The organism is Alkalithermobacter paradoxus, assembly GCA_002029295.1.
GTDB classification, from domain to species: Bacteria; Bacillota; Clostridia; order Peptostreptococcales; family Peptostreptococcaceae; genus Alkalithermobacter; species Alkalithermobacter paradoxus.
The window spans coordinates 230,687-288,357 of record MZGW01000001.1 but is presented as its reverse complement, the minus strand read 5'-3'; the positions used below and the strand labels follow the sequence as shown (position 1 = coordinate 288,357).

The window sequence follows — 57,671 nt, the reverse complement described above, 5'->3', positions numbered from 1 at the left end:
CTTTCAAGGGTTTTATTTATAGCTTTCACTAAGTCTTCATTTCCTTTCTTAACAGCTACAGCAGATCCTCCATCTTCTTCTTCAAGCTTTATTTGTGTTAGGTATAAATCTGAGTTTTTATTTACGTATGCATTTGCCACTGGCTTTTCTAGGACTACAGCATCTACTTTGTTATTTTTTAAAGAAAGGATTAAATCTGATATCTTCCCTAAAGCTCTTAAGTTTGCTCCTTTAATCTGATCAATAACTATTTGTTCTTGAATAGAACCTTTTTGAGCTGCAACATATTTAGCATCTAAGTCTTGTATAGATTTTATTATATCTTTATCTTCAGATCTAACTATTACACTTTGAACAGCTGTATAATATATATTCGAAAAATCTACATTTTGCTTTCTTTCTTCTGTTGGTGTCATTCCAGCTATAACAATATCTACATTTCCTGATTGAAGTGCTGCTAAAAGCCCATCAAATCTCATATCTTTTATTTCAAGCTCTACGCCAAGATCTTTTGCTATTTCCTTTGCTATTTCTATATCAAATCCAACTATTTCATGTTTACCGTTTATTTCTTTGTGAAATTCGTATGGTGGATAATCAGCACTAGTTCCCATAACTAACTTTCCTGATTTTTTTATTTGGTCAATTTTTGATTCTACTTTACTATTTTGATTTTGACATCCTGCAAATACTAAACTTAAGCATATCATCATTACTATTACTATTATTTTTTTGTTAAACATTTTAACTCCTCCTATTTTTCATTTTTTTTGAATATTTTACATTTTTTTACTTAAAAAGTGTGCAAATACACGCTTCTTGTCCTAAATCATTGTTCTAAACAAGACATTATAAAAACATTAAATTGTATTTCTTCACCTCCATTTTATTTGTATAAACAAAAAACTTTCGCCCCTTAAAATAAGAGACGAAAGTTTACTTCCGTGTTACCACTCTTGTTGATAGAATTACTTCTACCCACTCAAATCCTTTAACGGTGGATACCGTATTTTCCTACTACTATTTCAGAAAATCCCCTCTAGAGCTCTCTTCGATATAGTTATGTTGCTAGACTCACACCAACTCTAGCTCGCTGAAACAATCGCTATATGTACTCTCTCCTTCTCAGGGTTTATATATTTAATTTGAAATGAACAAAATACATAATTTCCTATATATTATAAAAAAAACTTTCATCTCTTAAAATAAGAGACGAAAGTTTGCTTCCGTGTTACCACTCTTGTTGATAGAATTACTTCTACCCACTCAAATCCTTTAACGGTGGATACCGTATTTTCCTACTACTATTTCAGAAAATCCCCTCTAGAGCTCTCTTCGATATAGTTATGTTGCTAGACTCACACCAACTCTAGCTCGCTGAAACAATCGCTATATGTACTCTCTCTTTCTCAGGGTTTATATATAAATTTTCGATTTCGTTTCCTTATGATAGATATGATTATACGGCGTTTATATTTTTATGTCAACACAAAAATTTATTTTTTTAGATAAATTTTATTATTTATTTTTACTTTCTTCTATTTTTTCTGCAAGTTCATTTAAATATGTCCATCTTTCTAATAAGTATTCTAACTTATTTTCCATTTCTTTTTGATCCTCTATCAGCTTTTGTAAAAGCTCAAAATTGCTTCCAGCATTATTGATTTCATTGTTTATTTTTTCTAATTTTTCCTCTACCTTTGATATATCTTCATCAATAGTCTCGTATTCTTTTTGTTCTTTGAATGTAAATTTAAGTTTAAGAGTCTTTTGATTATTTGAAGGCATTATTTTTTTCTCTTTGTATATCTTCTCATTTTTTTCTTCTACAACCTGTGTTTTAATAAATTCTTTATATTCAGAGTAATTTCCAACATAGTAGTTTATACTTCCATTTCCTTCAAAAGAAAGTATCTTTTCTGCAACTTTGTCAAGAAAATATCTATCGTGCGAAACTATAATAACTGCTCCTAAAAATTCATCTAGATATTCCTCAAGAATTGCTAGTGTATCTATATCTAAGTCATTAGTCGGCTCATCTAAAATAAGAACATTCGGGGAACTCATAAGAACACGAAGTAAATATAACCTTCTTTTTTCTCCTCCCGAAAGCTTTGATATAGGAGTCCATTGAACACTTGGCGCAAACAAAAATCTTTCTAACATTTGTGATGCGCTTATAGCCTTTCCATCCGAAGTATATATATGCTCTGCTTCTTCCCTTATATACTCTATAACTCTTAAATTTTCGTCCATAGAAGTATTATCTTGAGAAAAGTATCCAATTTTTACTGTTTCTCCAATTTCTATTTTGCCTTCATCTGGCTTTAACTTTCCTGTTATTATATTAACTAGAGTAGATTTTCCACTTCCATTAGGACCTATTATTCCTACTCTATCATCTCTTAACACTATATAACTAAAGTCGTCTATAACCTTCTTATCTCCAAAACTCTTACTAATATTATCTATTTCTATTACTTTCTTTCCTAATCTACTACTACCAACTGATATTTCAACCTTGTTTGACGATAAATCTTTTTTATCTTCTTTAATTTTCTCAAATCTTTCTATTCTAGCTTTTTGTTTAGTAGTTCTTGCCTTGGCCCCTCTTTGAATCCAAGCTAACTCTTTTTTGAATATACTCTGTCTTTTTCTTTCAGATGCTTCTAATGACTCTTGTCTTTGTAATTTTAACTCTATAAATTTGCTATAATTTGCATTATAACTATATATACTTCCTTTATCTAATTCTATTATTCTATTTACAGCTCTATCTAGGAAATATCTATCATGAGTTATCATTAAAAGTGCACCTTTTCTTTTGTTTAGATATTCTTCTAACCAATCTATACTTTCATTATCTATGTGGTTAGTAGGCTCATCTAGTATCAATAAATCACACGGAGTTATCAATGCACTTGCTAGGGCTATCCTCTTTTTCTGGCCCCCAGAAAGAGTACCAATTTTTGCATTGAAATTAGAAATTCCAAGTTTAGTCAATATGCCCTTAGCTTCACTTTCAATCTGCCATGCATCCATAATATCCATTTGTTGATTTAAACGTATGAGTCTTTTTTGCATATCATCGTTATTTGGATTTCTTGATAAACTGTCTATAATAGACTCATATTCTCTTATTAATTTCATTACAGGGGAATTACCTTTAAATATCTGCTCTAGTACTGTCAAATCATCATAGAATTGAGGATCTTGCGGTAGATATTCTATCTTTACATCATTTCCTATTGTAATTTTTCCACTATCACAAGTCTCAACACCAGCTATTATTTTTAATAAAGTAGATTTACCTGCACCATTTATTCCTAGTAATCCTATTTTTTCTCCCGCATTAATGCCAAGAGATATATTGTTAATAAGTATTTTGTCTCCATAACTTTTTGATATGTTTTCTATAGATATTAAGTTCATAATAGTTCCTTTCTTTTCATAATGAGCTAAATTATTTTATATGTATTATAGCATAAAAAAGCCTCATATTAAAAATATGAGACTTTTTTATATCTCAAGTGTTGTTTTATCAATCCATTTCCAGTTCTTTTTTATATCCTTAAGATCGTCTATTAATTTAAAAAGCGATAAATCTTTTTGCTTTGCCTCAATCATAACATCAAAATCCATGTTGACCCTTTTACACTTTTCTACAAATTCTATAAAATCATATGGATTTATATAGTCTGAATGTTTTCTGTCTTTTTGTCCTTCTTTTGGGCTTGAAAAATGTATTTTAGGAGGCAAATCCTCTTTGTTCCAAGTATTAAAAATATCATTTATCATGCTATCTAAATTATCGCCACCACTATTACATATATGATGGTGTACATCTAAAACCATAGGTATATCAAGCTCTTTACAGATGTTTAATACTTCTTTAGTTGTGAATGACTTATCGTCATTTTCTAAAATTAACTTTTTTCTTATTTCAATTGGAAATTTGCTAAAATTTGTTATGAATCTCTTGATTGCCTCTTCCTTTCCACCTTGAGCACTACCAACATGAATAACCATTTTTCCATGCTTATAGTTCATATCTTCAAATAAATTAACATGAGATAGTAAAGTATTTTTAGTATTTTCAACTACGTCTTCTTTTGTACTATTTATAACATTGAATTGGTCAGGGTGAGTATCTACTCTCATTCCATGCTTTTTTATTAGCTTTCCAATTCTTTCAAAATCCTTTTTGAAATATCTTCTATAATCCCAATCCGTAACATCTGGATGAGTATCTAAAGGAACTAATTTTGATGTTATTCTATAAAAATGTATATCATTTTGAATATTGTACTCTAATATTTTATATAAATCATCTAGATTAGAAAGTGTTACTTTTTTTAGTGCACTTATTCTTTCTTCTGAAGAAGTCATTTTTTTGTATCTTGCGTAAGTTAAAGTACTAGATGATGTTACTTTAGGTAGATTTAGAGCGATAGCGACATAGCCAAATCTAATACGCATTACTACACCTCTTTATTTTTTGTTATTATTCTTTACATCAAATATTTTTCCCATATACATATACTTGTGTGCTATTTTTATATTAAAGTATCTTTCAAATCTAGCTATTAATGATTTTTCTGAATTTGATACTATTGATACTGCTATTCCACTTTCTCCTGCCCTTGCACTTCTTCCTACTCTATGAAGATAATTATTAGGATCTTCAGGTATGTCCACATTAAATATATGAGTAACTCCCTTTATATCAAGACCTCTAGCCCCTATATCTGATGCTATCAATACTTGAATATTTCCTTTCTTAAATTCTTCCATGACTCTTTTTCTATCTTTCTTTATGAAATTTCCATGTATAGCTGCAATATTTAGCTTATGATATCTTAATTTCTCACATGCTACTTCAACATCGTAACTGTTATTAATAAATACTATCGCCTTTTGAGGATTGAATATTCTTATAAGTTTTCTTAATACTTCTATTTTTTCTCTTTTAGGAGATGAAAAATACATATGTGAAATTTTACTGGGTATTTGTTGCTTTTCTTGAGCTTCGACAAACTCAGGTTCTTGCATGATTTCTTTTGATATATTAATTATATCTTCATTAATAGTGGCAGAAAATGCTAATATCTGTCTTTCTCTTAAAGTAGCTTTTATTATAGCTTTTACATTATCTATATTGTATTTATCTAAAAGTCTATCAACCTCATCAATTACAATGGTCTTTATTGTATGCGCCTTTATTTTTCTCAAATTTATAAGTTCAAGTATTCTACCACTAGTTCCAACAATTATGTGTGGTTTTTCCTTTAGTCTGTCTAACTGCCTTCTTATATTTACATTTCCAACTATCAAAGCTGACCTTACAGGATTAGATGTATTTTTACTTATTGAGTCTATAACCCTTTGTACTTGTATAGAAAGTTCATGGGTCGGTGTCAAAACTATAGCTTGGGCATCTTTAGAAGATGTGTCTATTTTCTGAAGTGTAGGAAGTAAGTAAGCTAATGTTTTTCCTGTTCCAGTTTCTGATTTACCTATTACATCTTTATTTTCAAGTGCAACAGGTATCACTTTTTCTTGTATATTAGTTGGACTTGTTATATTTAGTTTACTAAGAGCTTGTACTAACTTTGCATCTATTCCTAATTTGTCAAATGTTTTATTCATTATATCTCTCCTTATTTCATTTCTCGTATTTAATATTCTTTCCTAAAATATTAATCTTAGTAAAAAAAATCATGAAGATAATATCTTCATGATTTAGCAAAATCTATGTGTTATTAGCTTCTAAGCATTTGAACATCGAATTATAACAATAATTTATAATGTCACTTCTTTTTATTATTCCTATGAACACATTCTGATCATCTATAACAGGTAGAAAGTTTTGGTTTACTGAAATTGATATTAAATCTTCTATATTTGCATTTATAGATACTGCCTTATTGTCCATGTGTCTAGGTATATCTTTTAGAAGTATTTTGCTAGTGTTTTTGAAATTAAGATCAGGAGTATTCTTTAGCATCCAAAGCAAATCTCCTTCTGTTATCGTTCCTACATATCTTCCTTCATCATCTATTATAGGTACAGCTGTATATCTGTGATACTCCATTCTTTCTAGAGCTTGCCTCATAGTTGCATTCGGCGTTAGGCATATAACATCTTTTTTAGGTGTAAGAAAAAACGCAATATTCATAGAATCCCCCTCCAGTTAACAAACACTACTGCATTTAACCTATATTTAACTTTAATATATATTATTATTATATCATTAAAAGATTACAAATTAAATGTAAATACAACAAAAAAGCCGTCTCAATTTCAAATTGAGGCGGCCCTGATATCTCTATCATTAACTTTAGATATATGTCAATTTTGAATTACGCTCTTACAACGTTAGCAGCTTGAGGTCCTCTAGCACCTTCAACTACTTCAAATTCAACCTTTTGTCCTTCTTCTAAAGTTTTGTATCCTTCTCCTTGGATAGCTGAGTAATGTACGAATACATCATTTTCTCCGTCTACAGATATGAATCCGTATCCTTTTTCTGAGTTAAACCATTTAACTATTCCTGTTTTCATTATTAAATTCCTCCTAAAGAATATTACTTACGCTTACATTGTACTGCTTGCGTTAGTAATATCTTACTCTATTTTCCGGATACTGTCAATAGAAATACATAATTTATTTTAATTTATTTTTTGTAAATTCTAAATTTTATTAATTATATTCATTTAATAGTGAACCCTCACAAGCCAAAACTTTATTCCCTTGTTACTCCATCCTAAGTCCCATGGAACTCTATGTCTATCTGTATTGTGACAATTAACTAACGAATACCCTTTTGAGTCTGCTCCTGTAGCAACAGATATATGAGTTATCTTTCCATTTTTTTCGTAGGCAACAAAGTCTCCTGGTAGTAATTTGTAAGATGCCTTATATACCTTATCATAAGTTCCATATGCTATTACCGATGCCCTTCCACTATTTATCATATAGTTTTTAAATGCCTGTGCATTTACCCATGCCTTACTTCCTCCACTACTATCATAATTCCATGTGCTTGTTTTTCTAAACTTACCACCTTCGTATAGAATTTGCGATGCGAAATTTGCACAATCTCCTCCTAAAGGATTATAATTTTTATATTTATTATTATACTTAAATCCATATTCTTCATCTGATGCAGCTCCACTATATTGATCTGCATATTTAACAGCATTTATTCTTCTTTCATTTATATTTGAGAGGTCTCTTTCTGGTTGAGATAATATATACTGCTTTATTTCTTCACTTTTTATATCATCTAAGTGCATAGAATCAGCAAATGGATCTACATACCACTCTTTTAATATTATCCACTCATCATTTCTATTTTGTATATCTAGATAGTGATAAGTTCCTATCCTAAACATATTTGTTCTCTCTTCTCCTTCGTAAGAATAATTGTATTCCGTAGAAACCATAAGATTTATAGAATACCTATCTTCTTTTTTCTTTATACTTCTAATTTTTGTTATAGTCTTTATATCAGTAAATTTAACCCCTTGTTTTTCAGACCATTTATGTAGATATTTCATCTTCTTGATTTCATGTTCATATGCCCAAAGTCCATATTTAGTTTCCTTAGTGTATAGTATATCTAATGTCTCTACATCTTTGTTGAGGATAGCCTCATTTCTCAAATCAAAAATTTCCTGTATTATTTGAGAAAAATCTTCTTCCACAAGCATTGTAAATATTATGTCCTTGTGTTTTATGGAAGTATAAATTATTGAGCTTATTAATAGCAAAGATAGCACAGTTATAATTTTGAATTTTCTAAAATTTAAACATATAAACATTTAGCTTACCTCCCCAGAATAGCTAATAAAATTATATGTTTAAAGTAAAAAAGGTAGAATTATAAAATTTTATAATTCCACCTTTTTTATTTTATTTATCATTCTATAGATGCAGCTACTTTTCGCACACTTTCTTCTAATTGAGCATCTACTACACTAGCTTCTCTTACATGTCTGATTAATCCTTCGTTAGTGTCTTTTAATATTTTCTTAACTTCCCCTATATTATCCAAGACATTTGATACATATTGTTTTTGTTGGCCTATAATTTTAATTACTTCATCAACTTCAGATTCTACAATTTTAAATCCATCTAATGTTTCATCTATTTTCTGCACCGCTATTTTAGATGCATTTGTTCCCTGTGAGATTACACTTTTACTTTGACTAGATTTGTATAATACATCCTTAGTTTCACTTTCAATATTACTTATCAGTTGTGATATATCTTTTGTACTTTGAGTTGTCATCTCTGCTAATTTGCGTACCTCATCTGCAACTACAGCAAAACCTTTTCCATATTCTCCCGCTCGTGCTGCCTCGATAGCCGCATTTAATGCAAGCAAATTTGTCTGACTAGCTATCTGGCCAATAACTTTTGTTATATCGCTAATTTCTTTCAAGCTTTCTCCTAGCTTAACGATACTATTATAAGTACTATTTGTTTCTCTTTCTAAAGATGCAATAATATCCATTACACTTTCTATGGATTGCTTACCTTCTTTAGATTTCAATACTGTTTTTTCTGTTATCTCAAGTAGGTTTTTGCCTTCCTTATCTAAAGTATTAGTTGATATATTAGTTTTGTTTGTTAGATCAGAAATAATTTCTACTTCATCTTCTATTTTTTTTGCTAGGTTTGCCAATATTTCATGATCGCTATTTACTAAATTATGCTGATTTATTATTAACTCTATTTGTTTATGTATATTTTTTACTGTATCTATACTTATACTTTTCTCAAATGCTTGAACTTGTACATCTTTAGCCTTGTGTTCAACTGATAAGTTTAATTTTTTTCTCTTCATGAAACCTATCACTATTAGCCCACCTCCTCAAATACAGATTATCATATAAATATAAGCCCCTGATATCAGAGGCTTATACTATATATTATGCGTTTGCAGTAGCTTCTTCACCTAGCATTTTAGCTAAATCTGCTTTTGCATCTGTGCTTATTAATTGTAAATTAAATGTATCTTGAAGTACACCAAGCACTCCAGGAGTTATGAATTTAGGTGCAGAAGGTCCTACATACATATTCTTAACTCCAAGACTAAATAGTCCAAGTAATATAGCTACAGCTTTTTGCTCAAACCAAGATAATACTATTGTAAGTGGTAAGTCATTTACTGTGCACTCAAAAGCATCCGCAAGTGCTAAAGCTATTTTCACAGCTGAGCCTGAGTTGTTACATTGACCTAAATCTATATATCTTGGTATATTTGTTCCTGGAACTGTTCCAAAGTCTATATCATTGAATCTGAATTTACCACATGAAGTTGTTAAAAGCACACACTCTTTTGGTAAAGAGTGAGCAAGCTCTCTGTAATAATCTCTTCCTTTTGTAGGAGCATCACATCCTGCTATTACAAAGAATCTTTTGATTTTACCTTCCTTTACTGCATCTATTATTTCAGGAGCTATGCCTAAAACTGTGTGGTGATGGAAGCCAGTAGTTAAAGTTTTATCTGACTCAATATTAGCTTTTGGAAGTGATAAAGCTTTCTCTATTATTGGAGTAAAGTCATTATTTACTATTTTTGCTACTCCTTCAAGCCCACAAGTCCCGTAGGTCCAGAATCTGTCTGAATAGCTTCCCTTAACTGGCATTAAGCAGTTTGTAGTACCAAGTATTGCTCCTGGGAACTCTTCAAATAATTTTCTTTGATCGAACCAAGCTTTACCAACATTACCTTTTAAGTGAGAATATTTTTTAAGCTCTGGATACCCATGAGCTGGAAGCATTTCTGAGTGAGTATATACATTTATTCCTTTACCTTCTGTTTGTTTTAGCAACTCTTCAAGTGCATATAAGTTATGTCCTGTAACTAATATGCAGTGTCCTTCAACCTTATCTTGAGAAACTTTCACAGGAACTGGAACGCCAAGTCTTTGAGTATGTGCTCTATCTAATAAATCCATTACTTTAACTGTTCCTTGACCTACTTTCATAGCCATATCTATATGCTCTTTTAGATTGAAGTTAGAATTTGTTAAAGTTGCGTATAAAGCTTCATGTGCTATTGCATCAACTTCAGGATCTATCATACCAAGTTCTCTTGCATGAGTTGCGTAGGCTGCAACACCTTTAAGACCAAATACTATTATATCCTGAAGACTAGCTATGTCAGGATTCTTTCCGCATACACCAAACTTTGTACATCCATTAGCTGGTGTTTGCTCGCATTGATAACAAAACATTGGATTAGACTCATTTGTTTTTACTTCTTCTTTACCATTTTTAAATAAACCAAACATTTTTCATATCCCCTTTCAAGTAATTTGTTTTTTCTTATGAGTCTAATATACTTTAGTTTTGGTTTATTTAATGTGACTCAAATCACTAATTGAAAAAATTTATGATAAATTATTTGGATAATACTATCTAATAATCAGTTTTATTAGATGATATAGTACGAAAAACGGAAAAAGTATTATTTTTATTAATAAATTTAACATATTATACCTCCTCGTATAATAAACTTAATAAATTATTATCTATTACTACTGATCATATAGCCATTTTCATTGAAATTTGATCTTTTAGATAAAATATATGTAACAAGTACAGCAGCTATTACTCTACTTCCTAATAATATAAATCCATTTGATCCTACAGCTATAAATATAAGAGTATCCTCAACAACTGCATGACAAATTATTAGAAAGTTGACCATTAAAAAAATATCTCTATTGCTTATATCCTTTTCTTTAACACTTTGTATTATAACTCCAGCACCGTATGATATTCCAAATATAGTTCCAACCAATATAGGAAGAGTTGTATCTTTTGATATTCCAAAAAAATCACTTATAAATTTAAAAAAATCTGATATTTTATCTAATATAGAATAGTTTTTCAGTATTTCTAAAACTATCATAGTAGGGATAACTATAATAGCTATTGAATAAACAGATCTAAAACTACCTGTAAGCCCTTCTTTTATAATATCTACCATAATATTCCCCCTAAGTTTCCTATTATTATTCCAAATATCAATGCTAGTGTTATTCTTGTAGCTAAAACTATTGAAGATTTTATTCCCAACTTTTTTGTAACTGCAGTTTCCACTAAAAGCGAATGAGAAAATCCTAACATAACTGCAAGTGTTGTAGCTTCATACCCGTTTAGTGATATAGCACTCATCGCTCCAATTGCAGCATACAAATTAAGTACATTGCCCAAAACCAAAATTATAGCAGCTTCTCCTGGCAAATTAAAAAGTGCCATAAGTGGCCTAAATAAACTTGCAATCCAATTAATCACAGGTGTGTATTTTAAAATAGTTACAAATAAATATACAGGAATTATAACTTTTGAAAGTATCCATGTTGTTTCTATTCCTTTTTTAAAACCATTTTTTATAGATTCTAAAAACATATATATCTCCTCTCGTTATTTTTTTTGCTTTAATTATTTTTCTATAAAAACTGCTAAATTCCTTGATTTTTTTATCAATTTTTATTTGGAAAAGTTTACGAAGTATCATAAATCAAAAAAATGAAAAAATAATATTGAGTATAATATATTTAAGGAGGTTGTATAATGAAAAGAAATGATAAAGATCATAATGTAAATACAAATAAAAGTCTAGGCGTTGAAAATGCTCGTAGAGTAGAAGATTTAATAAATATTGTAGATAAATATACTCGTACTGAAAGACATCTTGAGCAACATTCAGACATAGCTTCTCCTGAACAAATTCGTCATGCTCAGGAAATTCAACGTGAAAGAAAGGAACAAATGGAAAACCTTAAGAATATAATAGCTTATGGAGAGCACGCTAATGCTGATACTCCTCTTGAAAATCTAAAGAAAAATTATGAGTACACCCAGGGTTACTTAGAACATAATGCTGATCACTTAGATTCAGAAACTATAGAGAAAATTAAAGAAAAACAACAGCATAGAAAAGATCAAATGAAGTTTATGTAATAATTAGTTGATTTATTTATAATATTATGTTATAAATAAATATATAGGTGATGGAGTTCACCTTTAACTATTGCAATTTTGCAATTAATGACTCCTACTTGGACATAATCTAAGTAGGGGTTTTTTTGTTTTTGAAAATTATTTCATAAAAGGAGTGAAATTATGGCTTTGAGTCTCGCAACAATAATAGTGTTAGGTTTAATTTCTAGTAGCATTTTTACAAAACTTAAGCTTCCAGGCCTTTTAGGTATGCTTATCTTAGGGGTAATCTTAGGACCTTTCGGTCTTAACGTTATAAGTAATGATATATTGTCAATTTCTTCAGATCTTAGAAAGATAGCTCTAATAATTATACTTCTTAGAGCTGGATTGGGAATAAAAAAAGATACTTTAAAAAAAGTAGGATCTTCTGCTATAAAGATGAGCTTTATACCTGGGCTGTTTGAAGGATTTACTATAATGTTAGTTTCTTATTATCTGCTCAATTTATCTATAGTTGAAGCAGGTATGCTAGGGTTCATAATTGCTGCCGTATCACCTGCTGTTATAGTTCCTCAGATGTTAAATTTTATTCAAAATAGAAAAGGTGAGAAAAATGGTGTTCCTACAATAATATTAGCAGGAGCATCTATAGATGATGTTGTTGCTATAACTTTATTTTCAACTTTCCTTGGTCTATATGGAAATGAAAAAATAAATATAGCTAGAAAAATATTTGATATTCCATTATCTATAATACTAGGTATACTGCTTGGTGTAGTAGTTTCAATAATTTTAGTTTATTTGTTTAAAAAATTTGATATAAACGATACGAAAAAAGCTCTAGCAGTTTTAGGATGTGCTATATTCCTAACTAGCATAGAAAGCTTTCTTGAAAATATAATTCCAATAGCTAGCTTACTTGGAGTTATGGCTATAGGCTTTATGATACTTGAGAAATCTCCTGATATAGGAAAGATACTATCTAATAAATTTAATAATATATGGATATTTGCAGAAATCTTATTATTTGTTCTGGTAGGAAGCCAAGTTAATATATATGTTGCTTTTGAATCCGGAATGTTAGGGCTTTTAATAATAGCTTTAGGCTTAGTTGGAAGAAGCTTGGGAGTGTTTGTTTCACTTTACAAAACTAATTTAGATTTTAAAGAAAAATTGTTCTGTGTAATATCATATATACCAAAAGCTACTGTTCAAGCAGCTATAGGTGGTATTCCTTTATCATTAGGAGTAAATTCTGGTGAGGTTATACTTGCTATTGCTGTTTTATCTATAATAATAACTGCACCAATTGGAGCAATAGGTATAAAACTATCTGGTGAGAAATGGCTTTAAGGATAGCTAAGCTATCCTTATTTAATATCTATATTTTCATTTATGACTTTATATATATTGCTCATCATATCATTAAACTCTTTACTAGCTTTTAAAAATCTATTTATTTCTGGAATTTTATACATACTTTCAAAAGTCTTATTTAATTGTGCAGCTTTTCGCTGCATATCCTTTTGGGATATATTTTGTGAATACATTTCCATCTGCATTTTCTGAAATTCTTCTAATTTTTTCTTTAATTCTTTATTTTTATCTATTACACTTTTAGATTCTCTAAGTTCAATAAATTCTTTACTCTTTTTTATCAAATCTCCTAATTCTTTAGCCTTTTGATGTATACTCACTCACTTCACCCCTTTATTAAATATTCGCTAACATTATATTCTATATATATCTTCTTTGTTACAACAAAAAAAGCGGAGAAATAATTTCTCCACTTTTCTATTTATTTTTTATTGCTGCCTGAGCTGATGCAAGTCTTGCAATAGGTACTCTATATGGTGAGCAAGATACATAGTCTAATCCTACTTTATGACAAAATTCAACTGAAGAAGGCTCTCCTCCATGCTCCCCACATATACCTAGTTTTATATTTTCTCTTTCAGATTTACCAAGCTGAGATGCAATTTTTATAAGTTTTCCTACTCCTTTTTCGTCTAAAACTTGGAATGGGTCTTTTTCGAATATCCCTTTATTCTCATACTCTGCAAGGAATTTATTAGAGTCATCTCTAGAAAATCCATATGTCATTTGCGTTAAATCATTAGTTCCAAAGCTAAAAAACTCTGCTTCCTTAGCTATGTCATCAGCTGTAAGTGCAGCTCTTGGAACTTCTATCATAGTTCCAATTAAATAATCTATTTTGATATCTGATTTATTTAGAATATCAACTATAACATCTTTTATTATATTCTTGATGTATCTAAGTTCATTTACATCTCCTATAAGAGGTATCATTATTTCAGGTTTTACATCTATTCCTTCTTTTTTAACCTCTATTGCTCCTTCAATAATAGCTCTTACTTGCATTTCATATATTTCTGGATATGTTACACAAAGTCTACATCCTCTATGTCCTAGCATAGGATTAAATTCTTCTAAGTCTTCCACTCTCTTTTTAAGATCATCATAAGAAATACCCATACTATTTGCAAGAGATCTTATATCTTCTTCTTTCTTAGGTAAAAACTCATGAAGTGGTGGATCTAAAAGTCTTATTGTAGTTTCTCTTCCTTCCATAGCTTTAAATATCCCTATAAAATCTTCCTTTTGTATAGGTAAAAGCTTATCTAAAGCTTCTTTTCTTTCATACAGATCTTTTGCTATTATCATTTTTCTAACAAGAGGTATTCTATCTTCTTCAAAGAACATATGCTCAGTTCTGCAAAGTCCTATACCTTCCGCTCCAAATTTTACAGCAACTTGTGCATCTTTAGGAGTATCAGCATTAGTCCTAACTTTTAGTTTTCTAACTTCATCTACCCACTTCATTAAATCCTCAAATTTTCCAGTTAATTTTACCTCAACTTTTGGTATATCCCCTGCAAATACACTACCTAAAGATCCATCTAGTGATATATATTCTCCTTCTTTTATAACTACATCTCCTACTCTAAACTGCTTATTCTCTTCTTCAACTTTTATATCTGAACAACCTGCAACGCAGCATTTACCCATTCCCCTTGCAACAACAGCTGCATGAGATGTCATTCCACCTCTTGCAGTAAGTATTCCTTCACTAGATACCATTCCCTCTATATCTTCTGGAGATGTTTCTAGCCTAACAAGGATTACCCTTTCTCCTTTTGATTTCGCTTTAACTGCATCTTCAGCAGTAAAGTATACTTTTCCTGAAGCTGCTCCAGGAGATGCGGGTAATCCTTTAGATAGTAGTTTGGCATCTTTTAGAGCCTTTTCTTCAAAGTTAGGGTGAAGAAGTTGATCTAACTGTTTTGCATCTACTCTTAATATAGCTTCTTCTTTGCTTATAAATCCTTCATTTGCCATATCAACAGCTATATTTATAGATGCTTGAGCTGTACGTTTTCCATTTCTAGTTTGCAGTATATATAGATTTTCATTTTCTATAGTGAACTCTATATCCTGCATATCTTTATAGTGGTTTTCTAAAATTTTAGTTATCTTTTCGAATTCTCTGTAAGATTTTGGCATTATATCTCTAAGTCTATCTATAGATTGTGGAGTTCTGATTCCTGCAACAACATCTTCACCTTGTGCATTTATTAAAAATTCTCCGAATAACTTATTTTCTCCAGTAGATGGGTTTCTAGTAAATGCAACTCCAGTTCCCGATGTATCTCCCATATTACCAAATACCATAGATTGAATATTAACTGCTGTTCCTAAGTTATGAGGTATATCATGCAATTTTCTATAAATAACAGCTCTTGAATTATTCCAAGAATCAAATACAGCCTTAACAGCAAGGAATAATTGTTCTTTAGGATCACTTGGAAATTCTTTTCTCATTTCTTTTTTGTATGTATTTTTAAATTCATTTACTACAAATTTAAGATCATCTACACTTAAATCAGCATCACTTTCATACCCTTTTTCCTCTTTTACTTTCTCTAAGACGCGCTCAAATTTATACTTTGGAACCCCCATTGCCACGTCAGAAAACATCTGAATAAACCTTCTGTAACTATCATATGCAAATCTTTCGTTATTTGTTTTATCTGAAAGTCCTTTTACAGTTTCTTCATTAAGACCTAAATTTAATATTGTATCCATCATTCCAGGCATAGAATGAACTGAACCTGATCTTACTGAAAGTAGTAAAGGATTATTACTATCTCCAAATTTTTTGCCTAAAGTTTTTTCTAAATTAGAAAGCTTTTCAATTATTTCATCTTTCAGTTCTTCCCATAAAACTTTATCTTTTTCGTAATAGGCGTTGCAAGCACTTGTAGTAATAGTAAATCCTGGTGGTACTGGCAGGCCTATTTTAGTCATTTCAGCTAAATTTGCACCTTTTCCACCTAAAAGACTTTTCATTTCTTTTGATCCTTCACAAAAATCATAAACATACTTTTGCATATGGTTACCCCCTGATATTAATTATTTTCTATCTTTATAAAGTTCAAGACCATGCTCTTTCATTATTTCTAAAATTAATCCTGCTGTTTCTTCTATAGCCTTTGTAGCTACATTTATAACTGGGCATCCTAATTTTTTCATAATCTCTTCTGCATACTCTATTTCTTCTAATATTCTTTCCATAGATGCATAGTTTGCATTACTTGAAAGTCCTAAAGCTTTTAATCTTTCTTGTCTTATTTCATTTAATTTATCAGGCGTATTTGTAAGTCCTACTATTTTCTTTGAAGGTATCTCGAATAATTCTTTTGGCAATGGCGATTCTGGTACTAAAGGTATATTTGCAACTTTTATATTTTTGTTTGCTAGATACATGCTTAAAGGTGTCTTTGATGTTCTAGATATACCTATCAAAACTAAATCTGCTTTAGCTAAACCTCTTGGATCCTTTCCATCATCATACTTTACAGCAAATTCCATAGCATCAACTCTTCTGAAATACTTTTCATCGAGTTTTCTTATAATTCCAGGCTCTCTTAGAGGTGTCAAATTTGTTTTTGAAATTATAGCATCCATTACTGGATTTACCAAATCTATATTAGGTATATTTTCTTCCTTACAATACTCTTTAACGTAGTCTGCAAGTTCTAAATCAACTAACGTATATAACACTATAGCATTATCTTTTTTGCATTCTCCTAAAATTTCTTTTAGGAAACTCATATCCAAAACATATGGATATCTTCTTACTTCATAGTCTTTTATGTCAAATTGACTAACTACAGCTCTTGCCACTTGCTCTCCTGTTTCTCCTAGAGAATCTGATATTATGTATATAGCTAATCTTTCCATACATTACCCCCTACTATGCCTTTAACTTCCACTAAATTCTAAGAATAATCTTGTTATATTTGTTTTTGAAATTCTACCAACTACCTTGTAATGCTCTTTCCCATCTATAATCTCTAATTCTGTAACAGGCAAGCTATCCACTTCATGATCTATTATTTTTCTTGCAGCTTCTACTACACTTTCATTAGGATAAGTTACAACTATATTAGGCATTCTAGTCATTGTTATGCCTACAGGTATTTTGCTTATTTCAGATCCTCCTATTGCATTTTTAAGAAGATCTTTTCTTGAAACTACCCCAGATAGATATCCTTTATTCGTTACAAATATACTTCCTACATTTTCTAAGAACATTGTAACTATAGTATCATATACTGTGGTATCTTCTGTAACAAGTATAGGTAGACTCATTATGTCTCCTACATTTTTTGAATTTATTTTTTTAGAAATTAAATTATTCTCATCTACTCCCGAGTAAAAGTACCCAACCTTTGGTCTAGCGTCCAAAATTCCCGACATTGTTAGTATTGCCAAATCTGGCCTAAGTGTTGCTCTAGTAACTCCGAGAATGGAAGCTATTTGCTCACTAGTAATCGGTTCATGCTCTTTTACTATATCTATTATCTTCGTTTGTCTACTGTTTAGCTGGATAGGAACCACCTCTTTAAAATGTGTTATACTATATTATATAGTATATTATATATCTTAGATTTTAGAATGTAAATATTTTTTATGAACAAAGTCTCTCTTTGAAAGATTTAAAAAAGAAGACTTTGTTGAAACACATTACGTAAATTATGATTTACCCACAATTTATTAAAGTGCATAATTTCCTATGTATTATAATAAAGCCGAGCTAAAAGCTCGGCTTTGTTTTATTTATAAACTATTTTAGATAAATCACATATAGACAACATAGTGTTGCTTATTTGTCTTAAAAGAGCAAGCCTATTATTTTTGATTTTTTCATCTTTATCCATTATCATAACTGTATCAAATAATGTATCTATAGGCCCTTTCAAGCTTATAAATTCATCTAATGCACCAGAATATTTCTTTTCTTTTATTAAAGCCTCAACATTTTGTTTTACAGTTTTGAACATATCATATAAAGCTTTTTCCTCTGCTTCTACAAAATATTCTTCATTTATACAGTCCGAAGTGGCATTTTCTGCTAAAGATGATACTCTATTGAATGCAGTAAGTATTTCTACAATCTCTGCTTTTTCTATCCATGAGTTAAGCTCTTTAGCTCTAGTATACATATTGGCTATATCATCTATATTTAAGCTAAGTACAGCATCTATTACATCGTATCTAATGCCCATCTCATTAAATAGATTCTTAATTCTCTGATTGAAGAAATCTATAATCTCTGACACAACTTTTTCTTCATTAAATTCTAAGTTGTTATAATTATCTAAGGCCATTATCACTATATCTTTTAGGCTTATAGCTATATTCTTATCCATTATTATGTTTATTATTCCTAAAGCCTGTCTTCTTAGTGCGTACGGGTCATTAGATCCGCTAGGTTGAATTCCAATAGCAAAAAATCCTGCTATAGAATCTAATTTATCAGCTATAGATAATACAATACCTGCATTAGTTTGTGGAAGTACATCACCTGAAAATCTAGGTAAATAGTGCTCGAATATAGCTTGTGAAACTACTTCTTTCTCTCCACATAACTTAGAGTATTCTCTTCCTATAACCCCTTGAAGTTCAGTAAATTCAAATACCATATTTGTTACTAAATCTGCTTTACAAAGTTTTGCACTTCTTAATATATCTTCCTTATCATTAGAGTATCCTAAGATTTCAGTTAAGCTATCTGATAGATTTTCTATTCTTACTGCTTTATCATATATGGTTCCTAACTTTTCTTGGAATACTACATTTTTTAGTCCATCTATATAGCTTTCTAAATGCTTTTTAGTATCCTCTTTGTAAAAGAATAATGCATCTGCAAGCCTTGCTTCAAGAACTTTTTCATTACCTTTTTTAACATTTTCTATTTTGTAATCTATACCATTTCTAACCGTTATAAAGTTAGGTAAAAGCTCTCCATTTTCTTTTAGAACTGGGAAATATCTTTGATGCTCTTTCATAGGAGTTATTATAACTTCTTTAGGAAGTTTTAGATAATCTTCCTTAAAATCTCCATAAAATGCTGTTGGGTATTCTATTATATAATTAACTTCATCTAATAAATCTTCATCTAACATAAGACTTCCATTTAGGCTTTCTGCAACTTTAAGGCACTGACTCTTTATTAATTGTTTTCTTTCATTTTGATCTAATATTACATAGTTTTCTCTAAGCTTTGATGAATACTCATCTATAGAATTAATTACTATGTTATTGCTTCCAAGGAATCTATGTCCTCTTGTTATATTTGATGACTTTATTCCTTCTATTTCAAAGTCTATAGTATCTTGTCCATATAAAGACAAAATCCATCTTATAGGTCTTGGGAATTTTAGATTCTTTCCACCCCAACGCATAGACTTAGGGAAGTTTATAGATCTTATTATATTAGGAAGAATTTCTTTTAATACTTCCTTAGTTTCTTTTCCTTGCTCCATTATTGTTCCATAAACATACTCTTCTTTACCTACTACTTTGAAAGATAAATCTTCTAATTTTAAACCTTTACTTCTCATAAATCCTTCTAAAGGTTTTGTAGGATTTCCATCATTATCAAATGCAATCTTTTTCGAAGGTCCCTTAACTTCTTCTTTCAAATCTTTTTGTTTTTCTTCAAGACCTTCTACTATAAGAGTAAGTCTTCTTGGAGTTGCATATACATTTATGTCTCCAAACTCTAGTCTATTTTCATTAAATAGCTTCTTTGCCCCTTCTTTCATTTGATTCAAAGCACTATCTATAAACCTTGCAGGTATTTCTTCAGCACCTATTTCAAATAATAAGCATTTACTCATTATTTTTGCCTCCCTTCAGCAAAGGGTATCCCATTTCTTCTCTTTGTTTTATGTACTCAGCAGCTACACGCTTTGCCATATTTCTTACCCTTCCTATAAATCCTGCTCTTTCGCTTACTCCTATTGCTCCTCTTGCATCTAATACATTAAATGAGTGTGAACATTTTAATATGTAGTCATAAGCAGGCATAACTAAGCCTTTTTCTATTAACTTTTTAGCTTCTTCTTCATATGTATTGAAAAGATTAAGTAACATGTCTACATTTCCTTCTTCAAAGCTATATACAGAATGCTCATACTCTGCTTTTTTGAATATGTCTCCATACTTTATCCCTTGTGTCCATTCTAAGTCAAATACATTGTCTTTTTCTTGCAGATACATAGCAAGCCTTTCAAGTCCATAAGTTAATTCTGCCGACTCAAGTTCACAGTCTATACTACCTACTTGCTGAAAATATGTAAATTGAGTTATTTCCATTCCATCAAGCCATACTTCCCATCCAAGTCCCCAAGCTCCGAATGTAGGATTCTCCCAGTTATCTTCTACAAATCTTATATCATGCTCATCAGGGTTTATTCCTATAGCTCTTAAGCTATCTAGATATAAATCTTGAATATTCTCAGGAGATGGCTTTAGTATTACCTGAAACTGATGATGTTGATATAGTCTATTAGGATTTTCTCCATACCTTGCGTCAGCTGGCCTTCTTGAAGGTTCTACATAACAAACTTTCCAAGGCTCAGGTCCAAGTGACCTTAAGAAAGTCTGCGGGTTCATAGTTCCTGCTCCTTTTTCACTGTCATAAGGCTGCATTACTATACAATTTTGTTTAGCCCAATAATTTTGAAGGGCAATTATCATATCTTGAAAATTCATCATATTCCCTCCTTTGCACATTTAAAAATTAAAGCCCTTCGCTCCTTGCGAAAGGCTAATATATTAAATGCTTAAGTTTTAATTTAGCAAATTAACATTTATTTGTCAAGGTCTATAGGCCCTTCTTCTTTAGCTTCTTTTATTATTTCTTCAGTTATATCTTTATCTTCTTTATTCTTTTTAAAATGCATTTTCTCTTTCATTTCATTTATTTTTTCTTCTGTTATTTCACTTAAATCTATAGACTCACCATCATCTTTTATTATTTTTAGCTTATAGTTAGTAACCATAGCTGCAGAAACTCCTATTATAGATGCTACTGGAGCTATAACAAGGCCTATTGCTCCGACAGATACAGGAAGATTTAATATAACATCTCCTTCTCTTTCTAGTATTACCCTTGTTATATTTCCTCTTTTTAGAGCTTCTCTTAATTTGTCAATTAATTCATTTCCTTTTTCATTAATTCCTTTAAATACTTTCTTATTTTTCTTTTCTAGATAGATTAAAGCTTCTATTACGTCTCCATTTGAATTAATTAATGCTTCTTTTGCTTCAGCATAGCTTACTTCTGTTCTCTCTAGAATCTGATCGATTTTTTCTAATGTAATATCCATACAATCACTCCTAATCTTTTAAATTTTCTAAAAAATTTAATGATTTTAAGTTCAAATTGTCAACATACTCACCTAAATATCTTTTTAGTATTTTTCTTAGTTCTTTAATAAGATATTTAGAAACTTTTGCCTTGCTACTTATTATTATGTCATTTAACAATATGTATTCCATTAATTTTAATGTAGTTGGATCTATTTTTTGTAAAGTTGTAATTATCTGCTGACAATTGACACATATAGCTCCACCTTCTATCACGCTAAACTTGCTATTTATTAAGTTATTATTGCCACAGTTAGCACATTTTGATACCTCTGGCTTATATCCTATATAATCCAAAAATTTCAGTTCAAATATTGCAGTAATGTATTCTAAATCTCTTTCTCCTTTTGAATATAAATATAGGGTCTTAATAAGTAAATCAAAGAGTCTGTTGTTAGTTTGATTCTCTAATGTTACAACTTCTACTAGTTGAGTTATATATGAGGCATATGATAGTACAGATATTTCTTTTGATAAATTATAAAAATTGTATTTTATATCACATTGATTTATTTTATACATAGATGCCGATTTATATAAAGAAAAATTAGAATAAGCAAAAACTTGAGTTGCTGATAATAAATTGCTTTTAGGTCTTTTAGCTCCTTTAGCTACTGCTGAGATTTTGCCAAGTTTTCTTGTGAATATAGTTAATATAGCATCAGCTTCCTCAAACTTTCTGTTTCTTAAAACTACTCCTTCAGTATTTATTAATGTAAGCATCATTTATCTCCCTTGTATTCTCTTCATGTTCAGAATCTTCCTCATTAGAAGAATTAAGTTTAAGTAAATAAAGATATGCTTCAATATCTCCTGTTTGTTTAAAATAATTCCAGAAAAAATTTTGCATATTAAAAAACCCCCTCTCACCATTTAAATATATTTTTGGTAAGATGGGGAATACTATACATAGAGTTTTTTGGAAAATATAATAATTTTATTCTCTATATCCAAAATTCCTTATATAGTTTTCACTTTCTCTCCATTTTTCCTTAACTTTAACCCAAAGCTGAAGATAAACTTTAGATCCTAAAAGTCTTTCAATATCTTCTCTGGCCGCTTTTCCTATTCCTTTTAATTTCTTACCATTTTTACCTATGATAATGCCTTTATGAGAATCTCTTTCGCAATATATTGCAGCAGATATATCTATAATATCTCCTTCTTTTCTTTGCTTCATAGTTTCAATCTCAACAGCTACTCCATGAGGAATTTCTTCATGGATATAGTGAAGGACTTTCTCTCTTATTAGCTCTGATACTAATACTCTTTCTGGTTGATCTGTTAACATATCACTTGGGAAATATTGAGGCCCTTCTGGGATATATTTTTTTACTACATCAATCAAAGTATTCACATTAGCTCCTTTTAATGCTGAAACAGGAACTATTTCAGTAAATACTCCTTCTTTGTTGTAGTTATCTACAATTTCTATTAGCTCTTCTTTGTTAAGGTTATCTATTTTGTTTATAACTAAAATAATAGGCGTTTTAACTTTCTTTAAATCTTCTATAATTCTTCTATCTCCAGGTCCTATGGTTTTAGAATCATCTACCACAAACAACACCAAATCTACGTCGTTTAAAGTGCTTGTAGCAGCTTTTACCATGTACTCACCTAATTTATTCTTAGGTTTATGTATTCCAGGTGTATCTAAAAATACAATCTGAAAATTTTCATCTGTGTATACAGATTGTATCTTATTTCTTGTAGTCTGAGGCTTATCGCTCATTATAGCTATTTTTTCACCTATTACTCTATTCATAAGCGTAGATTTTCCTACATTAGGTCTACCTAAGATACTTACAAATCCTGATTTAAACTTCACTTTATCACCTTCTAGATTATTTTTGTAGATCTACTCCTGAAAAACACTTAGGAAGTAAGTCATCTATAGTAAATACTGTATGTTTTCCTTTTGACTCTCCAACTATCACTTTGATATCTCTTCCAAATTCTAAAATAACTTGTCTACATATACCACATGGATAAGTTTCTCCTGGATTATCACTGCTTATTGCTATAGCTTCAAACTCTTTATCTCCTTCAGATACAGCCTTAAATATAGCAGTTCTTTCTGCACAGTTTGTTCCACCATAAGATGCACACTCTACATTACATCCTGTGTATATTTTACCAGATTTAGTTAAAAGAGCAGCACCAACATGAAATTTAGAGTACGGAACGTATGCGTTTTCCTTAGCTTTTTCTGCAATTTCAAGTAATTTTATTGTGTCCATTTTTATATCCTCCTTAATCTCTCACATTTACGATTCCACCTGATACTATAAGTTTTAGAGTTTCCTCTACTGTCATATCTAAATATATAATATCCTCTTTAGGTACCATAACAAGCATACCTGAGGTAGGATTTGGTGTTGTAGGTATAAATACAAATGCTAGTTCTTCATTCATTTCACATTTCAAAAAGTTTGGTACATCTGATGTCATAAAACCTAATGTATATATTCCTTTAGATGGATATTGAACTATTACTGTATGTTTAAAATTTTCCCTTTTTTTGCTTGTAAACGCTTCCGTAACTTGCTTAACAGAAGAATATACAACCCCAGCTAGTGGCACTTTATACAATATCTCCTCAAGGAAATTGAATATTTTTTTTCCTAATACATCAGTTACAAATATACCAGTTATAAATATTAATAGAATAGTAATTACAAATCCTATCCCATATAAAGGAAATCCAATAAATTTTTCTAAGGGTTCTCTAAATATTGAATCTATTTTGTTAAAGAGCCAAAATATAAGAGACAAGGTTATAGCAATTGGAAGAATTGAAAAAGTTCCTGTTATAAAAATATTTCTTAAGTCTGTAAAATTTATATTTTCGTAATTCTTTCTATTTTTCATTTCCAATCCTCCTCCCCAATTTCCCTTAAAATATAAGTTCATTGAAATGCCACTAGGATTTAGAGTGAGCATTTTCCATTATATCAAATATTTTTGTTTTATCCAAGAAATATTTTTGAAGTAATGTTAAAAATTCTATTAAACGAAACTTAATTGAAATATGAATATAGTTACTAGTATTCCCAGTATAGCCCCTACTATAACCTCAGTTGTACAGTGTATCTTAGCTTCTATTCTACTTTGACCTACAAGCACTGCAAGTAAATATGTTAATGTTGAAACTAACATTTCTTCAGATATAAAAGTTACTGCAGTAGCTACAGAAAAAGCAAGTGCTGAATGACCACTTGGCATTCCACCTCTTAGGTGTGTCCCTTTTCCTGTCAAGGCTTTACCTACTAAAACAAATATAAGTACTATCAAAATAGCTATAACTGTTATGTGAATTTCTGATTTTCTTATTTTATTCAAAAGCATGTGAGATAAAGGATTTATTCTGTCAAAAAATATTATATATCCTACTACTACCGAGTTTAAAGATGCTATAAGTACAGCTCCAGCTGCTACATCTTTTGCTATTCTAGCAAGCTCATGATATTTATCAGTAAATAGATCTATTGATTTTTCTATAGCTGTATTTATCATTTCAGAAATTACAACAAGAGAGATTGTAATAAACAAGATTATCATTTCAAGTCTTGTAATATCAAAAAAGAGACTCATAAACAAAACTATAACACCTATTAAATAATGTATTTTCATATTCTTTTCATTCTTTAAGGTGTATATTATTCCATCTATGGCACGATTAAAAGCCTCTATTATTGTAGTTTTTCTCATACTATTACTCCCTCACTATATTTAGTTTAGATAACACCCTTTCTTCTTTTTCTCTCATGACCTTTGTATTTTCATCTGTATCATGGTCATACCCCATCAAGTGAAACATACTATGGCAAACTAAAAAAGCTACTTCTCTTTCAAAGCTGTGATTATACTCTTTACTTTGTTCTAATGCTTTTTCCAGGGAAATAACTATATCTCCTAGTGCTTTTTCTTCAATATCAAAACTATCGTCTAATAAAGGGAATGACAATACATCTGTTGGTCTATCAACACCTCTATATTCCCTATTAAGATAGTGTATCTCTTCATTATCTACAAATGATAAACTTACTTCATAATCTTCTCTAAATCCTTCATATCTTAAAGATTCAATAACGACATTTTCTATCATACATATTAATTTATCATCAATATCAATCTTATTTTGTCTATTATCTATTAGAAGCTCCATCACTTTCTCCTCCTTCTTTAGGATATTCTATTCTTTCGTGAAACATTCCCATCATAACCTCGAGAAAAGCATTTTTTATCTGTTCTACATCCTTTAATGTAAGATTACTTTCATCTAGTTGCCTTTCATTTAACTTTCCATCAACTATTTTTTGTATCATATCTTCTATTTTCTCTTTTGTAGGTTCTTTTATGCTTCTGATAGCAGCTTCAGTTGAATCTGCTAACATAACAACTGCTGATTCTTTACTTTGAGGTTTAGGGCCATCATATCTAAAACTTTCTTCCTTTATATCAAGCCCTTCTTCTTTTGCTTTGTAATAAAAGTACGCTACTAAAGTTGTTCCATGGTGTTCTTTTATTATATTTATTATTTCTTTTGGGAGTTTGTATTTTTTTGCTAATTCTAATCCATCTGTTATATGATCCTTTATTATTTTTGCACTCAGTGTAGGTATTATTTTATCATGTGGATTTTCTATTATAATTTGATTCTCTTTAAAGAAATAAGGCCTACTTAACTTACCAATATCGTGATAATATGCAGCTACCCTTGCTAACAATGAATTAGCACCTATTTTATCACAAGCTCTTTCGGCTAAATTTCCAACTATAATACTATGATGGTATGTTCCAGGTGTTTCTATTAACATCCTCTTTAGTACTTCATTATTAGGATTTGAAATTTCTAACAGCTTTAGGGAAGTTATTACATCAAAATAATATTCCCATAAAGGTAAGCTACCTACGACTAATATAGATGCAAATATCCCTGATAAAAGACTTAGTGAAGAATTTAAAAACAGCTCTCTTAAATTTGTAGTACTCATAAACCCTAGAGAAAGTGCTAAAAAGAAATTTACTATTCCTATCTTTGCCCCTGTAAGAATTATACTTCTTCTTTGTCCTATTTCTAAACTTGCAAATGATGCAAAACTTCCTGATACTAAAGAAATAATATATAGATTTTGATCTCCTATAGCTAAATATGCCATTGTAGATACTAAAACATTAGATACTATTGCTAGTTTTGGATTTAATAATATGCTTATTAACATACTTGCAGTAACTAGTGGCATTATATATGGCGATATAATACTTAAAGGCAAAGAAAGTATAAGGGTTGTAGTTATTATAAGAGCTAAGAGAATTAATTTTTTCTCATCTTTTATAAGTTCTTTGTGGAATACATAAACGTACAACGCTAATAAACATTCTAGTATAATAAGTATTACAGCAATACTTATATTAACTAGAAAATCTTCTCTACCTCTTTTTTCTAACAAGCCTAGACTGTTTACTATATCTACTTTTTCCTGAGTTATAATTTCACCTTTGTATATTATATATTCTCCTTTTCTTATTATAACCTTGTCTACGGTAGATTTTGCTTCTTCTATCTTTTGTTGTGTTCTTTCTATGTCTAAGAATTTGTTCGGTCTTAAGAAAGAATTAAGAACCTCTATACCCAAAAGCTTTTCATCTGATTTAAATTTATCTGTTTCTTCAAATGACTCTGCTATAGTTTCTTTCAATGCGTCTATTTCTTCTTTTGTAATTCCTGTGTTCATTATTTGATTTATGGTTTCAAATATGTATTTTTTCAGATATTCTAATCTTTGCTTGTCCATAGTTAACGCTTTAGTTATAGACTTATCTGATATTTTAGTTTCTTCTTTAAGGTATTTTACCTTATCTTCAAATACTATTTCATTATTGTCTTTCAGTTTGTATATTTGTTCAAAGACAATTTCTATGTCAGCCTTCATTTCAGCCTGAACTGTAGGATTAACTCTATAAACAGGTTGGACATTCTCTACAGCTTTTTTAATTAATTTTTCAGTTTCTATCTTGTTCTCTACATCTTTAGTTGCTCTTAAATCTTCTTGCGCTCTTTCCCCTACTCTGAGTTGATATTTTTGGGGAGATAAAAAAGTAAACAATAGTATGAAGTTTACTACAAAAAATAAAAGAGCAAGGGAAAATTTCCTAAATTTCATTTTTCCCTCTCCTTTCCTTACTTTTTATTATTTTTTACACTTTTTTTGTATTCTTCTTTTTTCTCATATTTTTCATATGCTTTTATTATTCTTTGAACTAGCTCATGTCTTACAACATCTTTTTCTGTTAAATTTATCATACCTATCCCTTTTACATCTTTTAGTATGGTCTGTGCATGAAGAAGCCCTGATTTTTTCCCACTTGGAAGATCTGTTTGAGTTATATCTCCTGTTACAACTGCTTTTGAACCAAATCCTAGTCTAGTTAGAAACATTTTCATTTGCTGCGGAGTTGTATTTTGAGCCTCATCAAGTATTATGAATGAATTATCTAAAGTTCTACCTCTCATGTAAGCTAGTGGTGCAACTTCTATCATTCCTCTTTCCATATACTTGTTAAATTTCTCTGCTCCTATTATCTCAAATAGAGCATCATATAAAGGTCTTAAATAAGGATCTACTTTTTCTTTTAAATCTCCAGGTAAAAATCCTAAACTCTCTCCTGCTTCAACAGCTGGACGAGTCAAAATTATTCTTGATACTTCATCTCTTCTAAATGCTTTTACAGCCATAGCAACAGCTAAGTATGTCTTTCCCGTCCCAGCAGGTCCTATACCAAATGTTATGTCATTATTTTTTATTAAATCTACATATGATTTTTGACCTAATGTTTTTGGCTTAATTGGATTACCCTTAGCAGTAAGAACAACTATATCCTCAGCTAACTCTTTCATTTTGTGTTGTGTTCCTTCAAGCAAAAGATCTATAGAGTAGCTTATATCTTGAGTGTTTAAGCTTTGCCCTTTTTTAACTACTTCTACAAGTTCCATTATAAGCTTCTGTGCTTGATTTATATTTTCTTCATTTCCAATCAAAATTATATTCCCATCTCTTAAAACTATATTTATATTTAATCTATCTTCAATTATCTTTATATTTTTATCAAAGTTTCCAAATAACTCTCTTTGAAATGCTTCATCTTTAATTTCTATTTTCTTCTGTATTGTCAATATCTGTTCCTCCCTTTACCTTTTCCTCTTTTCCTATGCTTTCTAAAGTTTCTACAGTTATAGTGAACTCTAAATTATATCCATTTACTTTGTAATTTTCTCTTACATTAACTATTTTTGCCCCTGCTGGTATTAAATAATCTACTTTTTTTAGAGCTTTTTTTCTAAGATTCTCCTTAAGTTGTGATAAATCTTGCTTTATTTCTTTTACATTTACTTCATAAAATGTTTGTATTTCTAATTGGATTGGTATTGTATATTCTTTATATCCTAGATTATATACTTTTTTATCTACTATATAATTTTTATAATCTATATTTCTTTTTAAGCTAAAGTTTTTACCAAACGTACTTATTGTTACTACACTTTTTTTATTTCCTGTTTTATTTTTTATTTTTTCTATGTACACTCCTTGTTCTTTTGTCTCATAAAATGTTCTAGCAAGAACCTCTCCCTTAGCTACTACATCTCCACCTGCAATTAATACATCTCCTTTTTTTACTATGTCTCCTCTTTTTACTAAAGCCTCTCCTCTTCTAGCAATAACCTTTTCTATTATACCATTTTTTTCTGCAATTATATTACAACTTAATCTTTCTTTTTCTTTTGGTTCTTCTGCTCTTTTTATTATTTCTACATATGCATTAGTTCCTTGTATGTTTATAGATACATGTGCAATATCATCAAACCTAAGCAATATTTTATCTCTTATTAATTTCTTATCTATTACATATTTATTTGTCCATGGCTTTAATCCTAGTTTATATACTTCTTGCCTGATAGCTTCCTTATCTATGCCTTCTGGACTATCAATATAGATATTAGTTACAAATGTGCTTAGTAATAATAATATAACTAAGGATATAACCCCTCCTATAAGTAGAGGTTTTCTTTTGTATATTCGCTTCATCACAAACGGAATTCCTACAGACCTTTTGATTTTGAGGTTATAATTAGATTTTTTATATATACTAACAAGCTTAGTTAGATCTTTTTTATATATATAAAGTTCTATTTTAGTGTTTGTTATCCTTCTTATATTAAAAATATATACACCATTTTTTGCAAGTTCGCTAATAAATCTTTCTAAATTTAAACCTTCTATTGTCACTATCAAGAACCCTTTTATGTATTGCCACAATTTTATGCCCCCTTAAACCCAATATTCTATGGAATATATTTTTCCTTCTATACATGCATCTTCTTCGGTTATATATTTTATTAATAAGTTATCCCCTTGTATTTTAAGTGTATTCGTTTTTGTACTTATTTTAATTACTTTATCTGAGTACTCTATTATACCTATATAATTTTCTATCTTTATACACTTATTTCCAATAGTTGTTACTCTAGGTAAAGTAATTTCTAAATCACTTGGTAAGTCGAACATTAACCCACCTCCCTCTTATATAATTTTATGACTCTTTAGCTATTTGATTACAAATTTTAATATATAAGGGTTTAGAATAACTCAAAATTTTATTGACATATTTATCGTTATATTGTAATATTATAATATAAAAATAATTAGGAGGTATGAAAATGAAAACAAAACACAAATCTCATATGAAGTGGTCTTGGATTTTTATGATGCTATTTATAATTCTTTCAGTTGTGGATATACGCTTTGGAGTATTAGGATTTGTATGCATGATTGTTCCTATGTATCATGCAGTTAAAGGTAGAGGTAAGGTTCATTGTTCTCACTACTGTCCACGTGGATCTTTACTTGGAAATTTCTTAAAGAATATAAGCATGGATAATAACTTACCAAAGTCTTTCAAATCGAAAACTGTTAAAAATACAATGCTTATTCTTATGATGACTATGCTAACAATATCTCTTGTTCATGCTGGTCCTGATATTACTAAGATAGGTTTTTCACTTTTTAGATTTATGATGGCATCACTTTTAGTAGGTATAATCATGGGTATAATCTTTAAGCCAAGGTCTTGGTGCCAAGTTTGTCCTATGGGTCACGCAACTGGACTTATAGATAGCCAAATTAAAAAATCTAAATCTCCATCAAAAAAAAATATTTAACTTTTTTGATTAATATAAAATGTTTAGGATATAAATAATACCAGATAATTATTAGGGAGGTTTTATATATGAAAAGTCTAGGCCAACTTTTACAAACTGGAGATTGGAAAGGTGAAAAACACGTTCCTGTTATACATGCTCCTGAAAAGGTGAAATCTAACGAAGATTTTGATCTTAAAGTATCTATAGGTGATGAGATTAAGCATCCTAACACTCTTGAACACCACATATCATGGATAAAAGTGTTCTTCCATCCACAAGGTGATAAATTTCCTATAGAACTTGCTAACTTTAATTTCTCAGCTCATGGAGAAGGATCTATTTTCACTGAATCTGTAGGACTATCTAGTATAAAATTATCTAAATCTGGTACTATTTACGCTTTAAGTTATTGTAACATACATGGTCTTTGGGAAAATAGCAAAGATATAGTTGTTGAATAAATATTCTAGATGCTCTTAAACTAAGTTTAAGAGCATTTTTTTGTGCTAAGTAAACTATCCCTATGATAAAATATATATGTATTTATATTATATATTCGGGAGGAGTTTGTATTGGAAAATTTAATATTTTTATGCATTGCCGGCTTTTTAGCTGCTTTGGTCGATTCTATAGCTGGAGGTGGGGGGCTTATTAGTTTACCTGCGTTTTTGATGGCTGGAGTTTCTCCTCATCTTGCACTTGGAACTAATAAGTTTGCATCAAGTACTGCATCTTTTACAAGCTCAATTAGGTATGCTAAATCAGGGAAAGTAGATTTTAGTATACTAAAAATGCTTATTCCATTTACATTATTAGGATCTATATTTGGTGTAAATACAGTGCTTTATATAGACCAAAAGTATCTTTATTCAATGGTGCTAGTTTTGGTTCTTTTCGTAGGAGTATATAGCTTGTTTTCAAAATCAATAGGTCAGGAAGATAAATTTGATAAAGTAACTAAAAGAAGTATATTTCTTTCAATATTATTGTCCTTTTGTTTAGGCTTTTATGATGGATTCTTTGGCCCTGGAGCAGGTTCTTTCTTAATATTCGGACTTATATATATCTATGGTTTTGATTTTACTAGAGCTGGGGGAAATGCAAGAGTATTGAATTTTGTTAGTAATGTAACCTCTTTATTTATGTTTGCTTTAAATGGCAAAATTGATTATCTTATGGGCTTACCTGTTGCTATTTGTATGATTTTAGGAGCAACTGTAGGAACAAAACTTGCCTTAAACAAAGGAACAAAACTAATAAAACCTATATTCGTTACCATGTCACTAGCAGTTGCAGGAAAAATGCTTGCAAGTCTTATAGTATAAAAAAGTCTTTCTTTGAAAGATTTTAAAGGTAGACTTTAATTCAAAAAGTTTATAATTTCCTATTCATTATAAAAAATGACACCTTTAAAAAGGTGTCATTTTTCATCTAAGACTCTTTGGTTTTGATAGAATTTCACTCATGATTAATCCTCTTTTTATATCTTCAACATCACTAAATAAATCGAATGTATCATCATCAGTATCATCTTCGTAATCATTTTTTATTACTTTCTTATGCTCTTTGTCTACTTTTTCTAAAAAATTATCACTTAACTTTTCTTTCTTTTCTTCATATTTATGCTCATTGTAAGTTTCATTTTTGATTTCTACACTTTGGGGTTGTAGCTTAATGTCTATGTTTTCTATCTTATTTCTGATATTTTCAAATACATCATCTAGATCAAAATCTCTCAAAAATGACCCTTTTTTTTCTTTCTTACTTCCTATAAATGCATTAAATAATGCTATAATGATAAAAATTAGTATATTTTCCATTTAACCACGCCCTTTATAGCTTTTGGTTAGGCTTTTGTTCTTTCTTATCACTTACCTTTGCTATAGACTCTCTCATGTTAGTATCTGCCATTGTATTTTTTAGATTATAGTAATCAAATGCTCCTAAGTTTCCATTTCTAAATGCTTCTGATATAGCAAGTGGTATTTGAGCTTCTGATTCTACAACTTTAGCTCTCATTTCTTCTACCATAGCTTTCATTTCTTGCTCTCTTGCAATAGCCATAGCTCTTCTTTCTTCAGCTTTTGCTTGTGCTATTTTCTTATCTGCTTCCGCTTGGTCTGTTTGAAGCTGTGCTCCTATATTTCTTCCTACATCTACATCAGCAATGTCTATAGAAAGTATCTCAAATGCTGTTCCAGAGTCTAATCCTTTATCTAAAACTGTTTTAGAAATTCTATCAGGATTTTCAAGTACTGCTTTGTGACTATCAGATGAACCTACAGTAGTTACTATACCTTCTCCTACTCTTGCTATTATAGTTTCTTCTCCAGCTCCCCCAACAAGTCTTTCAATATTAGCTCTAACTGTAACTCTAGCTCTTGCTATAACTTCTATACCATCTCTTGAAACTGCTGCAATTCTTGGTGTTTCAATAACTTTTGGGTTTACACTTACTTGAACAGCTTCTAAAACATCCCTACCTGCAAGATCTATAGCTGCTGCTTGCTCAAACTCTAAATTTATATTAGCTCTTTGGGCAGCTATTAATGCATCAACAACAGAGTTTACATTTCCACCTGCTAGATAATGAGCTTCAAGCTTATCTATACTTATATTTAGTCCAGCCTTAGTTGCTTTAATCATAGGATTAACTATGTGAGCCGGTGTAACTCTTCTAAATCTCATTCCAATAAGTGTTAATATAGATATTTTTACTCCTGAAAATAAAGCTGTTATCCAAAGACCTACTGGGATAAAACTAAAAAATAATGATAAAAGTAAAATAATTAAAAATACACCTATAATTGGACCAACAAAAACCATATTACCCCTCCTTAATTTCTCTTACTATTATTTTATTTCCATCTATTTTGATAATTTTTACTGCCTTATTTTTTTCTATATAGGAAGTTTCTGAAATGCAATCTAAAATTTCATTTCCTATCTGCACTTTACCAGAAGGTCTTAAATCTGATACGCTATTTCCTACTTTCCCTATATAATCAGTATTTTCTTTATAAGGAACAAAACCACCTTCTTTATTTAACTTAGTTTCAAGAAGTAAAGTTTTTGATATCTTTCTTTTAGGAAGTTTTTTGATTAAAAACACAGTTGCAATTATTGTTATTATAAATGCTACAAACATATATGCAAAAGCCTGTAATAGAGAGTTTGAAGCCATTATTATACTAACTACTACAGCTAGTATTCCTGATATTCCAAATATTCCAAATCCAGGAGCCAAAGCTTCAAGTACTAAGAATATTAACCCTATCAAAAATATAAAAAGTACAAACGTACTAGCACTTCCTCCTAATACTGAACCTCCAAAGAATAATCCAAAACCTAATATACTAATTATACCACCTATTCCAAATCCAGGTGTTATAATTTCTGTAATAAGCCCTATAAATCCTATTGATAGTAGCACAGGAGCTATAAATGTTAAATTGATTATATTTACAAATTCATCGAACAAAGTTTTTTCTACTACTATTTCAGTAACATTATTCATTTTGATATCTGAATATACTTCATTTCTAGAGTTTGCTATTCCGTCTATAAAATCTATTTCTTTAGCATTTTCACTAGTTAAATTCAGAAGTTTTCCTTTATCTACAAGCCCCTCTATTTTTATATCTCTATCAGCCATAGCAGCAACTACATCAGAATCTCTTCCTTTTTGCTGTGCAACTGTTCTTAATTGACTGGTCCAGTAAGATATATTCTTTTCTGTATAGGGAATAGTCTCTGCTGATCCTATAGTAGAGCCTTGTGCCATATATATTTTGTCACATGATATACTTATTAAAACTCCTGCTGATTCTGCTTTTTTATTTATATAAGCAACTGTAGGTATACCTGCTGAAACTATAGCATCACTTATATTAACAGCAGAATCTACCCTTCCTCCCATTGTATCTATCTCAAATACTATCAAATCAGCATCTTCATTTTGCGCTTTTTCTATTGAATTTCTAACATAGTAGTAAGTTCCAGGATTAATTTCTCCCTTTATGTTTACAACGTATGCAGATTTATTTGCTTGAGAAAAAACCATGCTACCCATAAAAGGATTGAAAAGTATGGATAATACAGTAGTTAACAGTGCCAAAAATGCGAACACTCTTTTCAACAAATCACCCCCAAATGTTCTTAATTTAACAAGTATATATTTATTATACTTTATTGATATTATATTTTCCATTTTAATTATATTTAATTTTACACTAAAAATATAACAAAAACAAATCATTCTAAGTCTAGATTGCTCTTATCTATAAATAATGATGATATAAATGAAATAAAACTATAAATTATTATTACAAATAATGAACCTGAATATGAAAAGTTACTATCTATTAATAAAGCAATTGCTAAATTTAATATGCCACTTCCTATAAATTCGCTCATATTTATAGTTGCAGTAGCTACTCCAGAGTTCTCCAATTTATTTACATCCTTAACAGCTGTAAATGCAAGTAAATGAAACATTATACATATACCCATTAAAATGAATATTATAGGTAGTATTCTTAGATTTACATTTCCTTTTTTTATTATAAGTACATATACCCACAAAAGTAGATATATAAACGTAAATAATTTTAAATTCTTTTTGTAATCACCTTTAAACACTTTATCCATAACACCAACTAAAAAAGCTCCTAATATAAATCCTAAAGATAAAAATGACATATATTTAGATGCGTCTATAGTAGATAATGAATATTCATTTACAAGATATGTTATCCCCCAAATACTTGTAAATGAAGTCATGGTGCTTACAAAAAACATTATTATAAGTAATGGTGGATAAGTACATTTATTGAGTACTACCTCTTTTATACTATTAAACACCCTACTTTCTTGTTCTTCTTTTTCTATATTTTTATCCTCCACAAACAGTACTACAGATGCTAGTACCATAAATGTTAAAACTATAATAGCTATAAGTGCATTTTTTTCACCAAATATAGAAATAAAATATGCAAGAGGTACAGTAGCTAGAAGCATACCCAAATTGCCAATAAAAGAAACTATCGATGATAGTTTAGAAAAGTCCTTTTTATCAAACCATAAAGCCTGAACTTTCATAATAGACACTACTACAACAGAAGTTCCTACACCTATAAAAAATCTAGCTACAATTGCTAATGTATAACTTGTAGCATATGTAAATAGTATAGATGACAAAAATGTTAAGGCCATACCCCATATAGTTACTTTTCTTACTCCTACCTTGTCTACTAAAATTCCTACTGGAATTTGCATTATAGCATACCCATATAGTGTAGATGATGATAGATTACTTAATTGTCGTAATGTCAAACCCAACTTTTCAATTAAATAATCCTGCATAATTCCTATATAAAGTCTTTGTATAAATACAAGTATAAGTGCCCCAACTAATGATATAAGTATAAAATACCTTTTATTATTTTTCATTTTCTTATCTCCTAAAATTATAATGCTACCAGTTTAAATTCAATAAAACTGATCATAATCCTTTTTTTTAAAGTTTAAAATAAAAACTAGAGAAATATATATTTTCTCTAGCTCGCATTTTCTAGTTCCATATTTGCAATTATTTCATATATTTCTTGCCAATTACTAACTCTTATAATTCTTTCATTTATAGGCAGCCTGTTGTAGTTAGTATCCATAAGTATAACTGTAAATCCTGCATTTGATAATTCAATAGCATTTTTGTAGCTATCTTCAATGAATATATCACATCTTAACTCTTTTGCTTTTCCAACTTTGTAATGAGATCCTAAAACAAATATTTCATCATAAGGTATATTGTTTTCATTCTAAACTAACCTAATGTCAAATCACCTTGTAATATACCTACTATTTCACCATTATCATTTTTTACAGGTACAGCTATTGCTATACAGTAACTATTTGTATCTACAGATATATATGGCTGTGATGTGAACGGCTTTCCATTTATAGCTGACATGAAATATGGTCTATGAGCAAAGTTTTGGAATACTTCATTAGTATCCGAGTAATCTATTGTTACTGCCTTTCTTGTACCATCTTTATCCATAGCTGCAAATAATTCAAAGTATGGATGTTCCTTTATTCTTTCTTTTAATGCTTTAGTTGCTATATTATAGTCCATAGTTGCTAATCTGCTATCTTTTGACACTTCTATTAAAGCCTTTAATCCATTATCTATGTACTTTCTTGTTTCACTGTCAACTTCATAGTTTTTAGTAAATGAATCAACATATTTCTTTATATCTTCATTCATTTTTGTTAAGTTTCTTATAGAGCTTACTATATTTTCAATCGCTATAGACTGCTCTTCAGCTGAGGCTGCAACCTGTTGAGTTGCTGCAGTAGTATTTTCTGATATCTGAGATATATCATTCATTATAGAATCTATCTGTTCTATCTTATTTACCTGATCTTCTATTATGTTGTTTATATTTTTTATAGCTTCGAATGTGTCCTTTGTTTTGTCTATAATGTCATTTAGAGATTGTCTTGTTCTCTTTGAGAACTCAATATCTTCTTTCATATTTTCAACTTCTTCATTTACACTTGAAGCTATATTTATGATTTCATTTTTAACATCGTTTATTATAATTTCTATCTCTTTAGCTTGATTAGAAGAAATCTCTGCAAGTTTTCTAACTTCATCTGCAACAACTGAAAAACCTTTTCCAGCCTCTCCTGCTCTTGCTGCCTCAATAGATGCATTTAGTGCTAGTAAGTTAGTGCTTTCACTTATTTTCTTAACTGTATCAGCTATATTTTGTATTTTAAATGCTCTTTCTTCTAGGTTCTTCATTTTGAGAGCTATATCTAGACTTGATGATGTAGATTTGTTCATTCTATCTATCAATGCCTCAAAATTTTCATAACTACTTTGAACTACATCAACCATAGCTGAAGCCATATTTTCTATGGATTCTCCTTGAATAGATATGTTCTTAGAGCTATCTACTATTTCTAGTGAGTAATTCTTAGCCTTTGATATAGCATTCATTTGATCTGTCATGTCAGCTGATATTTCATTAATAGCTGTAGTAGTTTCATCAGAAGATGTATTAACTTTATTAGAAGCTTCATTTAAGTACTTTGAGTAATCTATTACTTTTTCTGTCATAGTAATTATTTGACATATTAACCCTCTGAATCTCAAAAGTAAATAGTTAACGTTTACGGAAAGCTTATTCAAAAATACATTACTATTTTCATCTAGCTTTTTAGTTAAATCTCCTTCAGACATATAATACGTTCTATCACTCATTTTAGTTACATCCTTCATAACTAACGAGATAACTAAAAATACTAAAATTCCAGTAATAACTACAATTGATATTCCATAAAATAAGTTGATAAATAATACTATTTTGCCAAATTCCATACCACTATTTACATAATTTGATGAAATTTTGCCTACTCCCAAAGATAAAAGTACTGGTATAAGCACTATAATTGCAACCATAGTTACGATTAGTCTATTTTTCTTCATGTCCCATCCTCCTTTAATATTCATTATACAAATAAACTCATAATTTGTCTAATATTTGAAAAAATATTTTTTCCTTATTCTTTTCAAGCTTGCTTGTATATTATAAAGATAAAATCTAAAAATATATATATCATACTTTTAGATTGGAGGATGTTATGTCAAAGGAAGCTAAAATACTACTACTTATCGCAGCACTGTTTACCCTAGCTATTGGTATATCTAATATATTCGTAAATATATTCTTATGGAAAAACTCTAACGACTTCATATTGATATGTAAATATAATCTAATGCATTATATTTTTACTCCACTTATGTTCATTGTTGGTGGATATATCTCTAAAAGAAAAAATGGAATTTGGTCCCTTAGAATAGGTATCTTTTTCTTTATTGTGTTCTTTGTATTTATTCTTTGGTTTAAAGATAACGTTATATCTTATGTATATCCCCTTGGTATATTATTTGGCATAGCTTCAGGATTTTACTGGCTGTCTTATAATGTGTTAAGCTATGACTTCACTTCAACTAACAATAGAGATACATTTAATGGTTTTAATGGTTTTGTATGTGGAATAGCCGCTGCTATAGCTCCATTTTCCGCATCATATATAATAGAAAATTACAAAGGCCTAGGATATACTATTGTTTTTGGTATATCATTAGCATTATTTATAATATTGATATTAGTAAGTTTGATTCTAAAATCAAAGAATTTCGATAAGAATCTAGATTTCAGGAAAGTATTTGGAAGAAATAGCTCAGAATGGGGGTATATCCAAAAGAGTTTTATAGCTTACGGATTCAGAGACGTTATAATATTTTTTGTAGTAACTATACTAATTTACACAACTACTAAAAGTGAGATAACTCTAGGTAGGCTTACGCTTTTAACCAGCCTTATTTCTTCAGCTGCATATTACATAGAACAAAGAATAATAAAACCTAAAAGAAGAATGATATCTTTATATATAGGAGCAGTCTTTATGTTTCTTTCCACAATCGGAATAGTTGTAAATATAAGTTTTATAACTTTACTTATATTCATGATTGTAAATCCTATGTTCTTTCCGTTTTTTTATATTCCAATGAATTCAGCTTCATTTAATATATTAGATAAGGAGCATGAGGAGTGTATGAGAATTGAGTATATAATAAACAAAGATATAGCACTCAACATAGGTCGTATAATTAGCACTTTTATATTGATTGGGCTTTTGACATTTGTAAAGAATTCTAGGGCTTTAAACTATTTTTTACTATTCATATCATGTAGTCAATTTATATCTATTTATTTTCTTAGAAAGTTGAGTGTATTAAATACTAAAATAGACTAGGTGTCCCTAGCCTATTTTAGTTAACAGCTATATTCTACAGTTAAATCCTTCCACTTACCACACTTATCTCCCCACCTTGCAGATAATTCTTCATCTTTATAGATACCTACAACCTCACAAACATTTGGGCAATCATCACATTCAAATCCACTAACTTTAAAATCACTATCTGCTACTTCAAATCCTAAGAATTTAGTTTTACCTATATTTTCAACTTCCTTTTTAGCTAGTAAAGCAGCTCCTAGAGCTCCCATAACATTGTAATGCTGTGGAACGTATACTTCACATTTAAGTGCGTTTTCAAAAGCCTTTTTAATCCCAACATTTGCTGCTACTCCACCTTGGAATACTACTGGCCCTTGAATTTGTTTTCCTTTTGCTAAATTATTTAAATAATTTCTAACTAAAGCTTCACAAAGACCATTTATTATATCTTCTTGACTATATCCTAACTGCTGCTTATGAATCATGTCTGATTCTGCAAACACAGCACATCTTCCAGCAATTCTTACTTGTGTAGTAGCATTAAGTGCTTTATTTCCGAATTCTTCTATAGGAATACCTAACCTAGCTGCTTGTCTATCTAAAAATGAGCCTGTTCCAGCCGCACAAACTGTATTCATTGCAAAGTCACTAATAACATTATTTTTAAGAATGATAATTTTCGAATCTTGACCTCCTATTTCTAAGATAGTCCTAACCCCTGGTACAAAGTTTAAAGCAGCTATAGCGTGAGCTGTTATTTCATTTTTTACAACATCTGCACCTACCATTACACCTGCAAGATCTCTACCGCTTCCTGTGCTACCAACTCCTGATACCTTAACTTTATAATCTAAATTATCTAACGCTTGTTTTGTAATCTTTAGTCCTTCTTTTAATACTTTTATAGGATTTCCCATAGTTCTTATATATAGCTTTTGAATTACTTCTTTATTTTCATCTATAATGACTATATTAGTGCTTACAGATCCCACATCAATTCCAAGATAAACTTTTTTCATTTGCCATAACCTCTCTTCTTCTTGTTAGTAAATCTACAAAAGCTTCTATCCTAGTTAAGTAACCGCCCTCCCCAGTCATTTCATCTAAAACAAGTGTTAATATAGGTATATCCTTTTCTTTTTCTATTGTAGGAAGAATACTTTGTGCAACTATTTCAGGCATACAAGTAAACGGCAAAAGGTGAATAACTCCATCATATTCTTTTTCGCTGTATCTAACAGCATTGCCTACTGTAGAAAGGGCATGTCCTCCAATCTGAAGGTTTAGATAAGGACTTGCTGCTTTGTGTACCTCTTCCTTTTCAGATTTAACAAATGGCAAAAAGTCAATTTGTTCCTTTAAAAATTCACTACTAGTTATAGATCTATGTACCTCGATACCCATATTCCCTAGTTTTTTTTCTAGGTTTAGGTTGATAAATGGCTCTATAACTGTATATATTTCTCCAATTAATCCTATTTTTAATACATCTTTTTCTTTATCTATATCAATCTCATTTAATTTCATTTTATATTCTTTTATTATACTTAAAGTATCTTTATAACCTTTTGCAGTGTTTATCTTATTTTCAAACTGACTATATAATCTATCTACTTCACCTTTATTTATTTCTCTTGGTCTTATTTTGTTTACAATATCATCAAAATCGTCTATCTCAAATAAAATTTTTACTCCCTTTCTAAAAGTATCTAATAACTTTATATAGTTGCTCTCTCCTGATATTCTTTTTAAATTTTCTATAAAACTCTTTATTTCCTTTGAATTAGAAAAGGAATTTGTGCATATCATATCAACGTTATATCCCAAATCATTTAAGATATCCTTTTGCAAGACGTTGTACATTCCAAATCTGCAAACGTCACATCCACCTAGCATGAATATTGCATCTGCACCCTTTTCAATACTTTGTATGTAATTTCCAATATTCATTTTGAATGGGATACAAATAAGTTCTGGAGAATATTTTGTTCCAATTTCGAGTGCCTTTTTATTGCATTTAGGTGGAACAATTACATCTGCTCCTAGCTCTTCAAAAATCACTTTTAGAGGAATATATATATTACCCATGTGCGGAAATGTTATTTTCATCTTTTTCCCTCCATTTAATCATATCAATAAACGCCTCAAGCCTCGTATTAACTCCAGCTTCTCCACTATGCTCATCTAGCGTTAGCAGCATATATGGAATGTTGCTTTCTCTTCTTATAATTCTTTCTACCGTTTCTCCTACAACAGAATCAATACCACAACCAAAAGACGAAATATATATAACTCCATCAATATTGTTCTTCTCAATTAAGTACATAGTTGTTCCAATTAGCTTCCTTGCAAATGCCCAAAATATCTTTCCTTTATATTTCTTTGAATTCTCGTTAATAGTGACACTATCTATCATCTCTGGAGTTACTACATTTAATCCTTTAGACTTAATCTTATCTATAGCACTCATATTCATATATCTATCATATAAATTGTAAGGATGTCCCATAACCATAATCTTTTTATTGTTTGATAAATTTATATCTAAAAATTTTTCATTTAATCTAAGGTTATCCATTTTATAATTTTCATATGCCTTTTCCCAAGCATACATAATTTTTTTATTGTCATTAGTTACATATCTTCCTATACTCTGTACTGTATCATTAAGCTTTTCAATTGATTTTATAAAGTTTATTTCTGTATCTATTATTTTAGGTAAATCTTTCAATGAATATTTAATCATTTCAGGAAGGCCAGAAAATTTAGGACAAATATATTCTCCTTTATGTAGCCCTACAATCCTTGGAATAAATATGTAATCAACTTTATCTTTTAAGCTTAATACATGTCCGTGAAATAATTTTACTGGGATACATGCTTCATCCACACTATTATTAGTTCCTTCATTTAGAATCCTTTTGTTTGTTTCTTCAGAAACTATTACATTTGCACCTAGTTCTTCAAAAAATGTTATCCATAATGTAGAATATTTATGAAATAGAAGTGCTCTAGGTATTCCAATCTTTATTGACATATCTTACCTCCAAATATTTTTTCACACATTAGCTAGTATTGTAAATTTTAGTGCATTTTATACAAAAATCCCCCGTTTTGTAAAACGAGGGATTAATTTTTTATGAATCTATTTCAAATGTCATTATAATTGCGTCAAATCCAGCTTGTTTTAGTCTATCAACTTGTCTTTGTGCATTTTCCCTACTACTGAAAGACCCTGCCATAACTCTATATACTATCTTTTTACCTGTATTCGCTTGATTTTGTTCTTGATATTCTACACCAACTGCATCAAGTATAGATATAACTATAGCTTTTACTATTTCATCTTTTTTATTGTCAAATAAATTATTATCATTTGTATTATCTATAAATCCAAGTTCTATTAAAATGGCAGGCATTTTTGTTTGTCTTAGTACATAAAAGTTAGCTGTTTTAACACCTCTATTTCTAAATCCTAATTCAACTAATCTTTCTTGTACTTTTTGGGCTAATTGCCTTGATTTTGTCGATGCATTCTCAAATACATATGTTTCTACTCCTTGACCCTGCTCTGGCATAGATGCATTTCTATGAATAGATATAAAGTAATCTGCATTGCTTGAATTTGCTAGCACTGCTCTTTGTTGAAGTGAAACAGCTACATCCTCTTTTCTTGATTCTATAACTTCAATATTATGTCTTTTAATTTCATTAACAATAAGCCTAGCTATTTCTAAATTATCATCTTTTTCTAGTCTATCTCGATATGTTGCTCCTGGATCTGCTCCACCGTGCCCAGCATCTATAAATATTTTAGCCACACAATCCCCTCCTGAAAATTCTATGTTTTTGCCCTCAATATTTAATATGCTTAAAAAACTCTCAATGTGCTATATAAAAACTCCCCCGTTTATATAAACGAGGGAGTTTTTTTAATCTCTTTCACTTCCTAAGCACTTTTTCAATTTCTTTAATGCTCTTTTTTCTATTCTTGATACGTACGATCTTGATATTTGAAGTCTTTTTGCTATATCTCTTTGTGTTCTATAGCCACTAGGTGTTAACCCGTATCTTAATTCTATTATCTCTTTTTCTCTATTTGTCAGTATATTATTGATTTTTTCGTATAGTTTTTTTATTTTAATTTTTAGTTCTACTTCGTCTATAACGTCATCAAGTTCACTTCCTAGTATATCCATAAGAGTTATTTCATTTCCTTCTTTATCTATTCCTATAGGGTCATGTAGTGACACTTCGCTTTTATTTTTTTTGTTCGCTCTAAGTGTCATAAGTATTTCATTATCTATACATCTTGCTGCATAGGTAGCTAATCTAGTTCCTTTTTCTATATTATACGTTTCTATTGCTTTTATTAATCCTATCGTTCCTATAGATATGAGGTCTTCTGCATCTTCTTGGTAGTTAGTATACTTTTTAACAATATGAGCTACTAATCTTAAATTCCTTTCTATTAGTATAGTCTTAAATTCTGTTTCTCCAGATTTGAATTTCTTTAGATATTCAAGTTCTTCTTTAGGGGTTAATGGCTTAGGAAAAGACTTTGTAGACGTCAATAGAAATTCACCCCCAACCTACAAATCATTTTATATTATATGAGGGTGAATTTTATATTGTGCATGTACTTTTTATTTAGTTTTGGTTTATCTTTTCTAGAATTTCTTTGAATATAGGAGCAGCTGCTCCTCCTCCTGATCTTCCATCATAAACGAATACAGTTATTGCATACTTAGGTTTAATAAATGGATAATATCCAGTAAACCATCCATGAACTACTCGTTTTCCATTTATTGAGCTTTCTGCAGATCCTGTCTTTCCCGCACTCTCTCCTTCTAGTCCTTTAGCTGTTTGTGCTGTTCCTTGACTGACAACACCTTCCATAAGATCTCTAACTCTATTTATTATAAAGGGTGATATAACTACTTCTTCTTTATCTACCGGAAAACTTTCTATCTCTCTCATATTTTGGTTTAGTACAGAGTCAAATAAGTATAATCTATTATATACACCATTATTTGCAATTATTTGCGTCATTTGATTTACTTGTAGTGGTGTAACTTCTATATCTCCTTGACCTATAGATATATTTGATATTGCATTTCCTTTTATTCTATCTCCTTTTGGAAGTGTTCCTGATTTCTCCTCATCAAGACCAATTCCAACCTTATCTGCAAGTCCCATTCTTCTTGCCATATCGAGTATCTTTTTGCTTCCTATTCTCTGCCCTATTTCTACAAATGTTGTATTGCAAGAGTTGTAGAATGCCTCTGCAAATGTTTGCTCTCCATGTCCATCTTCTTTCCAACATCTAACAGTTAATCCATCTACATCTGTTTCTCCAGAGCAATCAAATACTTCATTTTCATCTACTAATCCTTCTTCAAGTGCAGCAAGGGCTACTATTATTTTGAATACTGATCCTGGGGGGTATGTGCATTGTATAGCTTTATTTAGTAACTCATCTCCAGAGCTTCTCACATAATCTTCAAGTCTATATACATTAAAGTTTGGTCTTGATGCCATAGCCAAAATTTCTCCTGTTGTGACGCTAGATACAACTACAGCTCCATTTACTCTATTTTTATCCATAACCTCTTCTACAGCTTTTTGTATATTGTAGTCTATAGTAGTTTTTATATGTTTTGTTCTTGGGACATTATCTGTATTCTCTCTAAAACTTCCAGCAATTACATTATTATGTGCGTCTACAAATGCCTCTACATATTCCCTTTCTTGATTTTTTAGATATTTATCCTTGGATTTTTCTATTCCACTTACACCGACTCTATCGTATAAATTTATATATCCTATTACGTGAGATAAAATATTTTCCTTAGAATATCTAAATGTCTTTTCAACTATTAAAATTCCCCTTTTGCTTTTTATTTTTTTTTCTAAGTCATCATTTATATGTCTTATATCAAATTCAATAAGATCAGATGGCTTTTGAAGTTCTCTATATATTTCTTCCTCAGACATTCTAGTAATGTCCCTTAATAGTTTTATAGTTTCTTTATCTAAAATACTTGCTGATGAATGAACAAACAGTCTATTTTTCAATATTACAAGTACTCTATCTTTATCTTTATCAGTCAAAGGAATATTATTTCGATCATATATAATTCCTCTATTACTTGTTAAGTCTACCCTAATTTCACTCTGTCTTATAGTTCTATTATAATATTCTTCTCCTTTATAGATTTGAATATATGCTAGCTTTGCTGTAATATATACAAACATAAATATAAATAAATAAAATGCTATATATAACCTCTTGTGCATAATCTTTTTTTCGTTTTTGTCCATTAAAACACCCCCTGCTATGATAAATTATTTTTCCCAAATAGCAAGGGGCTAATACCTATTATCTCTTAACTTTTGATTGTATTATAGATTTTATTTTTGCAACAACTATATCTATCGCTACTGTGTTGTATCCACCTTCTGGCATTATTATATCTGCATATCTTTTGTATGGCTCAATAAATTGCATATGTGCAGGTCTTACCGTTGAAAGATACTGATCTATTACAGAGTCTACAGTTCTCCCTCTTTCCTTTATATCTCTTTGAATTCTTCTAAGTATTCTAAGGTCAGGGTCTGTATCTACAAATATTTTTATATCAAGCATATCTCTTAATCTTTCATCTTCTAAAATCATTATTCCTTCAACAATTATTATATCAGTTGAGTTTATTTGTACTGTTTCGCTTTGCTTTCTTGTATGATTTTCAAAGTCATATACTGGTTTTTGAATGCTTTTTCCATTGATTAGATCTTTCAAATGACTTATTAATAGATCATTGTCAAAAGCTAGTGGGTGGTCATAGTTTGTATTTAATCTTTCCTCCATAGGAAGATGACTTTGATCTTTATAATAGGCATCTTGTTCTATCATAGATATACTTTCTTTTGGTACGCTTTCTAGAATAGATTGTACTACTGTGCTTTTTCCTGATCCTGATCCTCCCGTTATTCCAACTATTAATGGCCTATTTATCATCTTTAATCTCCTTCCTCAACATATAGTTTTCTTTGACTGGTACGCTAAGTTTCATCTTTATTATCTGCTTTGGATGTGGTGCAACTTCTATTTCTTCATCATCTAATGTCCACATATTTTCTATAACCGCATTTTTAGTTTCTATATTAGGGCCCATTATTTCTATTTCTTCACCCTTGAACATTCTATTTCTTTGTTCTACTATGGCTATTTCGCTGCTTTCATCGTATTCTTTAACAAGTCCTATAAAATCATAGTTCCTTATATATGAGCTTGACCCATAGTGGTGTTCATCAGCACCAGGCTTTTCAAAACTAAATCCAGTTGTAAAATCTCTATGACTAGCTTTTTTTATCTCTTCTAACCACATAGGATTGAATTTCCAGTTATCAGGATTTTTATAATATTCATCTATAGCCATTCTATATGCTCTTACTATACTAGCAACATAGTAAGATGTTTTCATTCTACCCTCTATTTTTAGACTTTTAATGCCAGCATTTATTAAATCTGGTATATATTCTATCAGACATAGATCCTTGGAATTGAAAAAAAACGTTCCTCTTTCATCTTCATATATTGGATAATATTCTCCTGGTCTTTTCTCTTCGACTAAACTGTATTGCCATCTACAAGGATGTGCACATTCTCCCTTATTTGCATTTCTTCCTGTCATATAGTTACTTATAAGACATCTTCCTGAATACGAAATACACATAGCACCATGTACGAACGCTTCTATTTCCATATCTTTAGGTATGTTATCTCTTATTTCTTTTATCTCGCTTAATGATAGCTCCCTTGCAACTACAACTCTACTTATTCCTTGATCATACCAAAACTTAGCACTCATATAGTTTGTAGTATTTGCCTGTGTACTTAAATGTACCTCCATATTAGGTATCACTTCTTTTACTACATACAAAACTCCAGGATCTGAAACTATTACTGCATCTACTCCTACCTTTTCTAAGTCTTTAAGGTACTCTCTAAGTCCAATAAAATCTTCATTATGAGGTATTATATTCACTGTTACATATACCTTTTTTCCTCTTTCATGAGCAAACTTCACTCCTTCTTCCATTTGCTCTTTTGTGAAGTTTTTAGAACCTGCTCTAAGTCCGAATGCTTCTCCACCTAAGTATACAGCATCTGCACCGTAAATAATTGCCATTTTTAATTTTTCTAAATCTCCAGCTGGAGCAAGTAATTCTACTTTTTCCAATTCAATCACCTCTTTATTTACTTTCTCCATTTTTATAACTTAGTGCTACTCCATCACCTATTGGAATCAAACTTGTATCAAGATAATCACAACTACATATATATTCAAGGTAATCTCTCATTCTTTTTACTATTGTTTTTTTTCTTTTGACTAGAAATTCATCGCTAGCTACCATACCTTTGTAAAGTATATTATCTGATATTAAAAGTCCACCTACTTTTAGTTTGTCTATAACTAAATCGTAAAATAGTTTGTATTGACCCTTAGCTGCATCTAAGAATATCATATCAAATTCTCCAGTTACTTCTTTTAGCTTTTCCTCAGCATCTCCTTCTAGAATTGTTATATTGGTGTTAAGCCCGAACAATTCTATATTTTCACCAGCTTTTTTTATCATATTTTCATTTCTTTCTATCGTAATTATCTCACATTTATTATCTAAGCTAGAAGCAAACAATATAGATGAGTATCCTATAGCAGTTCCTACTTCTAATATTCTCTTTGGTCTATGCGTTTTTAGAAGAACTTTTAGAAACTTGGCAACTTCCTTTTGAATTATAGGAACATTATTTTCTTTTGCATACTCTTCCATTTGTGACAAATGAATTTCACTTTTTAGAGTGTCTTGTATATATTTCTCAACTAATTCATTAACTATATTACTCACAAAACCATCCTTTCTAACAAATCCCTTGTTTATAATTTCCTATTCACAACAAATAGGTGGTAATATCCACCTATCGTCCTAAATTTTCTCTTCTATTCTTAAGATGATCACTATAATTTGTTGCAAAGCTATGGCTTCCATCTTTTTTAGCTACGAAATAAAGGTAATTAACATCTGCTGGGTATAAAGCTGCTTTTATAGCTGCTTCTCCTGGTGATGCTATAGGCCCTGGAGGCAATCCTTTGTTTTTGTAGGTATTGTAGGGAGAATCTATTTGTATATCGTTATATGATAGGACAGGTTTTCTCTCTCCAATTACATACTGAACTGTAGCACATGATTGAAGTGGCATATCTATATTTATTCTATTGTGGAATACAGCCGAAATTAATACTCTTTCATTTTTAACTTGTGCTTCTCTTTCTATAATAGAAGACATTGTTATAAGTTCGTTTAAAGAAAGTCCTAATTCTTTTTGTCTAGCCTTATATTCATCACTATATATTTCTTTAAATCTATTTAACATTATTCTTATTATAGTTTTTTCTGAGTAGCTTTTATCAATAAAGTATGTGTCTGGAAACAAATACCCTTCTAAAGAAATGATGTCTTCCTCATTTAAAAACTCAAACTCTTTTCTAAAAATCTCTACATTATTAGCTAATTCTATAAATTTTTCTCTATTTACAAGACCTTGTTCAGATAATCTCTGTGCTATTTGAACTAATTCAAATCCTTCTGGAATTGTAACAGTTACAAAATCTCTATAAACATCACCTGAATTTAGAAGCTTTAGTATATCTTTGTTAGAAAAGTACTGAGGAATTTTATATGTGCCTGCCTGTATATTTCTATCCATATTCGTTATTTTAGACAAGTTTATAAAAAATAACTTACTTTTTATTAAATTATTTTCAAATAAAATATCAGATATTTTGTAAAGCGAACTTCCCTTTGGTATTTCTACTAATATTTCATCGCCACTATTTTTATCATATGGACCTACTTGATTGTAAAAATAAGCGGCACTTAGAATAAAAAAAGTGACTATCATCAATACAGCTCTTTGTCTTTTTTTCATGACATTACCTCATTCTAAAGTTATTTATCTATATAATTATATAATTTTAGACTTATTTTTACAATAGTAAGAAATTGAAAAAGAGCAAGGATTTCCTTGCTCTTTTAATTAGAATCTTTCTATACCATCTTTAGTAACTATTCCGTATATTAATTTTCTTTCTTGTGGCTTAGTATCTTCTATTGTGTATGCTCCTAAAAGTCTATTTTGTCCACTTTCAAGCTTTGATATATCATTTAAATACATATGAGCTAAAGTTTCCCCTTCTTCTACAAAGTCTCCTACTTTTCTACGCAGTATTATTCCTGCTCCTAAATCTATTTCACTTTCTTTAGTTTCTCTTCCTGCTCCTAATATTAAAGCACTTATTCCTACTTCTTCCGCTTCAATCTTAGATATATATCCTCTCTTAGGAGATTTTAATTCTACTATATGCGATGCACCTGGGAATAAATCGTAGTTATCTACAACCTCTGGGTTTCCTCCCTGTGCAGTTATAAATTGTTTTAGTTTTTCTAAAGCCTTACCTGAAGATATAGATTCTTCTAACATTTTTCTTGCATCTTCATAGTTATCACTAACTTTAGCTAATATCAACATATAAGCTCCTAAGTTTAAGCAAAGCTCTGTAAAATCTTTAGGTCCTTGACCTTTTAATGTATCTATAGCTTCTATAACTTCTAGAGAGTTTCCTACTGCGTAACCTAATGGTTGATCCATATCAGTTATTATACCTATAGTTTCTCTTTCCATTCCATTTCCTATATCAACCATTTCTTTAGCAAGTGCAAAAGAATCTTCAAGATCTTTCATAAACGCTCCACTACCAGTTTTTACATCTAATAATATAGCATCTGCACCTGAAGCAAGTTTTTTACTCATTATACTACTAGCAATTAATGAAATATTATCAACAGTTGCTGTTACATCTCTTAATGCATATAATTTCTTATCTGCAGGCACTATAGATGCAGTTTGACCACATACTGCAACCTTATCTTTATTTACATTGTTTGTGAATTTCTCTTGTTCCATTTCTATGGAAAATCCTGGTATAGCTTCAAGTTTATCTAATGTACCACCAGTGTGTCCAAGTCCTCTACCAGACATTTTAGCAACTGGAGCGTTACAAGACGCTACAAGAGGAGCTAACGCTATTGTAGTCTTGTCACCTACTCCACCAGTACTGTGCTTATCTACTTTTATACCATCTATTTTAGATAAATCTATAACTTCACCCGATCTCATCATTGCATCTGTTAAGTAAACAGTTTCCTGTTTGCTCATTTTTCTTATGAATATTGCCATAAGCAATGCTGATACTTGATAATCAGGTATTTCTCCTTTTGAATATCCCTCAACAAAAAAGTTTATTTCTTCTTTGTTAAGTTCATGTCCGTCCCTTTTCTTTTTTATTATATCGTACATTCTCATTATATTGACACCTCTTTTACTATTCCTTTAACTAGCGATATAAACTTTGGTCTAGCTTCTTGAGCTACTCTCATAACTTGTTCATGTGTTAAAACTTCAAGATGCTCATTTGGAATTGCCATATCTGTTATGCATGAAATTCCAAGAACAGCCATATTGCTATGTCTAGCTACTATAACTTCTGGAACTGTTGACATTCCTATAGTATCTGATCCCATAACTGTTAACATATTAAGTTCTGCTTTTGAAAAATAGCTTGGGCCAGATATAGCTGTATATACACCTTCAAATACTTCTATTCCTAAATCATTAGCAACTTCCTTTGCTAGGTCTATTAAATCAGAATTATATGCCCTTGACATATCTGGAAATCTCACTCCAAGATCATTATTGTTTGGACCGATAAGTGGATTAGCTCCAGTAAAGTTTATGTGATCATTTATAAGCATTAAAGCTCCTGCATAGAAATTAGGATTAAGTCCTCCACATGCGTTTGTAACTATTAATATGTTAACTCCGAGTGCTTTCATTACCCTTACAGGAAATGTAACTTCATCCATATTATATCCTTCATAGTAATGAAATCTTCCCTGCATAGCTACTACATCTTTTCCTTCTAATTTACCTATTACAAGTTGTCCTGCATGTCCTTCTACTGTTGATACTGGGAAGTTTGGAATTTCTTCATATTTTATTATAGTTGGGTCTTCTATTTCATCACCTAATACTCCAAGACCTGATCCTAGTATAAGTCCTATATCAGGAGTAAAATTAATTTTAGAGCTTATGAACTGTGCAGCTTCATTTATCTTTTGGATATTCATAATAATCCTCCTAGATTTTGTTAACTATTTTTTTCACCAACTTTATAAACTTTTCTTTAGCCATTTGAGTTGTCTCTATAACTTCTTCATGATTTAAAGGTTGATCTAGTATTCCAGCTGCCATATTTGTTATGCATGAAATACCTATAACTTTCATGCTAGCATGTGAAGCTACTATAACTTCTGGAACTGTTGACATTCCTACAGCATCTGCTCCTATTCTATCAAGCATTCTGATTTCAGCTGGTGTTTCATAGCTTGGACCTGTCATGAATGCATAAACTCCTTCTTTTACATCTATTCCTAACTCTTTAGCTGCATCTTTTGAAAGATCTACAAGACTTGGCGTATAAGCTTTTGACATATCAGGAAATCTTACTCCTAATTTATTGTCGTTTGGTCCAATAAGTGGATTGTTTCCTCCAAAGTTTATATGATCAGTTATAATCATTAAATCTCCAGGCGTAAATGATTTGTTTACTCCACCTGCAGCATTAGTTACTACTATAGTTTCAACACCTAAAGCTTTCATAACTCTTACTGGGAATGTAGCTTCTTGCATTGTATATCCCTCATAGTAGTGGAATCTTCCTTGCATAGCTATTACGTATTTTCCTTCTAATTTTCCTATTACAAGTTGTCCTGCATGTCCTTCTACTGTAGATACTGGAAAGTTTGGAATTTCTTCATACTTTATTATAGTTGGATTTTCTATTTCATCACCTAATACTCCAAGACCTGATCCTAATATCAATCCTATTTCCGGTTTATTTTCAAGTTTTGATTCTATAAATTGTGCTGCTTGCATTATTTTTTCCATTTGTATATCCTCCTATTTTAATATTATATTTTTGAAGCTTTCTCCAGCCTTAGGCATTTTGACATTTAGTATGTCAGTTACTGTTGCACCTATGTCTGCAAAGCTTTTTCTTATACCTATATTTGCACCTGCTTTTACACCTTTTCCATAAACAAGAACAGGTACATATTCTCTAGTATGATCAGTTCCCTTGTACGTAGGGTCATTTCCATGATCTGCTGTTAAAATTAAGATATCGTCTTCCTTTAAACTATCTATTATTTCTGGAATTTTAGAATCTAGTTCTTCAATAGCTTTTTTATATCCTTCTACATCTCTTCTATGTCCGTATTTTGAGTCAAAGTCAACTAAATTAGTGAATATTAATCCCTTGTTGTCTTTATTTATGTATTCTATTGTTTTGTTTATACCGTCCATATTATCTTTTGTATGAACAGCTTCAGTTATACCATTTCCGTTAAATATGTCTTCTATTTTTCCAACTCCTATTACATCTAATCCTGCATCTTTTATATTATTAAGTATTGTAGCATCATATGGATCTAAAGAAAAATCTCTTCTATTAGAAGTTCTCGTAAAGTTTCCTTCTTCTCCAACGAAAGGTCTTGCTATTACTCTGGCAACAGCGTTATCTCCCATAAGCATGTCCCTTGCTATTTTACACATTTCATACAGTTCATCTAATGGTACAACTTCTTCATGTGCAGCTATTTGGAAAACACTGTCTGCAGAAGTATATACAATAACATTTCCCGTTTCCATATGCTCTTTACCTAATTCGTCTAGTATTGCAGTACCAGAAGCTGGTTTGTTACCAATTACTTTTCTTCCTGTTTTTCTTTCAAATTCTTGAATTATTTCAGTTGGAAATCCATCTGGGAATGTTTTGAACGGGCTTTCAACAAGTAATCCAACCATTTCCCAATGTCCAGTAGTAGTATCTTTTCCTTGAGACACTTCAGCACACTTTCCAAAAGCTCCTATAGGACTATCTATACTTTCTATTGCATCAAATCCGTCTATATTTCCTATACCAAGTTTGATTAAATTTGGTATCTTTATATCTTTAGAGCTTTTTATTATATTTCCTAAAGTGTTAACTCCCTTATCTCCAAACTTTTCACTATCTGGCAATTCCCCTATTCCTATACTATCCATAACTATTACTACTGCTCTTTTCATTTGTGTATTCCTCCTATTTTCGATATTTTTCGCAGGAAATATTTTGATTATAACACTCTTATAATTTTTTTTCAATTATAATTATACCCTTTAATTCAATTTAAAATTATATTTTTTAAATTCTTGGATGTTTTTGTCTAAACTCTTCTCTAATATTTTTATCCATATGAATTAAGTAAGCTTGAAGGCTTGATAAATTCGTATTTCCTAAAAGCCTGTTTACTATACTCATATCTGCTCCGTTTTTTAATAAGTGAATTGCAAATGAGTGCCTTAACATTGTAGGAGTTACATTTTTATTTATTTCATTATCATTTGTGTAACTCTTTATCAACTTCCATAATCCTTGTCTTGTAAATCTTTCTCCTTTTGAGTTCACAAAAAGTGCTCTTTGATCGCTATTTTTTACTATCTTTTCTCTTGCATCTTCTAAGTATTTAATTATATATTTTTGAGTTATATTAGACAGAGGAATAGTTCTGCTTGTCTTAGAGGATGTACATATTAAGTATTCCATATTTAGGTTCAAATCATCAATGTCTAGCTTTATTAACTCACTTACTTTCATTCCAGTACCATACAGTGTTTCTAAAATAGCCTTATCTCGCATTCCTTTTGCTGTAGATAAATTAGGAGAGTTTAACATTTTTTCTATTTCTTCTTCTGTGAGTATTTCTATTTTATCTCTAGTGACTTTTGGCTTTTTTAATTTAGCAGTTGGATTTGCGTCTATAAGTTTGCTTAAAAACAAAAAGTCATAAAAAGACTTAATAGAAGATATCATTCTTGATATTGTGGATGTGGATATATTGCTTTTTTCTAAATAAATCAAAAAACTAAATATATCATTTTCAGTTACATCATATATATTTATGTTTTCTTTTCGTAGATATTCTAAATATTTTTTTAAGTCTACACTATATGAATTAATCGTATTATCAGAAAGATTTCTTTCTTTTTGTATATAGTCTGTATATTTATGTATTATATTATCTTCCATATTTTGCTCTCCTATTAAAAAATTCTCTGTAGTAAAAATATAGATACTGCATTTAATATACTTTGAATTAAAACAGTTGGAACAACAACACTCATAGTGTTTACACTACACTTTACTATTAGTCTTTTCATATGGTTGTTATTCTTAAATTTCCTAAATAATTTGAAGTTTGATAAAAACTCTAATACGTAACTAAACGTAATTATCATTATTACTATAGAAAGTGGTATTATTACTATATTTTTTACTAGTATTAAAAATATTATTTTAATATATCCAGGATTAAATCCTAATACCAGAGTATTTATTGTAAATCCTATTGAAAGACCTTTTAAAAATATAGCTAAAAATGTTAACGGCCATGTAATTACTCCTAGTGATAATATAAATAATGAAGATAAATACAAAAAGTCATTTTTTAGATTTAAAAATACAAGCTCAAAAACACTATAATCAGTATTACTATAGTAATTACTTGTCCTAGATATGTACTCTGTAATTGAATTTATACTCTCTGGATATATCTTGTTTAGGTATACTCCACTACTCACTCCTAGAGTTAGTATAAATATTATAAATACTACAAATATTTTGTAATTAAATTTAAAGCTTGAAAAACCATTTATTTTTCTCAAAGTAAAACCCCCTTCTTATTTTGACTTTACATAATTTTATGTCATAAAGAAGGGGCATATTACAAATTTATATTAATTCTTTTGAAAGTAGTATTCCTACTATAGTTTTGCTATCTTTAATCTTTCCATCTTCTATCATTTTTAGTGCTTCTTCTATTTTTACTTTATATATTTCTACGTATTCATCTTCATCAGGAGTGGGATTTCCTTCATTCAGTTCTTTAGCTAGATATAGATACATCTTCTCATCAGAAAAACCTGGAGATGTGTAAAATATGTTTAGTAGTTCTATTTTCTGTGCTGAGTATCCAGTTTCTTCCTTCAGTTCTCTTATTGCACACTTTTTAGGGTCTTCACCCACTTCTAATTTACCAGCGGGTAATTCCCAAAGCACTTCCTCTACAGTCTTTCTATATTGTTTTATCATTATAATTTCATTATTATCTGTTATAGGTAAAATAGCTACAGCCCCTGGATGTTCTACTATTTCTCTTTTTTGATATTTGTGATCTGGAAGTTCTACAGTATCTATTCTTAAATTTATAATTTTTCCATTATATATTTTCTCTGAGCTTAAGGTCTTTTCTTCTAAAATCATATTAACCCCTCCAATATATATGTGGCAGCTCCACCTGAAGACTTAAAAAATTCTTCGTCTTCATGGTATCCTCTGCCCATGCTCTTAACTTTCAAATCAAAATAATCTAATGAATCTTTAGTTATATCATTTTGAACAAAAGTTACATCATGCAGACAATGTATATTACTATCTTCAATCTGTGAAATTATACGCTTTTTCTTATATTCATCTTGAACATTTATAGGGATTGTAACTCTAGATTTTACTATATCTTTTAGTACAGTAATTGAATGGTGGCTAATTCCAATGTGCCTATCTCTTTTATCTGCAAAGCTTATTCTAGGAATTGCTATAGCTTTTCCTCCTAAACTTACAACAGCATCTAATATATATCCTTGTTCAATTCCTGAAAATCCATATTTTGTTCCAGTCCCTACAATTCCAGGACCCATAGATACAAACACAATATCTGCTTTTATTACTTCTTTTGCTACTATCAAAGCTGTGTATATATTTACACATTCATAATCTCCACCAAATGCATTTCCTATAGTTATAGTAGCATCTATCAGTTTTTTATCTTTAAGTTCTTTCACGTTTTTACTTAGGTAGATAGGAAGTGCTGCACCATCTGTCATTATGTATGCTATTTTCTTGCTAGGATCTAATCTTTTAGCAACAGCTACAAAAGGAGATAGCATACTATGTAAAGTTCCAACAGCTACAGGAAGGTTATTTAGCGACTTAAAATTGTTTATTTTGTTATGATGTATACTTTCTTGTTCTTCTGCAGCAAATGTCTTTACCTGAAGTGGAGTATATCTCAATTTCATTATATGCCCACCATCTGTCATATTACTTTCTAGATTGTTTAGGTTTGCAATTACAAAGTGAGACCCCCCTGTTCCAAGATTAAGTTCTATAGCACTTGTATTTAATAATACTTCATCACCTACATTTACACTTCCTGTAATCTTAGGATAGTTTATTGCTTTGTCTACTCTTTCCCCTATTTTTACTTTTATTTCATCTATATCTTCACTATTTGTTATTATAGATTCTACTACTCCAATTCTTTTGCTTATCATTAATATAACCTCTTTATCTTCCAAGTTTATCTAAATAATTTAATACCTTGTTGCTCTCTATTATTTTTGTAAGAGAATACTTTTCAGTTAGTATATGAATACCTATTAATAAAATTAATATAATAGATCTAATTTGAATATCAAAATTATTAGCAGCAATTATTCCAAGTGATATGCCAAGAACATTAGATCCTGCATCTCCCATCATAGCTTTTGCCTTTATATCTTCCTTAAAGTAAGCTAATACACTTGATAGTAATGAAATAATGAGTACTCTATCATATCCTTTTATATTTATAAATAATAATAATGCTACAAGTGTATATCCTTTTATAGCTCTACCTGGTCGTAGATCTAATAAATTTATTAGATTAGTAAAAAGTG

Annotated in this window: 60 protein-coding genes, 1 riboswitch and 2 other annotated features (2 of these 63 running past the window's edge); of the genes, 6 read left to right on the top strand and 54 right to left on the bottom strand. The window is 30.1% G+C overall.

What is annotated here, in order from left to right; translation table 11 throughout:
• The 11 genes from CLOTH_RS01510 to CLOTH_RS01460 all read right to left on the bottom strand — a co-directional run.
• Window positions 1–743: the 5' portion of an ABC transporter substrate-binding protein gene (locus tag CLOTH_RS01510; RefSeq protein WP_079410518.1), read on the bottom strand. 61 nt of this gene lie to the left of the window's left edge; only the first 743 of its 804 coding nucleotides appear in the window; its start codon is at window positions 741–743; its stop codon lies off the left edge, out of view.
• A gap of 178 nt (window positions 744–921) precedes the next feature.
• Window positions 922–1,136, bottom strand: a binding site (T-box leader).
• Window positions 1,137–1,205: 69 nt separating this feature from the next.
• Window positions 1,206–1,420, bottom strand: a binding site (T-box leader).
• A gap of 98 nt (window positions 1,421–1,518) precedes the next feature.
• Window positions 1,519–3,432, bottom strand: coding sequence for an ABC-F family ATP-binding cassette domain-containing protein (locus CLOTH_RS01505; RefSeq protein WP_079410515.1), 1,914 nt, complete (start codon window positions 3,430–3,432; stop codon window positions 1,519–1,521).
• Between the two features lie 87 nt (window positions 3,433–3,519).
• Entirely contained in the window at window positions 3,520–4,479 is a 960-nt protein-coding gene (uvsE, locus tag CLOTH_RS01500; RefSeq protein ID WP_079410512.1) for a UV DNA damage repair endonuclease UvsE, read from the bottom strand.
• A gap of 12 nt (window positions 4,480–4,491) precedes the next feature.
• Window positions 4,492–5,649 (bottom strand): DEAD/DEAH box helicase, encoded by a 1,158-nt coding sequence (locus CLOTH_RS01495; protein WP_079410509.1) that lies wholly within the window; start codon window positions 5,647–5,649, stop codon window positions 4,492–4,494.
• 103 nt (window positions 5,650–5,752) lie between these two features.
• Entirely contained in the window at window positions 5,753–6,178 is a 426-nt protein-coding gene (locus CLOTH_RS01490; protein WP_079410507.1) for a CBS domain-containing protein, read from the bottom strand.
• A 184-nt stretch (window positions 6,179–6,362) separates the two neighbouring features.
• Entirely contained in the window at window positions 6,363–6,563 is a 201-nt protein-coding gene (locus CLOTH_RS01485) for a cold-shock protein (RefSeq protein ID WP_079410505.1), read from the bottom strand.
• A 153-nt stretch (window positions 6,564–6,716) separates the two neighbouring features.
• Entirely contained in the window at window positions 6,717–7,826 is a 1,110-nt protein-coding gene (locus CLOTH_RS01480; RefSeq protein ID WP_079410502.1) for an amidase domain-containing protein, read from the bottom strand.
• 98 nt (window positions 7,827–7,924) lie between these two features.
• Complete coding sequence (locus tag CLOTH_RS01475) at window positions 7,925–8,866, bottom strand: methyl-accepting chemotaxis protein (RefSeq protein ID WP_331721956.1); 942 nt, start codon at window positions 8,864–8,866, stop codon at window positions 7,925–7,927.
• Between the two features lie 73 nt (window positions 8,867–8,939).
• Window positions 8,940–10,307: a hydroxylamine reductase gene (gene hcp / locus CLOTH_RS01470; RefSeq protein WP_079410500.1), complete on the bottom strand. Its 1,368-nt coding sequence runs from the start codon at window positions 10,305–10,307 to the stop codon at window positions 8,940–8,942.
• A 236-nt stretch (window positions 10,308–10,543) separates the two neighbouring features.
• A complete protein-coding gene (locus tag CLOTH_RS01465) occupies window positions 10,544–11,008 on the bottom strand; it encodes a nucleoside recognition domain-containing protein (RefSeq protein ID WP_079410497.1) in 465 nt (154 codons plus the stop codon).
• On the bottom strand, window positions 11,002–11,430 hold the full coding sequence (locus CLOTH_RS01460; protein ID WP_079410495.1) for a nucleoside recognition domain-containing protein: 429 nt from the start codon (window positions 11,428–11,430) through the stop codon (window positions 11,002–11,004). Before CLOTH_RS01460 ends, CLOTH_RS01465 begins: the two co-directional genes overlap by 7 nt.
• A gap of 165 nt (window positions 11,431–11,595) precedes the next feature.
• Between CLOTH_RS01460 and CLOTH_RS01455 the strand changes: the two genes are divergently transcribed.
• Window positions 11,596–11,985: a hypothetical protein gene (locus tag CLOTH_RS01455; protein WP_079410493.1), complete on the top strand. Its 390-nt coding sequence runs from the start codon at window positions 11,596–11,598 to the stop codon at window positions 11,983–11,985.
• A gap of 37 nt (window positions 11,986–12,022) precedes the next feature.
• A riboswitch (Fluoride riboswitch) is annotated at window positions 12,023–12,089 on the top strand.
• Between the two features lie 58 nt (window positions 12,090–12,147).
• Window positions 12,148–13,320 (top strand): cation:proton antiporter, encoded by a 1,173-nt coding sequence (locus CLOTH_RS01450; RefSeq protein ID WP_079410490.1) that lies wholly within the window; start codon window positions 12,148–12,150, stop codon window positions 13,318–13,320.
• Window positions 13,321–13,337: 17 nt separating this feature from the next.
• On the opposite strand, the gene CLOTH_RS01445 is transcribed toward CLOTH_RS01450, so the two are convergent.
• From CLOTH_RS01445 to CLOTH_RS01360, 18 genes are all read right to left on the bottom strand, one after another.
• Window positions 13,338–13,664 carry a YlbF family regulator gene (locus CLOTH_RS01445; RefSeq protein ID WP_079410488.1) on the bottom strand — a complete coding sequence of 109 codons (327 nt, stop codon included), beginning with the start codon at window positions 13,662–13,664 and terminating at the stop codon, window positions 13,338–13,340.
• Window positions 13,665–13,761: 97 nt separating this feature from the next.
• A complete protein-coding gene (gene ppdK, locus CLOTH_RS01440) occupies window positions 13,762–16,380 on the bottom strand; it encodes a pyruvate, phosphate dikinase (protein ID WP_079410485.1) in 2,619 nt (872 codons plus the stop codon).
• A 21-nt stretch (window positions 16,381–16,401) separates the two neighbouring features.
• On the bottom strand, window positions 16,402–17,232 hold the full coding sequence (locus CLOTH_RS01435) for a pyruvate, water dikinase regulatory protein (RefSeq protein WP_079410483.1): 831 nt from the start codon (window positions 17,230–17,232) through the stop codon (window positions 16,402–16,404).
• A 21-nt stretch (window positions 17,233–17,253) separates the two neighbouring features.
• A complete protein-coding gene (locus tag CLOTH_RS01430; RefSeq protein WP_079410481.1) occupies window positions 17,254–17,892 on the bottom strand; it encodes a helix-turn-helix transcriptional regulator in 639 nt (212 codons plus the stop codon).
• A 215-nt stretch (window positions 17,893–18,107) separates the two neighbouring features.
• Complete coding sequence (gene glyS, locus CLOTH_RS01425) at window positions 18,108–20,177, bottom strand: glycine--tRNA ligase subunit beta (RefSeq protein ID WP_079410478.1); 2,070 nt, start codon at window positions 20,175–20,177, stop codon at window positions 18,108–18,110.
• Window positions 20,170–21,054: a glycine--tRNA ligase subunit alpha gene (glyQ, locus tag CLOTH_RS01420; RefSeq protein WP_079410476.1), complete on the bottom strand. Its 885-nt coding sequence runs from the start codon at window positions 21,052–21,054 to the stop codon at window positions 20,170–20,172. The genes glyS and glyQ overlap by 8 nt, the downstream gene beginning before the upstream one ends.
• A gap of 98 nt (window positions 21,055–21,152) precedes the next feature.
• Window positions 21,153–21,671 (bottom strand): DUF4342 domain-containing protein, encoded by a 519-nt coding sequence (locus CLOTH_RS01415; protein ID WP_079410474.1) that lies wholly within the window; start codon window positions 21,669–21,671, stop codon window positions 21,153–21,155.
• A gap of 10 nt (window positions 21,672–21,681) precedes the next feature.
• Window positions 21,682–22,434 (bottom strand): DNA repair protein RecO, encoded by a 753-nt coding sequence (gene recO, locus CLOTH_RS01410; RefSeq protein ID WP_079410472.1) that lies wholly within the window; start codon window positions 22,432–22,434, stop codon window positions 21,682–21,684.
• Entirely contained in the window at window positions 22,412–22,561 is a 150-nt protein-coding gene (locus CLOTH_RS01405; RefSeq protein WP_079410469.1) for a YqzL family protein, read from the bottom strand. Before CLOTH_RS01405 ends, recO begins: the two co-directional genes overlap by 23 nt.
• A gap of 87 nt (window positions 22,562–22,648) precedes the next feature.
• Window positions 22,649–23,539, bottom strand: a complete 891-nt coding sequence (gene era, locus CLOTH_RS01400; protein WP_079410467.1) for a GTPase Era — start codon at window positions 23,537–23,539, stop codon at window positions 22,649–22,651.
• A 16-nt stretch (window positions 23,540–23,555) separates the two neighbouring features.
• Window positions 23,556–23,951, bottom strand: a complete 396-nt coding sequence (locus CLOTH_RS01395; protein WP_079410464.1) for a cytidine deaminase — start codon at window positions 23,949–23,951, stop codon at window positions 23,556–23,558.
• Between the two features lie 13 nt (window positions 23,952–23,964).
• Window positions 23,965–24,582 carry a DUF502 domain-containing protein gene (locus CLOTH_RS01390; RefSeq protein ID WP_158080435.1) on the bottom strand — a complete coding sequence of 206 codons (618 nt, stop codon included), beginning with the start codon at window positions 24,580–24,582 and terminating at the stop codon, window positions 23,965–23,967.
• Window positions 24,583–24,720: 138 nt separating this feature from the next.
• Window positions 24,721–25,422 (bottom strand): diacylglycerol kinase, encoded by a 702-nt coding sequence (locus tag CLOTH_RS01385; RefSeq protein ID WP_079410460.1) that lies wholly within the window; start codon window positions 25,420–25,422, stop codon window positions 24,721–24,723.
• Between the two features lie 4 nt (window positions 25,423–25,426).
• Window positions 25,427–25,879 (bottom strand): rRNA maturation RNase YbeY, encoded by a 453-nt coding sequence (gene ybeY, locus CLOTH_RS01380; protein WP_079410457.1) that lies wholly within the window; start codon window positions 25,877–25,879, stop codon window positions 25,427–25,429.
• The gene (locus tag CLOTH_RS01375; RefSeq protein WP_079410455.1) at window positions 25,860–27,878 is read right to left on the bottom strand and encodes an HD family phosphohydrolase; all 2,019 of its coding nucleotides are present in this window, start codon (window positions 27,876–27,878) and stop codon (window positions 25,860–25,862) included. Before CLOTH_RS01375 ends, ybeY begins: the two co-directional genes overlap by 20 nt.
• Window positions 27,879–27,895: 17 nt before the next feature.
• Window positions 27,896–28,888 carry a PhoH family protein gene (locus CLOTH_RS01370; protein WP_079410453.1) on the bottom strand — a complete coding sequence of 331 codons (993 nt, stop codon included), beginning with the start codon at window positions 28,886–28,888 and terminating at the stop codon, window positions 27,896–27,898.
• Complete coding sequence (gene yqfD, locus CLOTH_RS01365) at window positions 28,860–30,029, bottom strand: sporulation protein YqfD (protein WP_158080434.1); 1,170 nt, start codon at window positions 30,027–30,029, stop codon at window positions 28,860–28,862. The genes CLOTH_RS01370 and yqfD overlap by 29 nt, the downstream gene beginning before the upstream one ends.
• Before the next feature lie 12 nt (window positions 30,030–30,041).
• Complete coding sequence (locus tag CLOTH_RS01360; protein WP_079410449.1) at window positions 30,042–30,278, bottom strand: YabP/YqfC family sporulation protein; 237 nt, start codon at window positions 30,276–30,278, stop codon at window positions 30,042–30,044.
• Between the two features lie 152 nt (window positions 30,279–30,430).
• On the opposite strand from CLOTH_RS01360, the gene CLOTH_RS01355 reads away from it, so the two are divergent.
• From CLOTH_RS01355 to CLOTH_RS01345, 3 genes are all read left to right on the top strand, one after another.
• Entirely contained in the window at window positions 30,431–30,931 is a 501-nt protein-coding gene (locus CLOTH_RS01355) for a 4Fe-4S binding protein (protein WP_079410447.1), read from the top strand.
• Between the two features lie 68 nt (window positions 30,932–30,999).
• A complete protein-coding gene (locus tag CLOTH_RS01350) occupies window positions 31,000–31,374 on the top strand; it encodes a class II SORL domain-containing protein (RefSeq protein ID WP_079410445.1) in 375 nt (124 codons plus the stop codon).
• A gap of 111 nt (window positions 31,375–31,485) precedes the next feature.
• Complete coding sequence (locus CLOTH_RS01345) at window positions 31,486–32,238, top strand: TSUP family transporter (RefSeq protein WP_079410443.1); 753 nt, start codon at window positions 31,486–31,488, stop codon at window positions 32,236–32,238.
• 102 nt (window positions 32,239–32,340) lie between these two features.
• On the opposite strand, the gene CLOTH_RS01340 is transcribed toward CLOTH_RS01345, so the two are convergent.
• From CLOTH_RS01340 to CLOTH_RS01315, 6 genes are all read right to left on the bottom strand, one after another.
• Window positions 32,341–32,733, bottom strand: coding sequence for a hypothetical protein (locus CLOTH_RS01340; RefSeq protein ID WP_079410441.1), 393 nt, complete (start codon window positions 32,731–32,733; stop codon window positions 32,341–32,343).
• Window positions 32,734–32,746: 13 nt separating this feature from the next.
• Complete coding sequence (gene floA, locus CLOTH_RS01335; protein WP_079410439.1) at window positions 32,747–33,739, bottom strand: flotillin-like protein FloA; 993 nt, start codon at window positions 33,737–33,739, stop codon at window positions 32,747–32,749.
• A gap of 1 nt (window position 33,740) precedes the next feature.
• Window positions 33,741–35,042 (bottom strand): NfeD family protein, encoded by a 1,302-nt coding sequence (locus CLOTH_RS01330; protein WP_331721978.1) that lies wholly within the window; start codon window positions 35,040–35,042, stop codon window positions 33,741–33,743.
• Window positions 35,043–35,167: 125 nt separating this feature from the next.
• The gene (locus CLOTH_RS01325) at window positions 35,168–36,364 is read right to left on the bottom strand and encodes an MFS transporter (RefSeq protein ID WP_079410435.1); all 1,197 of its coding nucleotides are present in this window, start codon (window positions 36,362–36,364) and stop codon (window positions 35,168–35,170) included.
• A 107-nt stretch (window positions 36,365–36,471) separates the two neighbouring features.
• Window positions 36,472–36,705 (bottom strand): 5' nucleotidase, NT5C type, encoded by a 234-nt coding sequence (locus tag CLOTH_RS01320; RefSeq protein WP_331721977.1) that lies wholly within the window; start codon window positions 36,703–36,705, stop codon window positions 36,472–36,474.
• Window positions 36,706–36,737: 32 nt separating this feature from the next.
• Window positions 36,738–38,411 (bottom strand): methyl-accepting chemotaxis protein, encoded by a 1,674-nt coding sequence (locus CLOTH_RS01315; protein ID WP_158080432.1) that lies wholly within the window; start codon window positions 38,409–38,411, stop codon window positions 36,738–36,740.
• A 155-nt stretch (window positions 38,412–38,566) separates the two neighbouring features.
• Here CLOTH_RS01315 and CLOTH_RS01310 point away from each other — a divergent pair, with 155 nt between their 5' ends.
• A complete protein-coding gene (locus tag CLOTH_RS01310) occupies window positions 38,567–39,745 on the top strand; it encodes an MFS transporter (RefSeq protein ID WP_079410429.1) in 1,179 nt (392 codons plus the stop codon).
• Between the two features lie 20 nt (window positions 39,746–39,765).
• Here CLOTH_RS01310 and CLOTH_RS01305 read toward each other — a convergent pair whose 3' ends face one another.
• The 19 genes from CLOTH_RS01305 to CLOTH_RS01215 form a co-directional block, all read right to left on the bottom strand.
• Window positions 39,766–40,749 carry an acyl-CoA dehydratase activase gene (locus CLOTH_RS01305; protein WP_079410427.1) on the bottom strand — a complete coding sequence of 328 codons (984 nt, stop codon included), beginning with the start codon at window positions 40,747–40,749 and terminating at the stop codon, window positions 39,766–39,768.
• Window positions 40,724–41,839, bottom strand: a complete 1,116-nt coding sequence (locus CLOTH_RS01300) for an acyl-CoA dehydratase activase-related protein (RefSeq protein WP_079410425.1) — start codon at window positions 41,837–41,839, stop codon at window positions 40,724–40,726. The genes CLOTH_RS01305 and CLOTH_RS01300 overlap by 26 nt, the downstream gene beginning before the upstream one ends.
• Window positions 41,811–42,767, bottom strand: a complete 957-nt coding sequence (locus CLOTH_RS01295) for an acyl-CoA dehydratase activase-related protein (RefSeq protein ID WP_079410423.1) — start codon at window positions 42,765–42,767, stop codon at window positions 41,811–41,813. Before CLOTH_RS01295 ends, CLOTH_RS01300 begins: the two co-directional genes overlap by 29 nt.
• Window positions 42,768–42,867: 100 nt before the next feature.
• Entirely contained in the window at window positions 42,868–43,551 is a 684-nt protein-coding gene (locus CLOTH_RS01290) for an N-acetylmuramoyl-L-alanine amidase (protein WP_079410421.1), read from the bottom strand.
• Window positions 43,552–43,662: 111 nt separating this feature from the next.
• Window positions 43,663–44,304, bottom strand: coding sequence for an RNA polymerase sporulation sigma factor SigK (gene sigK / locus CLOTH_RS01285; RefSeq protein ID WP_079410419.1), 642 nt, complete (start codon window positions 44,302–44,304; stop codon window positions 43,663–43,665).
• A 76-nt stretch (window positions 44,305–44,380) separates the two neighbouring features.
• Entirely contained in the window at window positions 44,381–46,054 is a 1,674-nt protein-coding gene (locus tag CLOTH_RS01280; RefSeq protein WP_079410417.1) for a peptidoglycan D,D-transpeptidase FtsI family protein, read from the bottom strand.
• Between the two features lie 58 nt (window positions 46,055–46,112).
• On the bottom strand, window positions 46,113–46,748 hold the full coding sequence (gene udk / locus CLOTH_RS01275; RefSeq protein WP_079411071.1) for a uridine kinase: 636 nt from the start codon (window positions 46,746–46,748) through the stop codon (window positions 46,113–46,115).
• The gene (locus CLOTH_RS01270; RefSeq protein WP_331721954.1) at window positions 46,741–47,976 is read right to left on the bottom strand and encodes a peptidase U32 family protein; all 1,236 of its coding nucleotides are present in this window, start codon (window positions 47,974–47,976) and stop codon (window positions 46,741–46,743) included. Before CLOTH_RS01270 ends, udk begins: the two co-directional genes overlap by 8 nt.
• A 13-nt stretch (window positions 47,977–47,989) precedes the next feature.
• The gene (locus CLOTH_RS01265) at window positions 47,990–48,676 is read right to left on the bottom strand and encodes an O-methyltransferase (protein WP_331721976.1); all 687 of its coding nucleotides are present in this window, start codon (window positions 48,674–48,676) and stop codon (window positions 47,990–47,992) included.
• A gap of 37 nt (window positions 48,677–48,713) precedes the next feature.
• On the bottom strand, window positions 48,714–49,724 hold the full coding sequence (mltG, locus tag CLOTH_RS01260) for an endolytic transglycosylase MltG (protein ID WP_079410413.1): 1,011 nt from the start codon (window positions 49,722–49,724) through the stop codon (window positions 48,714–48,716).
• A 108-nt stretch (window positions 49,725–49,832) separates the two neighbouring features.
• A complete protein-coding gene (locus CLOTH_RS01255) occupies window positions 49,833–51,158 on the bottom strand; it encodes a pyrimidine-nucleoside phosphorylase (RefSeq protein ID WP_079410411.1) in 1,326 nt (441 codons plus the stop codon).
• The gene (locus CLOTH_RS01250; protein ID WP_079410409.1) at window positions 51,158–51,982 is read right to left on the bottom strand and encodes a purine-nucleoside phosphorylase; all 825 of its coding nucleotides are present in this window, start codon (window positions 51,980–51,982) and stop codon (window positions 51,158–51,160) included. The genes CLOTH_RS01255 and CLOTH_RS01250 overlap by 1 nt, the downstream gene beginning before the upstream one ends.
• Window positions 51,983–51,992: 10 nt before the next feature.
• Complete coding sequence (locus CLOTH_RS01245) at window positions 51,993–52,802, bottom strand: purine-nucleoside phosphorylase (RefSeq protein ID WP_079410407.1); 810 nt, start codon at window positions 52,800–52,802, stop codon at window positions 51,993–51,995.
• Window positions 52,803–52,814: 12 nt separating this feature from the next.
• Window positions 52,815–53,984: a phosphopentomutase gene (locus CLOTH_RS01240; RefSeq protein ID WP_079410405.1), complete on the bottom strand. Its 1,170-nt coding sequence runs from the start codon at window positions 53,982–53,984 to the stop codon at window positions 52,815–52,817.
• A 115-nt stretch (window positions 53,985–54,099) separates the two neighbouring features.
• A complete protein-coding gene (locus CLOTH_RS01235) occupies window positions 54,100–54,984 on the bottom strand; it encodes a tyrosine-type recombinase/integrase (protein WP_079410403.1) in 885 nt (294 codons plus the stop codon).
• Window positions 54,985–54,998: 14 nt separating this feature from the next.
• A complete protein-coding gene (locus CLOTH_RS01230) occupies window positions 54,999–55,619 on the bottom strand; it encodes a stage II sporulation protein M (RefSeq protein WP_079410401.1) in 621 nt (206 codons plus the stop codon).
• 67 nt (window positions 55,620–55,686) lie between these two features.
• Window positions 55,687–56,217: an NUDIX hydrolase gene (locus CLOTH_RS01225; RefSeq protein WP_079410399.1), complete on the bottom strand. Its 531-nt coding sequence runs from the start codon at window positions 56,215–56,217 to the stop codon at window positions 55,687–55,689.
• Window positions 56,214–57,287 carry a DUF3866 family protein gene (locus tag CLOTH_RS01220; RefSeq protein ID WP_079410397.1) on the bottom strand — a complete coding sequence of 358 codons (1,074 nt, stop codon included), beginning with the start codon at window positions 57,285–57,287 and terminating at the stop codon, window positions 56,214–56,216. Before CLOTH_RS01220 ends, CLOTH_RS01225 begins: the two co-directional genes overlap by 4 nt.
• Before the next feature lie 13 nt (window positions 57,288–57,300).
• Window positions 57,301–57,671, bottom strand: the final stretch of a protein-coding gene (locus CLOTH_RS01215; RefSeq protein ID WP_331721953.1) for an MraY family glycosyltransferase. The gene runs 427 nt beyond the window's last position; only the last 371 of its 798 coding nucleotides appear in the window; its start codon lies beyond the right edge, outside the window; the stop codon is at window positions 57,301–57,303.

Excerpts from the sequence above, each read along its gene's own strand:
- glyQ (WP_079410476.1), bottom strand. The coding sequence starts at position 21,054 with ATGAATTTTCAAGATATGATAATTGCCCTTCAAAATTATTGGGCTAAA.
- CLOTH_RS01495 (WP_079410509.1), bottom strand. The coding sequence starts at position 5,649 with ATGAATAAAACATTTGACAAATTAGGAATAGATGCAAAGTTAGTACAA.
- CLOTH_RS01465 (WP_079410497.1), bottom strand. The coding sequence starts at position 11,008 with ATGGTAGATATTATAAAAGAAGGGCTTACAGGTAGTTTTAGATCTGTT.
- CLOTH_RS01310 (WP_079410429.1), top strand. The coding sequence starts at position 38,567 with ATGTCAAAGGAAGCTAAAATACTACTACTTATCGCAGCACTGTTTACC.
- CLOTH_RS01240 (WP_079410405.1), bottom strand. The coding sequence starts at position 53,984 with ATGAAAAGAGCAGTAGTAATAGTTATGGATAGTATAGGAATAGGGGAA.
- CLOTH_RS01250 (WP_079410409.1), bottom strand. The coding sequence starts at position 51,982 with ATGAATATCCAAAAGATAAATGAAGCTGCACAGTTCATAAGCTCTAAA.
- CLOTH_RS01450 (WP_079410490.1), top strand. The coding sequence starts at position 12,148 with ATGGCTTTGAGTCTCGCAACAATAATAGTGTTAGGTTTAATTTCTAGT.
- CLOTH_RS01315 (WP_158080432.1), bottom strand. The coding sequence starts at position 38,411 with ATGAAGAAAAATAGACTAATCGTAACTATGGTTGCAATTATAGTGCTT.
- ppdK (WP_079410485.1), bottom strand. The coding sequence starts at position 16,380 with ATGCAAAAGTATGTTTATGATTTTTGTGAAGGATCAAAAGAAATGAAA.
- CLOTH_RS01485 (WP_079410505.1), bottom strand. The coding sequence starts at position 6,563 with ATGAAAACAGGAATAGTTAAATGGTTTAACTCAGAAAAAGGATACGGA.
- ybeY (WP_079410457.1), bottom strand. The coding sequence starts at position 25,879 with ATGGAGCTTCTAATAGATAATAGACAAAATAAGATTGATATTGATGAT.
- CLOTH_RS01460 (WP_079410495.1), bottom strand. The coding sequence starts at position 11,430 with ATGTTTTTAGAATCTATAAAAAATGGTTTTAAAAAAGGAATAGAAACA.
- CLOTH_RS01225 (WP_079410399.1), bottom strand. The coding sequence starts at position 56,217 with ATGATTTTAGAAGAAAAGACCTTAAGCTCAGAGAAAATATATAATGGA.
- uvsE (WP_079410512.1), bottom strand. The coding sequence starts at position 4,479 with ATGCGTATTAGATTTGGCTATGTCGCTATCGCTCTAAATCTACCTAAA.
- CLOTH_RS01505 (WP_079410515.1), bottom strand. The coding sequence starts at position 3,432 with ATGAACTTAATATCTATAGAAAACATATCAAAAAGTTATGGAGACAAA.
- CLOTH_RS01245 (WP_079410407.1), bottom strand. The coding sequence starts at position 52,802 with ATGGAAAAAATAATGCAAGCAGCACAATTTATAGAATCAAAACTTGAA.
- CLOTH_RS01415 (WP_079410474.1), bottom strand. The coding sequence starts at position 21,671 with ATGGATATTACATTAGAAAAAATCGATCAGATTCTAGAGAGAACAGAA.
- recO (WP_079410472.1), bottom strand. The coding sequence starts at position 22,434 with ATGCTTACATTAATAAATACTGAAGGAGTAGTTTTAAGAAACAGAAAG.
- CLOTH_RS01490 (WP_079410507.1), bottom strand. The coding sequence starts at position 6,178 with ATGAATATTGCGTTTTTTCTTACACCTAAAAAAGATGTTATATGCCTA.
- CLOTH_RS01355 (WP_079410447.1), top strand. The coding sequence starts at position 30,431 with ATGAAAACAAAACACAAATCTCATATGAAGTGGTCTTGGATTTTTATG.
- hcp (WP_079410500.1), bottom strand. The coding sequence starts at position 10,307 with ATGTTTGGTTTATTTAAAAATGGTAAAGAAGAAGTAAAAACAAATGAG.
- CLOTH_RS01375 (WP_079410455.1), bottom strand. The coding sequence starts at position 27,878 with ATGAAATTTAGGAAATTTTCCCTTGCTCTTTTATTTTTTGTAGTAAAC.
- CLOTH_RS01390 (WP_158080435.1), bottom strand. The coding sequence starts at position 24,582 with ATGAAAAATAGAAAGAATTACGAAAATATAAATTTTACAGACTTAAGA.
- CLOTH_RS01280 (WP_079410417.1), bottom strand. The coding sequence starts at position 46,054 with ATGGACAAAAACGAAAAAAAGATTATGCACAAGAGGTTATATATAGCA.
- CLOTH_RS01325 (WP_079410435.1), bottom strand. The coding sequence starts at position 36,364 with ATGAAAAATAATAAAAGGTATTTTATACTTATATCATTAGTTGGGGCA.
- CLOTH_RS01385 (WP_079410460.1), bottom strand. The coding sequence starts at position 25,422 with ATGAGAAAAACTACAATAATAGAGGCTTTTAATCGTGCCATAGATGGA.
- CLOTH_RS01295 (WP_079410423.1), bottom strand. The coding sequence starts at position 42,767 with ATGTCAATAAAGATTGGAATACCTAGAGCACTTCTATTTCATAAATAT.
- CLOTH_RS01405 (WP_079410469.1), bottom strand. The coding sequence starts at position 22,561 with ATGCAAAATTTTTTCTGGAATTATTTTAAACAAACAGGAGATATTGAA.
- CLOTH_RS01480 (WP_079410502.1), bottom strand. The coding sequence starts at position 7,826 with ATGTTTATATGTTTAAATTTTAGAAAATTCAAAATTATAACTGTGCTA.
- CLOTH_RS01455 (WP_079410493.1), top strand. The coding sequence starts at position 11,596 with ATGAAAAGAAATGATAAAGATCATAATGTAAATACAAATAAAAGTCTA.
- CLOTH_RS01305 (WP_079410427.1), bottom strand. The coding sequence starts at position 40,749 with ATGAAAAAAGTTTATCTTGGAATTGATGTGGGATCTGTAAGCACTAAT.
- glyS (WP_079410478.1), bottom strand. The coding sequence starts at position 20,177 with ATGAGTAAATGCTTATTATTTGAAATAGGTGCTGAAGAAATACCTGCA.
- CLOTH_RS01360 (WP_079410449.1), bottom strand. The coding sequence starts at position 30,278 with ATGTTCGACTTACCAAGTGATTTAGAAATTACTTTACCTAGAGTAACA.
- CLOTH_RS01255 (WP_079410411.1), bottom strand. The coding sequence starts at position 51,158 with ATGAGAATGTACGATATAATAAAAAAGAAAAGGGACGGACATGAACTT.
- CLOTH_RS01350 (WP_079410445.1), top strand. The coding sequence starts at position 31,000 with ATGAAAAGTCTAGGCCAACTTTTACAAACTGGAGATTGGAAAGGTGAA.
- floA (WP_079410439.1), bottom strand. The coding sequence starts at position 33,739 with ATGGTTTTTGTTGGTCCAATTATAGGTGTATTTTTAATTATTTTACTT.
- mltG (WP_079410413.1), bottom strand. The coding sequence starts at position 49,724 with ATGAAAAAAAGACAAAGAGCTGTATTGATGATAGTCACTTTTTTTATT.
- CLOTH_RS01235 (WP_079410403.1), bottom strand. The coding sequence starts at position 54,984 with ATGGAAGATAATATAATACATAAATATACAGACTATATACAAAAAGAA.
- CLOTH_RS01340 (WP_079410441.1), bottom strand. The coding sequence starts at position 32,733 with ATGGAAAATATACTAATTTTTATCATTATAGCATTATTTAATGCATTT.
- CLOTH_RS01300 (WP_079410425.1), bottom strand. The coding sequence starts at position 41,839 with ATGAAAATAACATTTCCGCACATGGGTAATATATATATTCCTCTAAAA.
- CLOTH_RS01395 (WP_079410464.1), bottom strand. The coding sequence starts at position 23,951 with ATGGACACAATAAAATTACTTGAAATTGCAGAAAAAGCTAAGGAAAAC.
- CLOTH_RS01435 (WP_079410483.1), bottom strand. The coding sequence starts at position 17,232 with ATGGAAAGATTAGCTATATACATAATATCAGATTCTCTAGGAGAAACA.
- CLOTH_RS01220 (WP_079410397.1), bottom strand. The coding sequence starts at position 57,287 with ATGATAAGCAAAAGAATTGGAGTAGTAGAATCTATAATAACAAATAGT.